Annotated in this window: 54 protein-coding genes and 1 pseudogene (1 of these 55 running past the window's edge); 49 read left to right on the top strand and 6 right to left on the bottom strand. The window is 50.6% G+C overall.

From position 1 onward, the window contains the following. The 14 genes from DW949_RS07485 to DW949_RS07420 form a co-directional block, all read left to right on the top strand. Positions 1–236, top strand: the end of a protein-coding gene (locus tag DW949_RS07485) for a bifunctional 5,10-methylenetetrahydrofolate dehydrogenase/5,10-methenyltetrahydrofolate cyclohydrolase (protein ID WP_118022616.1). It extends 604 nt beyond the left edge of the window; 236 of the gene's 840 nt are visible here — the last part of the coding sequence; its start codon lies beyond the left edge, outside the window; the stop codon is at positions 234–236. 43 nt (positions 237–279) lie between these two features. Then, entirely contained in the window at positions 280–1446 is a 1167-nt protein-coding gene (locus DW949_RS07480) for a cyclopropane-fatty-acyl-phospholipid synthase family protein (protein ID WP_118022615.1), read from the top strand. Positions 1447–1583: 137 nt separating this feature from the next. After that, positions 1584–1958 (top strand): desulfoferrodoxin family protein, encoded by a 375-nt coding sequence (locus tag DW949_RS07475; protein WP_199595803.1) that lies wholly within the window; start codon positions 1584–1586, stop codon positions 1956–1958. Between the two features lie 96 nt (positions 1959–2054). Next, complete coding sequence (locus DW949_RS07470) at positions 2055–2627, top strand: histidine phosphatase family protein (protein ID WP_118022613.1); 573 nt, start codon at positions 2055–2057, stop codon at positions 2625–2627. Positions 2628–2719: 92 nt separating this feature from the next. Beyond that, a complete protein-coding gene (rpsD, locus tag DW949_RS07465) occupies positions 2720–3307 on the top strand; it encodes a 30S ribosomal protein S4 (RefSeq protein WP_118022612.1) in 588 nt (195 codons plus the stop codon). Positions 3308–3724: 417 nt separating this feature from the next. Then, positions 3725–4525: a ThiF family adenylyltransferase gene (locus DW949_RS07460; RefSeq protein ID WP_118022611.1), complete on the top strand. Its 801-nt coding sequence runs from the start codon at positions 3725–3727 to the stop codon at positions 4523–4525. Positions 4526–4695: 170 nt separating this feature from the next. After that, the gene (locus DW949_RS07455; protein ID WP_118022610.1) at positions 4696–6045 is read left to right on the top strand and encodes an MATE family efflux transporter; all 1350 of its coding nucleotides are present in this window, start codon (positions 4696–4698) and stop codon (positions 6043–6045) included. Between the two features lie 144 nt (positions 6046–6189). Further along, entirely contained in the window at positions 6190–8307 is a 2118-nt protein-coding gene (gene uvrB / locus DW949_RS07450; RefSeq protein WP_118022656.1) for an excinuclease ABC subunit UvrB, read from the top strand. A gap of 99 nt (positions 8308–8406) precedes the next feature. After that, positions 8407–11262, top strand: coding sequence for an excinuclease ABC subunit UvrA (gene uvrA, locus DW949_RS07445; protein WP_118022609.1), 2856 nt, complete (start codon positions 8407–8409; stop codon positions 11260–11262). Further along, the gene (gene uvrC / locus DW949_RS07440) at positions 11262–13091 is read left to right on the top strand and encodes an excinuclease ABC subunit UvrC (RefSeq protein WP_118022608.1); all 1830 of its coding nucleotides are present in this window, start codon (positions 11262–11264) and stop codon (positions 13089–13091) included. The genes uvrA and uvrC overlap by 1 nt, the downstream gene beginning before the upstream one ends. A 27-nt stretch (positions 13092–13118) precedes the next feature. Then, positions 13119–13769: a DUF3298 and DUF4163 domain-containing protein gene (locus DW949_RS07435; protein WP_118022607.1), complete on the top strand. Its 651-nt coding sequence runs from the start codon at positions 13119–13121 to the stop codon at positions 13767–13769. A gap of 154 nt (positions 13770–13923) precedes the next feature. Further along, entirely contained in the window at positions 13924–14085 is a 162-nt protein-coding gene (locus DW949_RS07430) for a rubredoxin (RefSeq protein WP_059075385.1), read from the top strand. 151 nt (positions 14086–14236) lie between these two features. After that, on the top strand, positions 14237–15265 hold the full coding sequence (locus tag DW949_RS07425; RefSeq protein WP_118022606.1) for an alpha-hydroxy-acid oxidizing protein: 1029 nt from the start codon (positions 14237–14239) through the stop codon (positions 15263–15265). Positions 15266–15382: 117 nt separating this feature from the next. Beyond that, on the top strand, positions 15383–16384 hold the full coding sequence (locus DW949_RS07420; RefSeq protein WP_118022605.1) for a VirK/YbjX family protein: 1002 nt from the start codon (positions 15383–15385) through the stop codon (positions 16382–16384). A gap of 163 nt (positions 16385–16547) precedes the next feature. Here DW949_RS07420 and DW949_RS07415 read toward each other — a convergent pair whose 3' ends face one another. Both DW949_RS07415 and DW949_RS07410 read right to left on the bottom strand, forming a co-directional pair. After that, complete coding sequence (locus DW949_RS07415; RefSeq protein WP_118022604.1) at positions 16548–18182, bottom strand: ABC transporter ATP-binding protein; 1635 nt, start codon at positions 18180–18182, stop codon at positions 16548–16550. Further along, on the bottom strand, positions 18175–19923 hold the full coding sequence (locus DW949_RS07410; protein ID WP_233539532.1) for an ABC transporter ATP-binding protein: 1749 nt from the start codon (positions 19921–19923) through the stop codon (positions 18175–18177). Before DW949_RS07410 ends, DW949_RS07415 begins: the two co-directional genes overlap by 8 nt. A gap of 235 nt (positions 19924–20158) precedes the next feature. Here DW949_RS07410 and DW949_RS07405 point away from each other — a divergent pair, with 235 nt between their 5' ends. The 22 genes from DW949_RS07405 (at position 20159) to DW949_RS07300 (ending at position 42659) form a co-directional block, all read left to right on the top strand. After that, entirely contained in the window at positions 20159–20611 is a 453-nt protein-coding gene (locus DW949_RS07405) for a CtsR family transcriptional regulator (protein ID WP_118022602.1), read from the top strand. Between the two features lie 22 nt (positions 20612–20633). After that, complete coding sequence (locus tag DW949_RS07400; RefSeq protein ID WP_118022601.1) at positions 20634–21155, top strand: UvrB/UvrC motif-containing protein; 522 nt, start codon at positions 20634–20636, stop codon at positions 21153–21155. Between the two features lie 3 nt (positions 21156–21158). Next, positions 21159–22220, top strand: coding sequence for a protein arginine kinase (locus DW949_RS07395; RefSeq protein WP_118022600.1), 1062 nt, complete (start codon positions 21159–21161; stop codon positions 22218–22220). 67 nt (positions 22221–22287) lie between these two features. Further along, positions 22288–24714: an ATP-dependent Clp protease ATP-binding subunit gene (locus DW949_RS07390; protein ID WP_118022599.1), complete on the top strand. Its 2427-nt coding sequence runs from the start codon at positions 22288–22290 to the stop codon at positions 24712–24714. A 55-nt stretch (positions 24715–24769) separates the two neighbouring features. After that, the gene (gene radA / locus DW949_RS07385; RefSeq protein WP_118022598.1) at positions 24770–26149 is read left to right on the top strand and encodes a DNA repair protein RadA; all 1380 of its coding nucleotides are present in this window, start codon (positions 24770–24772) and stop codon (positions 26147–26149) included. A 96-nt stretch (positions 26150–26245) separates the two neighbouring features. After that, on the top strand, positions 26246–26554 hold the full coding sequence (locus DW949_RS07380; protein ID WP_118022597.1) for a hypothetical protein: 309 nt from the start codon (positions 26246–26248) through the stop codon (positions 26552–26554). A 187-nt stretch (positions 26555–26741) separates the two neighbouring features. Continuing rightward, positions 26742–27923: a PIN/TRAM domain-containing protein gene (locus DW949_RS07375; protein WP_118022596.1), complete on the top strand. Its 1182-nt coding sequence runs from the start codon at positions 26742–26744 to the stop codon at positions 27921–27923. Next, positions 27924–29111: a 2-C-methyl-D-erythritol 4-phosphate cytidylyltransferase gene (gene ispD / locus DW949_RS07370; protein WP_233539531.1), complete on the top strand. Its 1188-nt coding sequence runs from the start codon at positions 27924–27926 to the stop codon at positions 29109–29111. A 28-nt stretch (positions 29112–29139) separates the two neighbouring features. Beyond that, a complete protein-coding gene (gene gltX / locus DW949_RS07365) occupies positions 29140–30603 on the top strand; it encodes a glutamate--tRNA ligase (RefSeq protein ID WP_118022594.1) in 1464 nt (487 codons plus the stop codon). A gap of 21 nt (positions 30604–30624) precedes the next feature. Further along, positions 30625–31065, top strand: coding sequence for a hypothetical protein (locus tag DW949_RS07360; RefSeq protein WP_118022593.1), 441 nt, complete (start codon positions 30625–30627; stop codon positions 31063–31065). Between the two features lie 330 nt (positions 31066–31395). After that, positions 31396–32841 carry a cysteine--tRNA ligase gene (gene cysS / locus DW949_RS07355; RefSeq protein ID WP_118022592.1) on the top strand — a complete coding sequence of 482 codons (1446 nt, stop codon included), beginning with the start codon at positions 31396–31398 and terminating at the stop codon, positions 32839–32841. Further along, complete coding sequence (locus DW949_RS07350) at positions 32838–33314, top strand: Mini-ribonuclease 3 (protein ID WP_118022591.1); 477 nt, start codon at positions 32838–32840, stop codon at positions 33312–33314. Before cysS ends, DW949_RS07350 begins: the two co-directional genes overlap by 4 nt. Positions 33315–33326: 12 nt before the next feature. Continuing rightward, on the top strand, positions 33327–34079 hold the full coding sequence (rlmB, locus tag DW949_RS07345; protein WP_118022590.1) for a 23S rRNA (guanosine(2251)-2'-O)-methyltransferase RlmB: 753 nt from the start codon (positions 33327–33329) through the stop codon (positions 34077–34079). Further along, the gene (locus DW949_RS07340; RefSeq protein ID WP_118022589.1) at positions 34076–34603 is read left to right on the top strand and encodes an NYN domain-containing protein; all 528 of its coding nucleotides are present in this window, start codon (positions 34076–34078) and stop codon (positions 34601–34603) included. The genes rlmB and DW949_RS07340 overlap by 4 nt, the downstream gene beginning before the upstream one ends. A gap of 12 nt (positions 34604–34615) precedes the next feature. Next, entirely contained in the window at positions 34616–35308 is a 693-nt protein-coding gene (gene sigH, locus DW949_RS07335; RefSeq protein WP_118022588.1) for an RNA polymerase sporulation sigma factor SigH, read from the top strand. Between the two features lie 44 nt (positions 35309–35352). Continuing rightward, on the top strand, positions 35353–35589 hold the full coding sequence (secG, locus tag DW949_RS07330; RefSeq protein ID WP_059075366.1) for a preprotein translocase subunit SecG: 237 nt from the start codon (positions 35353–35355) through the stop codon (positions 35587–35589). A gap of 182 nt (positions 35590–35771) precedes the next feature. After that, on the top strand, positions 35772–38099 hold the full coding sequence (rnr, locus tag DW949_RS07325) for a ribonuclease R (RefSeq protein WP_118022587.1): 2328 nt from the start codon (positions 35772–35774) through the stop codon (positions 38097–38099). A 12-nt stretch (positions 38100–38111) separates the two neighbouring features. Then, the gene (smpB, locus tag DW949_RS07320) at positions 38112–38579 is read left to right on the top strand and encodes an SsrA-binding protein SmpB (protein WP_059075364.1); all 468 of its coding nucleotides are present in this window, start codon (positions 38112–38114) and stop codon (positions 38577–38579) included. 14 nt (positions 38580–38593) lie between these two features. After that, positions 38594–38980 carry a hypothetical protein gene (locus DW949_RS07315; RefSeq protein ID WP_199595799.1) on the top strand — a complete coding sequence of 129 codons (387 nt, stop codon included), beginning with the start codon at positions 38594–38596 and terminating at the stop codon, positions 38978–38980. 37 nt (positions 38981–39017) lie between these two features. Further along, positions 39018–41600: a DNA polymerase I gene (polA, locus tag DW949_RS07310; RefSeq protein WP_118022586.1), complete on the top strand. Its 2583-nt coding sequence runs from the start codon at positions 39018–39020 to the stop codon at positions 41598–41600. 11 nt (positions 41601–41611) lie between these two features. Beyond that, positions 41612–42436, top strand: coding sequence for a bifunctional DNA-formamidopyrimidine glycosylase/DNA-(apurinic or apyrimidinic site) lyase (gene mutM, locus DW949_RS07305; protein WP_118022585.1), 825 nt, complete (start codon positions 41612–41614; stop codon positions 42434–42436). Between the two features lie 82 nt (positions 42437–42518). Continuing rightward, positions 42519–42659 carry a nucleotidyltransferase substrate binding protein gene (locus tag DW949_RS07300; protein ID WP_118022584.1) on the top strand — a complete coding sequence of 47 codons (141 nt, stop codon included), beginning with the start codon at positions 42519–42521 and terminating at the stop codon, positions 42657–42659. A gap of 99 nt (positions 42660–42758) precedes the next feature. Here DW949_RS07300 and DW949_RS07295 read toward each other — a convergent pair whose 3' ends face one another. Further along, positions 42759–43316: a PadR family transcriptional regulator gene (locus tag DW949_RS07295; protein WP_118022583.1), complete on the bottom strand. Its 558-nt coding sequence runs from the start codon at positions 43314–43316 to the stop codon at positions 42759–42761. A 153-nt stretch (positions 43317–43469) separates the two neighbouring features. Between DW949_RS07295 and DW949_RS07290 the strand changes: the two genes are divergently transcribed. Further along, a complete protein-coding gene (locus tag DW949_RS07290) occupies positions 43470–44000 on the top strand; it encodes a phenolic acid decarboxylase (protein WP_118022582.1) in 531 nt (176 codons plus the stop codon). 28 nt (positions 44001–44028) lie between these two features. On the opposite strand, the gene DW949_RS07285 is transcribed toward DW949_RS07290, so the two are convergent. Then, the gene (locus DW949_RS07285) at positions 44029–44574 is read right to left on the bottom strand and encodes a bifunctional transcriptional activator/DNA repair enzyme AdaA (protein ID WP_118022581.1); all 546 of its coding nucleotides are present in this window, start codon (positions 44572–44574) and stop codon (positions 44029–44031) included. Between the two features lie 162 nt (positions 44575–44736). Between DW949_RS07285 and DW949_RS07280 the strand changes: the two genes are divergently transcribed. The 4 genes from DW949_RS07280 to DW949_RS07265 are packed head-to-tail and all read left to right on the top strand — an operon-like array spanning position 44737 to position 47862. After that, positions 44737–45255: a methylated-DNA--[protein]-cysteine S-methyltransferase gene (locus tag DW949_RS07280; protein WP_233539530.1), complete on the top strand. Its 519-nt coding sequence runs from the start codon at positions 44737–44739 to the stop codon at positions 45253–45255. Further along, positions 45248–45922: a DNA-3-methyladenine glycosylase gene (locus DW949_RS07275; RefSeq protein ID WP_118022580.1), complete on the top strand. Its 675-nt coding sequence runs from the start codon at positions 45248–45250 to the stop codon at positions 45920–45922. Before DW949_RS07280 ends, DW949_RS07275 begins: the two co-directional genes overlap by 8 nt. A gap of 42 nt (positions 45923–45964) precedes the next feature. Continuing rightward, positions 45965–46555: a lecithin retinol acyltransferase family protein gene (locus DW949_RS07270; protein ID WP_118022579.1), complete on the top strand. Its 591-nt coding sequence runs from the start codon at positions 45965–45967 to the stop codon at positions 46553–46555. 5 nt (positions 46556–46560) lie between these two features. Next, positions 46561–47862: a Na+/H+ antiporter NhaC family protein gene (locus DW949_RS07265; RefSeq protein WP_255417804.1), complete on the top strand. Its 1302-nt coding sequence runs from the start codon at positions 46561–46563 to the stop codon at positions 47860–47862. A 100-nt stretch (positions 47863–47962) separates the two neighbouring features. Here the strand turns inward: DW949_RS07265 and DW949_RS07260 are convergent, their stop codons facing one another. Next, the gene (locus DW949_RS07260; RefSeq protein ID WP_118022653.1) at positions 47963–48784 is read right to left on the bottom strand and encodes a Cof-type HAD-IIB family hydrolase; all 822 of its coding nucleotides are present in this window, start codon (positions 48782–48784) and stop codon (positions 47963–47965) included. A gap of 157 nt (positions 48785–48941) precedes the next feature. On the opposite strand from DW949_RS07260, the gene DW949_RS07255 reads away from it, so the two are divergent. The 6 genes from DW949_RS07255 (at position 48942) to DW949_RS07230 (ending at position 53749) form a co-directional block, all read left to right on the top strand. Next, positions 48942–49922 carry a sugar-binding transcriptional regulator gene (locus tag DW949_RS07255; protein ID WP_118022577.1) on the top strand — a complete coding sequence of 327 codons (981 nt, stop codon included), beginning with the start codon at positions 48942–48944 and terminating at the stop codon, positions 49920–49922. 3 nt (positions 49923–49925) lie between these two features. Beyond that, on the top strand, positions 49926–50474 hold the full coding sequence (locus tag DW949_RS07250) for a PTS glucitol/sorbitol transporter subunit IIC (RefSeq protein ID WP_118022576.1): 549 nt from the start codon (positions 49926–49928) through the stop codon (positions 50472–50474). After that, a complete protein-coding gene (locus DW949_RS07245) occupies positions 50467–51462 on the top strand; it encodes a PTS glucitol/sorbitol transporter subunit IIB (protein WP_118022575.1) in 996 nt (331 codons plus the stop codon). The genes DW949_RS07250 and DW949_RS07245 overlap by 8 nt, the downstream gene beginning before the upstream one ends. A gap of 74 nt (positions 51463–51536) precedes the next feature. Next, a complete protein-coding gene (locus DW949_RS07240) occupies positions 51537–51905 on the top strand; it encodes a PTS glucitol/sorbitol transporter subunit IIA (protein ID WP_118022574.1) in 369 nt (122 codons plus the stop codon). Positions 51906–52010: 105 nt separating this feature from the next. Further along, positions 52011–52829 carry a transketolase gene (locus DW949_RS07235; protein WP_118022573.1) on the top strand — a complete coding sequence of 273 codons (819 nt, stop codon included), beginning with the start codon at positions 52011–52013 and terminating at the stop codon, positions 52827–52829. Next, the gene (locus DW949_RS07230; protein WP_118022572.1) at positions 52829–53749 is read left to right on the top strand and encodes a transketolase family protein; all 921 of its coding nucleotides are present in this window, start codon (positions 52829–52831) and stop codon (positions 53747–53749) included. The genes DW949_RS07235 and DW949_RS07230 overlap by 1 nt, the downstream gene beginning before the upstream one ends. 88 nt (positions 53750–53837) lie before the next feature. Here DW949_RS07230 and DW949_RS07225 read toward each other — a convergent pair whose 3' ends face one another. Continuing rightward, the gene (locus DW949_RS07225) at positions 53838–54656 is read right to left on the bottom strand and encodes an amidohydrolase family protein (RefSeq protein ID WP_118022571.1); all 819 of its coding nucleotides are present in this window, start codon (positions 54654–54656) and stop codon (positions 53838–53840) included. A gap of 483 nt (positions 54657–55139) precedes the next feature. Here DW949_RS07225 and brnQ point away from each other — a divergent pair, with 483 nt between their 5' ends. Then, positions 55140–56477, top strand: a complete 1338-nt coding sequence (brnQ, locus tag DW949_RS07220; protein ID WP_118022570.1) for a branched-chain amino acid transport system II carrier protein — start codon at positions 55140–55142, stop codon at positions 56475–56477. 337 nt (positions 56478–56814) lie between these two features. Continuing rightward, positions 56815–57671 (top strand): annotated as a pseudogene (locus DW949_RS07215) (pyruvate:ferredoxin (flavodoxin) oxidoreductase); the annotation flags it as partial.

Genomic DNA, 57671 nt, shown 5'->3' with positions numbered 1-57671 from the left:
TCCTGATCAGTGCTGCCGGGGCGCCGGGGCTCATAACGGCTGATATGGTCAAACCCGGGGCCGTCGTCATCGATGTAGGGATTAACCGCGTCGATGGCAAAACCGTAGGGGACGTGGATTTTGCCGGCGTCTCCCAGGTAGCAGGGGCACTGACTCCCGTGCCGGGTGGTGTAGGAGCCGTTACGACTATGATGGTTTTGGAAAACGTAGTCTGCCGGGGTGCATGGACGGACTAGGTTCATTATAAATAATTATGATGAGAATGGAAGGTGTTTAGTCATGCATATTATGGATAATTTCCTCATTTATTACCTGCAGCGGTTTGATAAGTATTGTTTTGATGTAGTACTTCACGGACATACCTATACCATAGGGACAGGGGAGCCCCTGTTCCGCGTACTGGTACATAAGGATATCCCTAAAAAAGCACTCCTTACGTCTACCTCGCTGGCTCTGGGCGAAGCTTACATGAGAGGCGATATCGAAGTAGAAGGGGATTTGTTTGTCGTCTTAAAATGCATCCTCAAACAGATCGACCAGTTTTCTCTCGACCGGTCTGCCGTCAACAGCCTTCTGTATCCGTCGGAAGACAAAACGACGCAGCGCGAAGAAGTATGCTCTCATTATGATCTGGGAAATGATTTCTATAAACTCTGGCTCGATCCGACCCTGAGTTATTCCTGTGCTTATTTTAAAAACGATGATGATACGTTGGAACAGGCACAGCGGAATAAAGTGGACTATATTTTATCCAAACTCCACCTGGAAAAAGGCATGAGCCTCCTCGATATCGGCTGCGGCTGGGGCTTCCTGCTCATCGAAGCAGCAAAGAAATACGGTGTAACCGGCTATGGGTGCACCCTGAGCCACGAACAATGGGCTATGGGCCAGGAACGCATCAAAAAGCTGGGGCTGGAAGGACAGGTCCATATTGAACTCATGGATTACCGTGACCTGCCGAAAAAGGGAATGAAGTATGACCGGCTGGTCAGCGTCGGCATGCTGGAACACGTAGGGCGTTCCCAGTACGAACGCTACATGTCCATTGCCGATCAGATCTTGAAACCAGGCGGATTATTCCTTCTTCACTATATTGATGGCCGTGATGAAAAAAACAGCAATCCCTGGATGCGCAAGTATATTTTCCCGGGTGGCACACTGCCGACAGTCTATGAAATCCTGAAACTGGCTTATGATGGCGATTTCCAGATTCTCGATGTCGAAAGCCTGCGCCGTCATTATTATCGTACGCTCAGCTGCTGGTATCACAATTTCCAGAAGGTCCGTGACCAGGTAGCTGCCGATAAGGGTGTTGAATTTGTCCGCATGTGGGACCTGTACCTGTGCGGCTGCGCTGTAGCATTTTATATCGGCTATATCGATGTTCATCAGCTGCTCTTTACCAAGGGGACGAACAACGACCTGCCGATGACACGCTGGTACTAATCTGGAATATAAAATTCGATGCACTTTGGATATTCCTCTATATGACAGGAGACAAAAGGGAACTGAATATGCTATACTAATAGTATGATTTTATTTTTTCATGTCAACAAAGCTTTTTTCCAGAAGGAGGAATGAACATGGCAGTAGAATTTTATAAATGTGAATTGTGTGGCAACATCATTGCCGTCATCAAAAACGGCGGTGGCAAGAATCTTGTTTGTTGCGGCCAGCCCATGACTCATCTCGTGGCCAATACGGTAGATGCATCGGCAGAAAAACATACGCCGGCTGTTGCCAAAGAAGGAGCCATGCTGCAAGTGACCGTAGGCTCGGTTGAACATCCTATGCTGGATAATCACTATATCGAATGGATTGCCCTGGCATGTGATGGCAAATTGACGTTCAAATACCTGAAACCGGGCGAAGCTCCCAAAGCGGATTTCCATGCTGTGGATGCAGGTACGGTCTATGCATACTGTAACCTCCATGGCCTGTGGAAAGCAGATATCTAGACACATAATGCACAGGCCTGAGGCAAAAGCTTCCGGCATTACAAGACAAGAGGGGCTGTCTTACGGGACAGCTCCTTTTTTTAGGAGGGAAAGGGCTTGAAAAAAATATGGTTTGTCCGTCATGGTGAAAGTGCTGCCAACGCAGGGGAAGCAACCCGGGATCATCGTACCATCCCTCTCTCCCAGCTTGGGGAAGAGCAGGCCCGGGCCGTCAGTATCATTATACCCAGACCACAGCTTATCGTCACCTCTCCGTACCTGAGAGCCCGGCAGACGGCAGATCCGCTCATACATCTCTATCCCGATGTCCCCGTGGAAACATGGGATTGCGTCCATGAATTTGTCTATCTGTCACCCCGTACCTGTACCGGCACGACATCGGCCCAGCGCCGCCCACGGGTCATTGCCTATTGGCGTCATCTGGATCCGGACTACGTAGATGGCGATGATGCCGAATCGTATCAGCATCTCCTGCAGCGTATCCACCAGACCATAGACCGGCTGCGCGGCCGTCCCGAATCGTTTATCGTCGTTTTCAGCCATGCCCAGTTTATGCGTAATCTGCTGCTGGTCATGCAGGAACCGGACCTTTTGCCCCGCGAGTATATGCAGCGGTTCCGGAAGAGCGCGACCATCCGCAACGGTCAGATAGTAGAAATCCGGCTGTAATGGAATTTGACAGAAACGGCCTTTCATGGTAAAATATTATCACTGCATTGTGTGCAGCCTATTTTATTTTAAACTATGAGGTGATGTAGAAAATGGCAACGAGGAGAGACCCGCGTTTTAAAGAATGTCGCCGGTTCGGACTGAATGTGTACGGACATCCTAAGGCATTAAAACGCGTCAAAAAAGAACAGCGTCAGAAGAAAATGTCTGAATATGGTACACAGTTACTGGAAAAACAGAAGCTCCGTGCATATTACAACCTGCTGGAACGTCAGTTTGTCCGGTATTATGATAGAGCCAAGAAGATGGAAGGCGTTACTGGCGAAAACATGCTGAAACTGCTGGAATGCCGTCTTGATAACATCGTTTATCGTATCGGTTTTGCTAATTCCATCCGCCAGGCACGTCAGATGGTCAACCATGGCCATATCCTCGTCGATGGCAAACGCTGCGACATTCCGTCCGCCCGCGTAAACGTTGGTTCCGTCGTTTCCCTGAAAGAATCTTCCCGTTCGAACGAAATGTTCAAGAAGTCCTTCCAGGAACTCAAGACTTTCGATGTAGCTTACATCGACAAAGATTTCGACAACTTTGCTGGTACCCTTACCCGCATGCCGGAACGTGACGAACTCCCAATCGAAATCAACGAAACACTGATCGTCGAATTGTACTCCAAATAATAGACAATATATCTGGATTACAACAACCTATGCAGAAAACAGGAAATCCTATGGATTTCCTGTTTTTTTTATTCCAGATCAGGTTTTATCGTTCCAGAAGCTTCTGTAGATGCTGTACATAGAACTCCCGCAGGGAGGCCAACAGTATTGAGACGGTTGGTCCGTGAAAAGGCCTGTCCCATACAGGGTTTGCTTGATGGTAGCATAAAACGGCAACGAGACAGTAAAACTATCTCGTTACCAAGGTCTAACTTTTTGGGGTCACATCATTGTGGGGACATTTTCATCTGTTGTCTATTAAAACAATATCATATGTGGCTCATAAGGTATGGCAGAATATCCAATTAGAACTGGATACTAGAAAAAAAGTATGCTATAATTATCTGTCACTATAGAGATAGAAAGGAACATGGTATTATGTTGGGACGTTTTTCCAGAACTGAATTATTGCTGGGCCATGCTGCCATGGAAAAGCTGGCACAGACGACGGTAGCTATTTTTGGGATTGGCGGTGTCGGTTCCTATGTGGCCGAAGGGCTGGCCCGGTCCGGTATCGGTCATTTTGTCCTCGTCGATAATGACCTGGTCTGTCTGACCAATATCAACCGGCAGATTCATGCGACATCGAAGACGGTGGGCAAAAAGAAGACGGAAATGATGAAGCAGCGGATTCTGGATATCAATCCCCAGGCTGTTGTCGATACGATAGAAGAATTTTTTATGCCTGATGTAGCGGACAAATTTTTCCAGCAGCACTACGATTATATCGTCGATGCTATTGATACGATGACCGGTAAAATCGCCCTCGTCGTGGAAGCAGATAAGAGACATATCCCCATTATCAGCTGCATGGGCGCCGGTAACAAGCTGGACCCGACGAAGTTTGAAGTAGCTGATATTTACAAGACCAGCGTTGATCCTCTGGCCCGTGTTATGCGCCGTGAATTGAAGAAACGTCATATAAAGAAATTAAAAGTCGTCTATTCGAAGGAACAGCCATTGAAACGCCGGCAGAGCGGCTGTGGTGCCAACTGCATCTGTCCGCCCGGTAGTTCTCACAGCTGTGATTTCCGCCGTTCCGTGCCAGGCAGCATCTCCTTTGTGCCATCGGTGGCAGGGCTGATTATTGCCGGGACCATTGTCAACGACCTGGTAAAAGATTGCATTGAAGACGATACAAACGTGGAAGGACCGGGAACGGGCGTACTGAATCGCTGAGCAGGAGAAAAAACATTCAGGGTAACCCTATTGGAATAGAACGGGAATTGTCATCATAGAAGTGATGGCAGTTCCCGTTTTTTTGCCGGATATATCGTCGCAGCCGTATCAAAGGCTGTGATATACTATAGAATATATAGTGAGAATTTCAGATTAGGAGATCAGGATAGATGAGAGATGCATCATTTTTAGGGACTCAGCCGGTCAGCAGGCTGCTCTGGAAGTTTTCTGTCCCAGCTATTACCGGTACGGTCATTACGGCACTGTACAATGTAGTAGACAGTATTTTCGTCGGTCAGGGCATTGGCGAGCTGGCACTGACGGCCGTTACCGTAGCTTTTCCTGTCCAGACTCTGCTCATGGCGTTCGGTATGCTCATCGGTGTCGGTTCAGCCAATATCATTTCTATCCGTCTGGGACAGGGGCGGACGGACCGGGCAGAAGGCATACTGGGCAATGCTTTTACCCTGATGTTTGCCATCATGGTCATAACGACAGGCGTGTTCCTGTGGTATCTCGATCCGCTGCTCCGCGATTTTATGGGCGTCGATCCGGCCGTCCTGCCCTATGCCCATGATTTCATCAGCATCATTCTCCTGGGCAGTGTGTTCCAGCACATCGGCTTTGGCATCAATAATGTCATCCGCGCCCAGGGAGATCCCAGGACGGCGCTGGAGACACAGATTATCGCCGGTATCATTAATGTCATTCTGAATTACTTATTTGTGTTCACCTTCCAGTGGGGAATCAGCGGATCGGCGCTGGCAACGGTACTGGCACAGGCCGTAGCGGCACTCTGGGTTGCCTGGTATTTTATCTGGGGCCCGGCTGTGCTGAAGCTGCAGTGGAAGTATCTGCGTCCCCGGCTGCATAGTATACTCGATATTGTCAAAATAGGTTGTTCCCCCTTTATGATGCAGCTGGCCGCTACGGCTGTCATGGTCGTGTTCAATGTGAAAATCCAGTTTTATGGAGGCGTGACGGCCGTGGCTGCCTATGGCATCATCAACCGGCTCATGATGCTCATTTTTATGCCCGTTGTCGGCATCAGCATGGGAGCCCAGCCTATATTGGGATTCAATTTTGGTGCCAGAAAGTACGACCGCGTCCTCCATACACTCCGGCTGGCTCTGTTGGCGGCAACGGGGGTCAGCGTTCTGGGATTTATCATCGCCGAGGTGTTTCCCCAGGAAATCATACGTATTTTTAACGATTCACCGGACCTGCTCCGCGTCGGGACGAGAGCCATGCGCATATATCTGGTGATGACGCCCGTCGTCGGTTCTTCCATCATAGCAGGAAATTATTTCCAGGCCGTGAACAAACCGCTGTTTTCCCTGTTCTTTACAATCAACCGCCAGGTATTTTTCCTCATTCCCTGTGTCTATCTGTTTTCTTCCTTCCTGGGGCTGGATGGCATCTGGCTGGCAGGGGCCGTCAGTGACGGAGTGGCGTTCATCGTTACGACAGCGGCATTAGTATACAATGTGCGACAAATAAAAAAACAGATACGGTCATAAAGAGATGGGCGGCATTGGTTGCCCCCATATCATCAAGGAGACTGTCCTGGTGTGCAGCCTCCTTTTTCTGTACATATGTTCGCCAATATGCTATACTGGGATAACGGAAAATTGCTATTCCTTTGTTCTGATTCGAGGTCTGATATGGATATACAATCGCATTTAAATAAAGATTATGATACGTCTCATCCGTTCCGGGTCGTTGCGCCGTACGAACCGATGGGAGACCAGCCGGAAGCCATCGCATCACTGGCTGAAGGGGTAAAGTCCGGTCAGTGGGCGCAGGTCCTGCTCGGGGCCACGGGGACGGGCAAGACGTTCACCATGGCCAAGGTCATTGAAGCCGTGCAGAAACCGACGCTGGTCATTGCCCACAACAAGACCCTGGCTGCCCAGCTTTGCAGTGAATTCAAGGCGTTCTTCCCTGATAACGAAGTGGCTTACTTTGTCAGTTACTATGATTACTATCAACCGGAAGCGTATATTGCTTCGACCGATACGTATATTGAAAAAGATGCGTCTATCAACGATGAAATCGATAAACTGCGCCATTCAGCTACGATGAGCCTCTTTGAACGGCGCGACGTCATTATCGTTGCATCCGTGTCCTGCATCTATGGCCTGGGTGACCCGGAAGATTACAGCGAACTCGTCGTTTCTCTGCGCCTCGGTCAGGAAAAGTCCCAGGAAGAAATCCTGCATAAGCTGGTCGATATCCAGTATACGCGCAATGATGTGAGCCTGGAACGGGGAACATTCCGCGTTCATGGTGATACCATCGAAGTCTTTCCAGCGGCGTTCGATAATTCTGTTATCCGCATTGAAATGTTCGGTGATGAAATTGACAGACTGACCGAAGTGGATGTGCTGACCGGAGAAGTCATTGCCGAACGAAAACACGTGGCGATTTATCCGGCCAGTCATTATGTCACGACAAAGGATAAAATGGAACGGGCCCTGGGAACCATCCGGAAAGAGCTGGATGAACGGCTCAGGGAGCTGAAAGATGGCGGTCATCTCTTGGAAGCCCAGCGGCTGGAACAGCGGACCCGGTACGATATGGAAATGATGGAGGAAATGGGATATTGCTCAGGGATTGAAAACTATTCCCGTCATCTGGCGGGACGTAAAGCCGGTCAGGCACCGTATACGCTGCTTGATTATTTCCCTGATGATTTTCTTATCATGGTCGATGAATCACACGTGACGCTGCCGCAGCTGCGGGCCATGTATGCTGGAGACCGTTCACGCAAACAGTCTCTTATCGAATATGGATTCCGTCTGCCATCGGCTCTGGATAACCGGCCTCTGACGTTCGATGAATTTACCGAACGGATCAATCAGATTATTTTTGTCAGTGCCACACCGGGCGATTATGAAATGGAAGTGCAGACCAATCTGGCCCAGCAGATTATCCGGCCGACAGGGCTGCTCGATCCGGAAGTAGAAGTCCGCCCTATTGCCGGGCAGATGGATGATCTCCTGGGAGAAATACGCAAACGCCGTGACCGTCATGAACGGGTGCTGGTCACGACGCTGACGAAAAAGATGGCAGAGGACCTGACAGACTATCTGAAAGAAATGGGAGTCCTCGTGCGCTATCTCCACTCCGATATTGCCACTATCGAACGGGCCGATATCATCCGGGACCTGCGGGCCGGTGTGTTCGATGTCCTGGTCGGCATCAACCTGCTGCGCGAAGGACTGGATATGCCGGAAGTTTCGCTGGTAGCTATTCTCGATGCCGACAAAGAAGGGTTCCTGCGGTCCGATACGGCTCTTATCCAGACCATGGGCCGGGCTGCCCGTAATGTCCATGGCAAGGTCATCATGTATGCCGATACGATTACCGATTCCATGGCCCGCGCTATAGATGAAACGAAACGGCGCCGCAAAGTACAGGATGCCTATAATAAGGCACACCATATTATCCCTAAATCGGTCAAAAAAGATGTCGTCAATCTGATTGAACTGACGAAAGTAGCAGAGGACCAGAAAGAGTACAGCAGTAGTACGGATAAACCGCTGACCCGGGAGGCTCTCCACAAGGTCATTCAGACCGTAACGCTGCAGATGAAGCAGGCCGCCAAGAATCTGGAATTCGAAAAGGCGGCGGAATTGCGGGACCGTCTGGGGCAATTGCGGCAGAAACTGGCCGATATGAGCCAGGACGATACGCTGCCCAAAGAGCTGCAGGACAGTGATATGCCTAAGCGCAGATACCGGCGTAAAATCAAGCGGCCCGATGTGAAGAAGCGATAGGCGCAGTTCGCAGGCCGCAGTTCACAGGTCGTAACGGCCCGTTTTCATCAAACATCAAACTTCAAACATCAAACTTCAAACTCAAATGGGAGGCACGAAGTGCAAGATAAGTATATTGTCATCAAAGGTGCCAGACAGCACAATCTGAAAAATATAGATGTAAAAATACCCAGGGATAAACTGGTTGTGTTTACCGGCCTTTCCGGGTCGGGGAAATCGTCTCTGGCTTTCGATACGATTTATGCCGAAGGACAGCGGAGGTATGTAGAATCGCTGTCGGCTTATGCCCGGCAGTTCCTGGGGCAGATGGATAAGCCTGATGTCGATTATATTGAAGGGCTGTCACCGGCTATTTCTATCGATCAGAAGACGACGAGCCGCAATCCCCGTTCTACTGTCGGGACTGTCACGGAAATCTACGACTACCTGCGCCTGCTGTATGCCCGCGCCGGGGAAGCGTTCTGCCCGAAATGCGGCAAACCGATCCGCCAGCAGACAATCCAGCAGATGGCCGATTCGGTCATGGCCCTGGGAGACGGGGAAAAAGTCATGATTATGGCACCTGTCGTCGATGGACGCAAAGGGACGCACCAGAAGGTCCTGTCCCGTCTGGTAAAAGACGGATATGTCCGGGTCCGCGTCGATGGGGAAGTCTTTCTCCTGTCGGATAATATCCCTCTGGAAAAAAATAAAAAGCATACCATCGAAGTCATTGTCGATCGCCTGGTCATCAAGGACAGCATCCTGACGCGGTTGACCGATTCTCTGGAAACGGCTGCGAAATTAGGCGAAGGCATCGTCCATGTCTTCCGCATGAGCACCAAAGAAACGGTGACATTCAGCCAGCATTTTGCCTGCCCCGATTGTCATGTGAGCCTGCCGGAAATCGAGCCTCATCTGTTTTCCTTTAACAGTCCCTTTGGTGCCTGCCCGGCCTGTTCCGGCATCGGCAGTACCATGGAAGTCGATCCTCATCTGTGCCTGCCCCACGGCGATGTATCCTTTGCCGATGGCTGCATTGCGGCTCTCAGCAGCAATCCCGATTCGTGGTTTATGCGCCAGCTGGGCGGTCTCCTGAAGCCCTATGGATTTACTATACAGAATTGTTATGACGACCTGCCGGAAGAACTGCAGCAGAAAGTGCTCTACGGTTCGGATGATGAATGCGTCTTTGAATATGAAAATCTGCGCGGTGAAGTCAAGACGTTCTCGACGCCCTTTGAAGGAGTCATCCCCATGGTGCGCCGCCGCTACCGGGAAGCTTCATCGGATATGATGCGCGACCAGTTTGGACAGTTTATGTCGGTCAAGCCGTGTACGACTTGTCATGGGGCGCGGCTGCGGCCGGAAGCGCTGGCTATCAAAATCGGCGGACTGGACATTCATCAGCTGACGGACTTATCGGTCACAGATATGATCCACTTTTTTGATACGTTGGAACTCAGCCACCGGCAGCAGCTCATTGCAAAGCAGATTCTCAAAGAAATCAGGGCCCGTCTCGATTTCCTGCGGACCGTAGGGTTGGAATATCTGACCTTGTCCCGGACTGCAGGCACTTTGTCGGGTGGGGAAGCGCAGCGTATCCGCCTCGCTACGCAGATTGGCTCCGGCCTGGTCAGCGTCCTGTATATTCTCGATGAACCGTCTATCGGCCTTCATCAGCGGGACAATGATAAACTGCTCGGTGCCCTGAAACATCTACGTGATCTGGGAAATACCCTGATTGTCGTGGAACACGACGAAGATACGATGCGGGCAGCCGATTATATTCTCGATATCGGGCCGGCAGCCGGGGAACACGGAGGACAGATCGTCGCCCAGGGGACGGCAGAAGATATCATGGCATGCCCGGAATCGCTGACCGGACAGTATCTGAAGGGAACGAAGTACATTCCCATTCCGGCACAGCGCCGTCCGGGCAATGGGACGCAGATTGAAATCATCGGTGCGGCAGAACACAATTTAAAGAATATCGATGTAGCATTTCCCCTGGGGACGCTCACCGTTGTGACCGGTGTATCCGGGTCAGGGAAATCGACGCTGGTCAATGAAATCCTTTATAAAGGGATGGCAGAAGCCGTGTATGGTACGCCCCACCGGCCGGGAAAATTTAAAGAACTGCGCGGCACAGAATACATCGATAAAATCATCAATATCGACCAGTCGCCTATCGGACGGACTCCCCGGTCCAACCCGGCTACGTATACGGGGGTCTTTGATTTCATCCGCCAGTTGTTCAGTCAGACGCCGGAAGCCAAGGTCCGCGGCTATAAAGCAGGCCGGTTCAGTTTCAACATAAAAGGCGGCCGCTGTGAAGCCTGCCGGGGCGATGGCATTATCCGTATAGAGATGAATTTCCTGCCCGATGTCTACGTGCCCTGTGAAGTATGTCATGGCACGCGGTACAACAGGGAAACGCTGGAAGTAAAGTATAAAGGCAAGACGATTTCCGATGTCCTGAACATGACCGTAGATGAAGCCTGCGATTTCTTTGCCCAGATTCCCCGTATTCTCAATAAACTGAAAACGCTCCAGCAGGTCGGTCTCGGGTATATCCGGCTGGGACAGCCTGCGACGACTTTATCCGGCGGAGAAGCACAGCGGGTAAAACTGGCGACAGAGCTTTCCAAGCGAAGTACCGGGCGCACGTTGTATATCCTCGACGAACCGACGACGGGGCTGCATACGGCGGATATCCACAAGCTGATGGATGTCCTGCAGCTCCTCGTCGATGGCGGAGATACGGTCGTTGTCATTGAACATAATCTCGATGTCATCAAAGCAGCTGATTATCTCATTGATCTGGGCCCTGAAGGCGGTGACGGAGGTGGTACGGTCGTCGCTACGGGGACGCCGGAAGATATCTGCGCTGTACCACAGTCGTATACAGGACAGTTCCTGAAACCCGTGCTGGAACGGACGCGAAAACTCATGGAAGGAAACGGTGACCAGTAGTGGCATTTTCACAAGCCGTGCTTGAAAAAGTGAATAATCTGACGACCCAGCCCGGCGTATATTTATGGAAGGATGCCAAAGGTCACATCATTTATGTGGGCAAGGCCGTCAATCTGCGTAACCGCGTCAAAAGCTACGTACGCCATGATGCCAACCGGGCCGTCAAAGTAGCCGCCATGATCAGCCATGCTGTCGATCTGGAAACCATCGTCGTAGCCAATGAAATGGAAGCGCTGATCCTGGAAAACACGCTTATCAAGAAGCATCATCCCCATTATAATATTATGCTTCGCGATGATAAGACCTATCCCTATATCAAGGTAACGCTGCAGGACGACTATCCGCGGGTCTGCATGACCCGGCGTGTCCTGCGGGATGGTGCCCGGTATTTCGGCCCCTTTGCCGATGCCGGTGCTGTACACCGCGTCCTGAAGCTGATGCAGCGGGCTTTTCATATCCGGACCTGCCGCAGCCTCAAGGCAGACCGTCCGTGCCTGCAGTATCATATGGGCCATTGCGACGCTCCCTGTGTGCACTATATTACGAAAGCGGATTATCAGGATCTGGTCCGGCAGGCAGTGGATCTGCTGGAAGGCAGGAATACGCCGCTCATACGGGAACTGCAGCAAAAGATGGAAGCGGCGTCGGAAGCACTGGAATTTGAAAAAGCCGCTGCATACCGGGATCAGATTGAAGCTATCCGGGTTATCCAGTCCCAGCAGAACATCGTTACCCAGGGCGGGGACATGGATGTATTGGGGCTGGCCAGCGATGCCGGGCAGACCTGTGTCCAGATTTATACCATCCGCAGCGGCCGGCTCATGGGACGGGAAACGTTCAGTCTGGATCATAGCGATGATGAGACAGCTGCCGATATGACGGAAGCTGTCATTGATCAGTATTATACGGCCCAGTCTTTCATTCCCCGGGATATTGTCGTGGCGGCCGTGGCAGAACAGGAAGATTGTGAACGACGGCTGAGCCAGCTGAAAGGCCAGCAGGTCAACGTTATCATTCCCCAGCGGGGCAGTAAAAAGAAACTCCTTGCCATGGCGGAAGAAAATGCCCGGGTCCTGCTCGAGCAGCGGAGGCTCCAGTGGCAGCATGATACGGATAAGACGAGCGGCGCAGTCCAGGCTCTGGCCCGGGTACTGGATCTGCCGTCCCTGCCAGAACGGATGGAATGTTTTGATATTTCCCATACCCAGGGAATTGAAACGGTCGCATCCATGGTGGTTTTTGAAAACGGCCAGCCGGCACGGAGCGAGTACCGGCGGTTTAAATTAAAAACCGTACAGGGCAAGCCCGATGATTTTAAATCTATGGCGGAAATCATGGAACGGCGGTATAATGAAAAGGACTGGCCCGTTCCTGATTTAATTGTCATCGATGGCGGCAAGGGTCAGCTCCATGCCGCACTGCCTGTCATACGGCAGGCCGGGTGTGAAGCACCGGTTATCAGCCTGGCCAAGCGCATAGAAGAAGTCTTTGTCGAAGGGCGCAGTGATTCGATAATCCTCAGCCATCATACGCCGGAGCTGCAGCTGCTGCAGGCTATCCGTGATGAGGCGCACCGGTTTGCTATCACGTATCACCGGCATCTGCGGGGCAAGCGCAGCCTCGTTTCTATCCTGGACCATATTGAAGGTATCGGTCCGGCACGGCGCAAGGCACTGTGGCAGCACTTTAAGACTCTCGATGACATGAAGAAGGCAGAAATAGAAGAATTGGCAGCTGTGCCGGGTATGACCCGTCAGACCGCTGAAAACGTCTATTATTTTTTCCGCCTGGGAACGGATGAAAAACGGAAACAGACTCAATTAAAGTAATATGATGAGAGATGGGAGGAATTACGCATGAAACAAAAAATATTGGCCATGCTTGGCGCAGCTCTGCTGACGGCATCGGTAGCCCTGGCTGCTCCGCCTGCAGATGTTCAGATGGTGCAAGTGCCCCGGTTTGAAGAGGGAAACAGCTATCTGGAAATGACCTATCCGGACGTCACGGTCATGGGAAATAGGGCAGCGACGGCACAAATCCGTCAGTATTATGCCAATGAACAGAGGGAAACACAGGAATTTTTCAATAAGCAGAAAGAAAAAGCCGGCAGCAATAGTTTTGTCACAGAAACAAAATCCTATGAAGTGACACACAATGATGGCAATTATTTGTCCATTGTCGAATCGGGAGAAATTTATTTTGGCCGTGATGCCCATCCGACCCATTGGAAAAAGGGGACTACCTTTGATGTAACGACGGGGAAAGTAGTGACCTGGCAGGAAATTCTCAAGCCGGGCGATGAAAAATACTTTACCATCAAAAAAATCAATCAGGCACTGTTTACCAGTAAGTACCAGCTTTCTTCCTATTTTACCGGTCTGACACAGCTTCCGGAAAATTACTATCTCGATAAGGCGGGGAATATTCATTTCCTGTTCGGCCTTTATGAAGTAGCACCGTATTCTGCGGGCATCGTCGATCTGAATATGATGAAGCGGGCAAAATAACTGGTCGTGGATTACCGGCCTTATGGTAGTGTGTCTATTAGGTACACTACCATATATACATTTTCTGGTTGCAAATTTTATAGGACCATGATATGATGTGATGAGTAAAGCTTAATTATTTACTATGATTTAGAATGATTTTGGAGGTAGACTCATGGACAAATACGAATGCACGATTTGTGGTTATATTTATGATGAAGCTGAAGGCGACGCTGATAACGGCGTAGCAGCAGGCACAAAATTTGCTGACCTTGCTGATGACTGGGTATGTCCTACCTGCGGCGCTGGTAAAGACGCTTTTGTAAAAATGGACTAAATCTGTCGCTGCTGGCAGATTCGACGGGATTGTCTTCGGGCAGTCCCGTTTTTGTTTTGTGTACGTATTTTTTTTATGGCGGAATATGCTGCATTGCAGTACAATATAAGTAACGTATCATACATGTATACAACTTAAGGAGGTAAGTGAGATGGATCTGAAAGAAGTACGCGAAACGGCACGCCAGAAAATGAAAGGCTGTCATGTCTGTCCTGAATGTAATGGGAAAGCCTGTATTGGCATGATTCCCGGCTTTGGGGGGCTGCGCACGGCACGTTCGTTTATGCGCAATATGGAAGCCCTGCAGGAATATGGACTGGTCATGCGCAGCATGTCCGGACAGGACGAACCGGATACGAGCTGTCAGATACTGGGACGCACACTGAGTATGCCTGTACTCATTGCGCCCGTTGGCGGGATTGTATTGAATGCCAAAGTAGACGGGGACCCGGCAGAGGTAGAACAGGAATATGATGAAGCCGTGACCCAGGGGGCTATGGACGCAGGTACGCTGTGCTTTACTGGCGACAGCGGCGCCCCTTATATGTATGCTTCAGGTATTGCCTCCTGCAAGAAACGCCCTGGCATAGTCATTCCGACTATCAAACCCCGCAGCAATGATAAAATCATAGAAAAGGCACATGAAGCTGAAGCTGCCGGTGCCTTTGCTGTTGCCAGCGATATTGATGCGGCAACATTGATCAATATGCGTATATTTGGCCAGCCTGTAGGTCCCAAGAGCGCCAGTGATATTGCAGAAATCGTCCGGTCTATCAAGCTGCCATTTATCGTAAAAGGCATCATGTCGCCAGAAGAAGCCGTTGCCTGTGCCGATGCCGGAGCAAAAGGTATCGTCGTCAGCAACCATGGCGGCCGCGTCCTCGATGGCATGGCTGGTACGGCCGACGTACTGCCAGATATTGCCGATGCTGTCAAAGGACGGCTGACGATTTTCGTTGATGGCGGCGTCCGCCACGGCGAAGATGTACTGAAGATGCTGGCTCTCGGTGCCGATGCCGTCCTTTTGGGACGCCCGGCTGCTGTAGCTGCTATCGGTGGCGGGGCAGAAGGTGTCAAACTGCTTCTGGATACGCTGAATCGGGAACTCATGGATGCCATGATGATTACCGGAACACGTGATTTGTCCCACGTACCGGCGAACGTCGTGAGAAAGTTATAGAGATTAGCCACCAGCTACTAGCCACTAGCCACTAATCCCACATTGACAGCCTGCTTGTCCTGCCCGTATAATAGTACTATTGCAATGATTGCAATTGTACTTGATAGGAGGTATTTCATGCACAGCATTTCCTATTTCTGGCACTTATCGCGCCTTATATACGGGCCACGGAATTTCCAGGAAAACAAGCGGGCTGTCGTTTTTTTTGCCCGTGCCGTGTCGAACCGGGCCTTGTTTGAAGAGCTTTACGATTTCTTTGATCACTATGAACCGATGAAGGGGTTCTTTGATCAGCACGACCCGGACTTCCAGGAAGTTATGACCCGTGTGTTTTTGTTTAAGAATTCGACTATGCGTCAGCGTCTCGATGCGTTGAAACACCATTTTACTATTTTACGGACCTTTTTTTCCGACGATGTCATCCACGAACTCTACTGGGGAAACGGCTATACCCTGTGGACCTCGCCTGATGAATCGCTCCCCCTGGAAGCGCGGCTCATCTTTGATACGGGACAGCGCAAGGAAGGCTTCCTGTCGCTCTATCTCTATCATGAGGGACAGATGATCTATCACTTCAATTTCCGTTTTGACTATAATGCTGATGGCACACCGTCTATGTATATCGGCACCATCCAGGGATCGAAGCACGGTCTGGAAACGACGAAAGTACTGACTAAGAAGCTTTTTGGCTACCGGCCGAAAAATTTCATCCTCTATCTCATGCGTATCTTTGTCCAGACACTGGGCATACACGATATGTACGTCATCACCGATGAAGGCTTCTATACCAACAGTCATATGCTGCGAGGCAACCGCTCGAAGAAGACCAATTTCAATGATTTCTGGACAGGTGAAGGTGCTGTGCCTGATAGTAAGGAACAGTGGTATTTCCGCCTGCCTATCGAAGAAAAACGGCGCAAATACGGTGAAATCAAGTCCCAGAAGCGCAATCTTTTCCGCAAGCGCTATCTTCTCATGGACACCATCGTTCCACCGTATATTGCCGCCATCAGGGCCTTGTTCCGCCAGGACTTCAATCCCGTCCCGTCGGCTGTCGATGAAGCCGCTATTACAGATAAACCGGCTGATTACGATCCCATCGAAGCACCAGTGAAATAGTTTGCAGTATAAAGTTTCTAGTTTGTAGAAAAAAAGAACCCCTCAGATGCCTGCGGCGCCAGCTCCCCTGTGAAGGGGAGGGGGACCGCATCGCGGTGGAGGGGTTCTTTTTTGTTGCCGCCAGCCGCCAGCAGTCAGCAGCTGGTGACCTGCGGACTGCGAACTACGATTCACGTCCGTTCATGACAATCATCCGTTCGCCACTGGCTTCATAGAGCCGATGGGATATGGAGAGGACCGTCCGGTCTCTGGCGGCGGCCTGCAGGGCATGGAGAACCTGGCTTTCCGTCAGGGAATCGAGGTTGGCTGTGATTTCATCGAATAAGAGAATTTGTGGATTCAGAACGACGGCACGGGCGATGGACAAAAGCTGGCTCTGGCCGCGGGAAAAGAGTTCCGGCCTGAAAGGGGTTGCCAGCCCCTGTGGCAGGGCGCAGCACGTATCCCATAGTCCGACGAGGCGGAGAGCTTTTTCTATGGCTTCCGGTGTCACACGCTGATCTTTGAGGCTGATCTGATCAGCAATGGTACCGCTGATGGCGTGGAACTGCTGTTCGACATAGCCGAAAATCTGACGCCGTAAGGGCGGGGGCAGCTGACACGGGTCGCAGCCGAAAATACGGATCTGGCCTTCCCGTGGCCGGTAGAGGCCGAGAATGAGCTTGAAGAGCGTGCTTTTGCCGGCCCCTGTACGGCCTGTGATGGTAACCATTTCCCCGGCATTTACGGTAAGCGAGATGTGGCGGAAAATATTTTTTTCCCGGCCATAGCCAAAGGCGGCATCGTCGATGACCAAAGGCACTGATGCCGGGACGGGTTCCATCGTGCCGTTCCTTTCCTGGACGGGTTCGGCGAAGAAGTCTTTCAGGCGGCCGATGCCGGCGACAGCAGACTGGATATTCTGGATTTCCATGCCGATGCTTTCCAGAGGCGAGAAGATGCGGCGTACATAGGCGATGAGGGCGACGACGCTGCCGACAGTCATGCCAAAGAGTTCCTGCAGGGACGGGCTGCTGACGGACAGGGTCATCATCAGGCAGATGATGACGGTGCAGCTGGTGATAATGATCGGTGAATAGATGGAATCGCAGAAATTGCTCCGTTCCATGGCGTTGAAACTGGCGCGGATGGTCCGGCCATAGCGCTGACGCAGGTAATGTTCCTGCTGGCATGTGTGAATGGTCCGGATATTATGGACCGTTTCCGGAATGAGTTCATTCGTCCGGCTGACGGCAATGCGGTTATCCCGCTGGGCCTGAAGCATACGTTTTTGGAAATAGCGGGTCAGGAGAAACAGTAAAGGCAGGCAGATGCAGAGCAGTATGCCCAGCCCCGGACTCAGATGGAAGACGACGGCGAGGATACTGAAAATCGTGAAGGCATCGGCAATCATGCTGACGACGCCGGAATCGAAGAGGTTTTCCAGGGTATCGACGTCGTTGACGAAAAGCGATGTGACGGCACCGGCTTCATGGCCGACAAAGTAGGCGGCCGGCAGGTCATCGAGACGATGGCACATGGCTGAGCGAAGGCCATGGGTGATTTTTTGGCCGAAGACGGTAATCAGCGTTTCCTTGAGGGCATCGACGAGGCCGCTGCCGGCATTGAGGGCAAAGTAGACAATGCCGGCTATGAGCAGTGGATAGGTACTGAAAGAGCCGCTGACCAGACTGTCAACGATGTATTGCAGGATGAGGGGCGGCGTGACGCTTATGGCGATGGACGCGATGATAGCCAGTATGAGGATGAACAGGAGCAGGCTGTTCTTCCGTAAAATCTGCCAAACGATGTTACGCATGGGAAGCACCTCCCCGGGCATGCTGCAGATCATAGAGATCCCGATAGGCCTGACACGATGCATATAAGACTTCATGGGTGGCGATGATACTGGTCCCGTCGCCATTCAGCCAGATGATCTGATCCAGTTCCGGGAAGAGTGTCAGGCGGTGCGAGATGAGGAAGATGATATGGTCGCTGTAGCTTTGGCGCAGGCTCCCGAATATGTTCCGTTCTGTCGCCATATCGACGGCGGCGAAAGGGTCGTCGAGAATCAGGAGTGGCCGTGGATGGAACAGGGTCCGGGCTAGGGCGATGCGGGCCTGCTGGCCACCGGACAACCGCTGGCCCCCTTCGCCGATGAGTGTCCGGATCCCGGCCGGGAAGGTGGCGCAGTCCTGATCCATGCAGACCGTTTTCAGGACGGAAGCGATGTCACCGGGCAGGCCGAGGCGGACATTTTCTTCAATAGTGGCTGCAAAGAGTTCTGCGTCGTGGCCGCAATAGCCGACGATGCCATCAGGGGCCGTATGGCCGTTGCCCAGTTCTTTCTTGCCGTAGAAAATCTGACCGCCGTGCGGGTTTTCGCAGAGAAAAACCTGTCCCAGCGTCGATTTGCCACAGGCTACGGGACCGGTTATACCGATGATGTCACCAGGCCGTGCCGAAAAGGAAAGGTCCTGGAAAACAGGCACGTCGCTGCCGGGATAGGTAAAGGAAAGATGGAGGACAGTCAGATTATCCGGTGCTGCCGGCGGTACGGGCCGGGGCAGCTCTGTTGCAGACTGGAGGTGAGGCTGTATGCGCTTCCATGAAACCTGGGCTTTCTGGATGGCGTTGAACAGCTTGGCCGCATGAGATGATTTCGTCGCCAGCTTGATAAAACATGCCAGGTACGTCGAGAAGGCGGCAATATCCCAGGATTCCCAGCCCGTACCCAGAACATTGTGACCGCCGAACCAGATGACCAGCATGGTGCCGATCATGGCGATGACTTTGTAAATCGGCTGGAGCGTATTTTCCCAGAGATTGGCCAGAATCATCTTTCGTTCATAGTCGGCCAGATAGGCTTCATACCGCTGGTCCTGGACCGATTCTTCACCGTAGACACGGTACGTCAGGGCGTTGCTGATGCGGTCCAGTGTCATGCCTGACAAGGCGCCGCTGCTTTCCTTGCTCCGGGCCGCTGTCGTGGCAACCATGCGCCGCAGACTATTGGCCAGAATGTAGGCGATGGGCGGAAAAACGAGGACGCACAGTGTCAGACGCCAGTCGTACCAGATGAGCATAACCACGTAGGCCGCCATGACGACGCCCGTATCGAAGATTTCCGTCGTAAACTTGCGCATCCCTTCGACGCAGGTATCGATGTCGGAAATGACCTTGGTCATCAGAGCACCTGTATCGGCCTGTTCCATGTCCCTCTTTGGCGTCTGGACCAGATGCTGATAGAGCGTATCCTTCATGGACAGGCTGATATTATTGGCAAATTTCCGGACGTACAGCCGCTTGACATAGCGCGAACCCTGAACGCCGAGGATAACCAGAGCATAGAGCAGGCAGAGCACATACATATCCGCTGCCGATCTGGTGCCGCTGAAGATGTCATAGAGATACTGGGCCAGCTGCCCGTCGAACCAGGGACCGGCAATCATGCCAATATTGTACATGATGCCGCTGATTGTGACGATGAGCAGCAATTTTTTTTCATGATAAAAATAATAACGGACTGAACCCGGTCCGGATTGTTTCAAAGCAAACACCTCACCTTTTATGGTTCATTTATCATACACTATTATAAACGTTCTTACAACGGGGAGTGCAGTCCGCAGGCCACAGGTCGCAGTTCATTTGTCGAAGGAGCATGTTAATGTCAGTTGTCATTAATTCGCCCCTTGAAAAAAGTCAAAAAGACTAATATAATAAGAATGTGATAAAGTCAAAAGGTGAAAACACCTATTTAAATACTATTGATATTTTTGTTAAGCAGGTGATACGATGAGTGTGTTAGCTGATAAAATCGAACAATTTATATTACACAAACTCCTCGAAGAGGATGAAGAAAATATCGTTCTCCGCCGCAATGAGCTGGCCGATGAACTGGACTGCGCACCTTCTCAGATCAGTTATGTCCTGAGTACCCGGTTTTCCAACGATAAGGGCTATCTGGTAGAATCACGGAGAGGATCCGGCGGTTTTGTGCGCATTATCCGACTGACTCCGAAAAAACAGGACCGGACACCGGCACCGCTGAAAGAAACGCTGCCGGCTGTCAATATTACGATGGAAGATCTCGATGTGCTGTTGTACCGGCTGATTAAGAGCAAGTCGCTGACGAACAGGGAAGCCATTCTTCTCCACCATACGTTTGAGGCATTGTTTGATGAAGTCGATGAACCACAGCGACTGGCTGTCATAGGGCGGATACTCAGAACTCTGAATCTGCACTAGCATAAGAAAGGAGGCGCACGCCATGCTTTGCGACCAATGCAAAAAAAGAGAAGCCGTCGTTCATATTACGAAGATTGAGAACGGCCGCCGCACGGAGCTGCACCTGTGTGCAGAATGTGCGCGTAAACAGGGAAGTTTGCCTGATTATTCTAATTTTAATATTATTGATAATGATTTCTTCCGCAAAATGGCCTATCCCGACTATTCCGGCCAGGCGGAAGAAGAACCGCGCTGCAGCAGCTGCGGAATGACATATAGTAAATTCAACCGCCTCGGTAAGTTTGGATGTCCCGATTGTTATGAAGCATTCCGGGAAGAAATTACACCGCTGGTCCGGCGGATTCATGGCCATACCAAGCATGTGGGCAAGGTGCCGAACAGGGGAACCGGCGTTTTCCGTACGGCCAATCAGATCAAGCGCCTGCGCCAGCATCTGAAAAAACTTGTCCAGGATGAACGGTATGAAGAAGCCGCCCGTGTACGCGATGAAATCCGTATGCTGGAACGTCAGCTGCCACCACAGACGAATGGAAAGGAGGAATAACGGATGCTGCAGGATATATTAAAAACACCGCTGATTCCCTGGCAGGACGGGTCGGGTGATCTGACCGACGTCGTGCTGGACAGCCGTATCCGCCTTTCCCGTAATCTGAAAAAATATGTATTTCCTGATAAAGCAACCGATGCGGAACTGGCAGCCGTCCTGGCTGAAGGAGAACGGTATATGCCGAGTCTGAACACCCTGGGAAGGGGAAACTATGAAAGTATCCATCTTTCGGATCTGACATCGTGGGAACGGGAAGTGCTGGCAGAACGCCATCTGGTTTCGGCAGGCCAGATTCAGAAACCGCAGAACCGGGGACTGCTGCTCCGCCAGGATGGTGCTGTCGCTATCATGATCAATGAAGACGATCATTTCTGTATTCAGACCGGTGCGGCAGGACTTCAGCTCGATAAGGCATGGGAGGACGCGACACAGGTGGACGACGCGCTGGAAGCAAAACTGAATTTTGCTTTCCGCGATGATTTCGGATATCTGACTGCCAGTCCGTCTCTTACGGGGACTGGACTGATTGCCGGCGTCATTCTCCATCTGCCGGGACTGGTGCTCATGAAACGACTGAACCGCATTGTCCAGGGGATTACCAAACTGGGATTTACCATGTGCGGCATGTATACGGAACGGAATGAATATATTGGCAATGTATTCCAGGTAACAAACCAGATTACACTGGGCGTATCGGAAGACGATATTCTGGGACAGCTGAAAAAGCTTGTCACCCAGATTGTCCAGGAAGAACGGAATTGCCGGAACCTGCTCTGGACACATAACCAGAATGCCATGAAAGACCGGTTCTTCCGGAATTATGGCGTATTATCCCATGCCTGGATGCTTGATTTTTATGAAACCGTTGATTTTTTGAGCGATTTCCGTCTGGGAATCGATTTTGGTGTCATACAGGAACGGCCTCAGGCCTATCATGCCCTGCTGACTGCAGCGGGTCCGGCATATCTGCAATGGCAGGCCGGCAGGGAACTGAATGACGAAGAACAGGATCTGCAGCGGGCCCGGGTGGTCCGGCAGCTTCTGCAGGATTATGCCATTTAAAATGTGTACGCTGGCCCCATGAAAGGGCAGGCACTGTCCGGACCAGAGTATAAGGATGTGAAAGAATATGTACAACAGATTTACTAATAATGCAAAACGGGTGCTGCAATATGCCCAGCAGACTGCGCAGCGCCTGGGTCATGACTATGTGGGGACAGAGCATATCCTGCTCGGTCTCGTTCTTAATAAAGACGGTGTAGCAGGACAGGTGCTGGCCCAGCTGGGACTTACACCGGAAAATGTACTGCGGGCCATCGAAAAACTGACGGCGTCCAGTGATATAGTCCAGGATGATCCGGGGCTTACTCCGCGTACGAAACGGACGATGGAACTGGCTGTCAGTGAAGCCAACCGGCTGGGGCAGAACTATGTAGGCACGGAACATATCCTTGCCGGGCTGATTCTGGAAGGAAGCGGCCGTGCCAGCCAGATCCTGGAATCCATGGATGTCGATCCCGAACAGATTTTGCATCGTCTGGCAGATGTAACGGGGACAGATGCAGAAGATATGCCGGAAGAAAACAGTGCCTCCGGTAGTATAGATCTTAATGCCTATGGCCGGGATCTGAATGAACTGGCACGGAAAGGAAAAATCGATCCGGTCATCGGCAGGGAAAAGGAAATCGACCGGGTCATCCAGATCCTCAGCCGCAGGACGAAAAATAACCCTGTTTTAATCGGTGCCCCCGGCGTAGGAAAGACGGCTATTGCCGAAGGCCTGGCCCAGCGAATCGTAAGCGGTGTCGTACCGGATATTCTGGCAGATAAACGGATATTTTCCCTGGATCTTACCAGTCTCGTCGCTGGCACAAAATACCGTGGCGAATTTGAAGAACGCATCAAAAAAGTGATAGAAGCTATACAGAATGATTCCCATATGATTCTCTTCATTGACGAACTGCATCAGCTCATCGGCGCCGGCGCAGTGGAAGGTTCCATGGATGCCGCCAACATTCTGAAACCGGCTCTGGCCCGGGGAGAATTGCAATGCATCGGTGCGACGACACTGGATGAATATAAAAAACATATAGAAAAAGATACGGCTCTGGCCCGCCGGTTCCAGCCCGTACTGGTCGGTGAACCGACAGAAGAGGATGCTATTCAGATATTGTTCGGCCTGCGCGACCGCTATGAAGCATTCCATAAAGCACGTATTACCGATGAGGCCGTACGCAGCGCCGTTACGCTTTCGGCGCGATATATCAGTGACCGCTATCTGCCGGACAAGGCTATTGATGTCATGGATGAAGCGGCATCAAGGGTGCGGATGAAAGTATATTCTCCGTCTGATGAAGTCAAGAATCTGGAACAGAAACTGGCCGATATCCGCAAGGAAAAAGAAGCGGCTCTCGCCAGTGAAGATTTTGAACGCTGTGCCGCATTGCGTGATGAAGGAAAAGAGTTGTCACGGCAGCTGGAAACGATGCAGAAAGAACGGAAGCAGCATGACGATGCCCGTCTGGTCGTGACTGGCGATGATATCGCCGACGTCGTGTCCCAGTGGACGGGAATCCCTGTGCGGCAGTTGACAGAAACGGAATCGCACCGCCTGCTCCACCTGGAAGAAGAACTGCACAAGCGGGTCATCAGTCAGGATGAAGCCGTGACGGCTGTGTCTAAAGCCATACGCCGGGCACGGGCAGGACTCAAGGACATAAACCGCCCGATTGGCTCGTTCCTGTTTCTCGGCCCCAGCGGGGTTGGCAAAACCGAGCTGGCCCGGACATTGGCACAGCAGCTTTTTGGCAGTGAAGAATCGATGATACGCATCGATATGAGTGAATATATGGAAAAGTACAGCGTATCCCGCCTGGTCGGTGCTCCTCCGGGATATGTGGGGTATGAAGAAGGAGGACAGCTTACTGACGCAGTACGGGAAAAACCGTATAGTGTCGTGCTGTTCGATGAAGTAGAAAAGGCATCGCCTGATTTCTTCAATCTTCTCCTGCAGGTCCTGGATGATGGACGGCTGACCGATTCCCAGGGACGTACGGTAGATTTCCGCAATACGGTCATCATCATGACCAGCAATCTCGGCGCATCCCATTTGAAACCCGATGCTCCTGTTATGGGATTTTCGACGGGCAGTCAGGAGGAAAGCAGAGAACAGGCATTTAAAACGGCAAAAAAAGAAATCATGGATGATGTGCGGCGGTTCTTCCGTCCGGAATTTCTGAACCGGATTGACGAAATCCTCGTATTTAAACCGCTGCAGCGTGACGATCTGCGCCGCATCGTTTCTCTTATGCTGAAAGACCTGACGAAGCGGCTCGATGAAAAGGGCATTGCTATGGACTGGACGGAAAATGCCGATGATGTACTGGTCCGGGAAGGTACCGATTTTGCTTATGGTGCCCGTCCGCTGAAGCGTGCCATCCAGAAGCTGGTGGAAGATCCTATTTCCGAAATGATGCTTGGCGGCAGCCTGAAAAAGGGCAATCATCTCCATGTAGACAGCCCGGACAAAAAAGAATTATTATTTACGACAGAGTAAAGAAAGAAGTTACGGATTACAGAAAAATGACTTCTTTCAGAAGAGGAGCAGATTCATGGCTAAAGTAAAAACGCGCTATGTATGTGCCAACTGTGGCAGTGTTTCCAGCCGCTGGCTCGGACGCTGCCCCCAGTGCGGGGAATGGAATACGATGACCGAGGAAACACTGCAGCCGGAGGCTCCCCGTAAAGCAGGCAGCATGCAGCGGACGGGTACTGAAACCCGTCCGGCTGCACTGACGGATATTGCCATGGAAGATATGTCCCGTCTGGAAACGGGGATTGGCGAACTGGACCGCGTACTGGGAGGGGGATTGGTTCCCGGTGCCCTGATTCTGCTCAGTGGAGATCCCGGTATTGGCAAATCGACGCTGGTGCTGCAGATGGCGGCAGCCGTCTGTAAAAAACAGGGTACGGTCCTGTACGGATCCGGTGAAGAATCCCAGGGGCAGATTAAGCTGCGTGCCCAGAGGCTGGGTATTGTGACTCCTGATCTGTTCATACAGGCAGATACGTCACTGGATGCGGTACTGCATGAGGCAGAACAGCGGAAACCGCGTCTGCTTATTGTCGATTCCATCCAGACGATGTACTGCCAGGACGCAGAAGGCACACCGGGGAGCATGGGACAGATACGGGAAGGCACAGCACGGCTCATGACCTTTGCCAAGACAAGCAATATTCCCGTCGTGGTCATCGGCCATGTGACCAAGGAAGGAGCCATTGCCGGCCCGCACATGATGGAACACATGGTAGATGTCGTATTGTATTTTGAAGGGGACCGGCAGTATCAGTTCCGCATCCTGCGGGGAATCAAGAACCGCTTTGGTTCGACGAATGAATCGGGTATGTTTACCATGACGGAGGAAGGTCTTTCAGAACTGGCCAATCCGTCTCAGTTACTGCTGGCCGAACGGTCAGTCCATCAGGCCGGCTCTGCCATTGCTGCTGTCATGGACGGACAGCGGCCCATGCTGGGAGAAATACAGGCCCTGACAGCTCATTCTGTATTTGCTGTGCCACGGCGGACTGCATCGGGAATGGATTACAACCGCCTGATCATCCTGCTGGCCGTCCTGGAAAAACGGGTCGGCCTGAACCTGGGAACACAGGATGTCTACATCAATGTCGTAGGCGGACTGCGTATCACCGGGACGGCGGCGGATCTTCCCATTGTTCTGGCTGTCGTTTCCAGTTTTAAAGACCTTTCTATGGATGAACATACGGTAGTTATGGGCGAAGTGGGGCTGACCGGTGACATACGGCGTGTACCACAGGCCCGGCGCCGGCTGAAAGAAGCAGCGAAGATGGGATTTACCCGGTTCATCGTTCCCCGGGGGAATATGTCAGAACTGAAACAGGATGACTTTCCTGACTGCCGGATCATTCCCGTGTCTTCCATACGGGAAGCAATTACCGCAGCTTTTTCTTCCTGAATGATGACAATTTAAATAAAATTTTATTCTTTTCACAGACGGCTGTGGTATACTGATAATAACACAGTAACTTTTTGAAAAGGAGGTAGAACGGTTGTGCAGAAACGGGTAAAACGGCTGGGCGTGTTGTGCACGGCGCTGGCCCTTTTATGTGGCGGAAGTGCCTTTGCTTATTTTCATAATACGGCTCCTGTCGGACCGGCAGGACATCAGACGGTATATGACTGCAATGGTCCGGTTACGTATTATCAGGGACGACGGGTCATGTCCGATGGACATATGGAACCGGTTATCCAGCATCGGGGCTATATTGTCAATCAGAACGGTGAAGTAGAAATGACAGGGCCTTGTTATACGGATGGTCAGGGATATGGACATCATGGCAATGGTGGCTGCCATCGCTGAGCTGGAATAAACGAGCAGCTGTGCTGTATAAGGAAGCAGGGCTGCTCGTTGTTTCTTTTCCATGAGATATGCTTTTTTTATGGTGTCTTATAAAAAAATATGGTATGATAAGAAATTGTAAAAAGATTCTTTTTATGCAGATAATGGATAAAAAGTATTGATTAGTAAAAGAAGGGGGTGACATGTTATGGCTGATGAACATACGACAGAAAACAGTGAAAAAAGAAAACCGGAGCGTAAGAAACTCAATGGCCGGAAGATTGCTGATAACATCATGAAAGGTGCTGTCATGTTGATCATGGCTGTCATATTTGTCATGCTGGCAGATCAGTTTGTGACGACGCCTTTTTTCAGTGCTGAAATTGAAGGACGCTTTTCCCGTATCGGTATTTTTGGTACGACACTCATGACGATTATTACGTACATTCTGGGGGCACTTCTGGGAGCTCTTCTGGGATATATACTGTCGCCGCTGGTGCTGCGTCTGATATGGAAAGTGATTCAGCGCATGGAAACCGGCCTGAGTGATTTTTCGACACAGGATCTGCTGATTGGAACGCTGGGATTGCTTTTTGGACTCATCATTGCTAATTTAATAGGACTGGCGTTTTCCAAACTGCCGATTATTGGTGCCTACGGGCCTATCGTTTTCAGTATCATCTTCGGGTATGCCGGCATGAGCATTGCCGTACGAAAAAAGACGGAAATTGCCGGCTGGGTCAGTTTTTTCCGGCTGCCGAGGAGCAGGGAAAAAGAGCGGAAAAAGGAAGAGTTTTCCGGTAAACTTCTCGATACGAGTTCTATCATCGATGGACGCATTGCTGAGATATGCAGTACAGGCTTTCTCGAAGGACCTCTGCTGGTTCCTGTTTTCGTTCTGGAAGAACTGCAGCTCATTGCCGATTCATCCGATGTCCTCAAGCGGAATAAAGGCCGCCGCGGACTGGATATACTGAAGCAGATGCAGGAAGACAACTACGTGGAGGTACGTATCATCAATGATGATTTTGATGACGTCCAGGGCGTCGATTCCAAGCTGGTCCGCTTAGGCCGTAAAATCAATGCCAAAGTTGTAACCAATGATTATAATCTGAATAAAGTCGCTGCCCTTCAGGGGGTAGTCGTTTTGAATATCAACGACCTGGCCAATGCCCTTAAACCGGCACGCATACCTGGCGAGCATATGGAAGTCCTGGTTGTCAAGGCCGGAAAAGAAAACAATCAGGGGGTAGGGTATCTCGATGATGGCACCATGATTGTCGTTGAAAATGGTCAGAAGTATATTGGTTCAACCGTTCCCGTCGTAGTCACGTCAGTACTGCAGACTTCGGCAGGACGTATGATATTCGTAAAAGTCGAACATGAGTAGGTGAAACGATTGAAAGTATCTGTCATCATAGTAGCGGCCGGTTCAGGCCGGCGTTTTGGCTATGAGCGCAATAAGCTGTTTTTTCCTTTGTGCGGGAAACCTGTACTGACCCATACGCTGCAGCATGTCTTTGCCGCGTCCTGTGTCAGTGAAGTCGTCATCGTCGTAGCGGAGCGGGATCGCAAAGATATAGAGGCGATGGTTGCCAGTCTGCATCCGGCAGTGCCTGTACGGTTTGCCCTCGGTGGTGCAGAACGGGAAGATTCTGTTTATAACGGCCTCATGGCAGCGGATGAGACAGCAGACATTATTATGGTCCATGATGGATCACGGCCCATGGCAGGCCCGGAATGGTTCGATAATGCCGTGCCGGTCATGGAAAAAGCGAATGTAGCGGTGTATGCGATTCCCGTCAAGGATACGGTAAAAGAACGAGAAGAGGCCGGTGCATGGGGCCTGCAGCGGGTCCGTACACTGGACCGCAGCCGGCTGATTGCGGTCCAGACACCTCAGATTTTCCGCCGCCATACGCTGCTGGAGGCTCACCGGTATGCCAAAGAACATCATCTGACTGGTACCGATGATGCTTCACTGGCCGAAGCTATGGGGGAAAAGATTGTCATCCTCCAGGGTGATGAACGGAACCATAAAGTGACCACGATGGATGATGTGCCGGTCCTGGAATTTTATATGACCGGACCGTCGGAACACCGTGTCGGCAGCGGCTATGATGTCCATCCGCTGGCGGCAGGACGGAAGCTGATTCTGGGAGGTGTAGAGATTCCTTATGAAAAAGGGTTGGATGGCCATTCCGATGCGGATGTACTCGTCCATGCCGTCATAGATGCGCTCCTGGGGGCAGCGGGGCTGAAGGATATCGGTACCTATTTCCCCGATACGGATGCATCGTTTACAAACATTTCCAGCCTTATTTTACTGCGCAAAGTCCGTCAGATACTGATAGAGAACAGCTGCCGCGTCATTAACGTCGATGTGACGCTCCTGGCACAACAGCCCAAAATCAAGCCATATGTCGCCCAGATGACAGCGAACCTGGCAGATGCGCTGCAGATCGATCCCGCCGCCGTTTCCGTCAAGGCGACGACGACAGAGCACCTGGGGTTTGTAGGCCGTCAGGAAGGGATGGCAGCACAGGCTGCCGCTATGGTCATTAAATATAGGAATTAATTGCAATAGATAGTAGGAGGAATTTTGTATGTCTAATACAGTACGCGTTCGTTTTGCACCGAGCCCGACAGGCCCGTTTCACATTGGTGGCGCCCGTTCGGCCCTTTTTAACTACCTGGAAGCCAAGCATACCGGGGGCACTTTTGTCGTCCGTATCGAAGATACGGATCAGAAACGTTCCACCCGCGAATCGGAAGAAAACATCAAAGAAGCACTGCGCTGGCTGGGGATTAACTGGGACGAAGGTATTGACGTAGGTGGCCCGGATGGACCATATCGTCAGATGGAACGCCTGGATATCTATAAGAAATATACGGATAAGCTGCTGGCTGAAGGCAAAGCGTATTATTGCTTCTGTACACCGGAAGAACTGGAAGCCGAAAAAGAAGCACAGATGGCAAAAGGAGAAACACCGGTTTATTCTGGCAAGTGTTCCCATTTATCGGAAGAACAGGTCCAGCAGTACCTGAAAGAAGGCCGTCCTTACGTCATCCGCGTCAAGACACCAAAAAATGAAACCCTCGAATTCGATGATCTCGTACGGGGCCATGTTGCATTTGATTCGAATAAAGTAGGCGATTTCGTCATTGTCAAATCAGATGGCATTCCTGTATATAACTATTGTGTCGTCATGGACGATGCCCTCATGCATATTACCCATGTCATCCGTGCCGAAGAACATTTGTCCAATACACCGCGCCAGCTCGTCCTTTACAAAGCCCTGGGCTTTTCCGTACCGACCTTTGCCCACGTATCCCTTATCCTGGGCAAAGATAAGAAGAAGATGAGCAAACGCCACGGTGCAACAAGTGTCCAGCAGTATCGTGATCTGGGGTATCTGCCACAGGCTATCGACAACTTCCTGGCTCTTCTGGGATGGACTCCGGACAGCGATCAGGAAATCTTCTCTATGGAAGAACTTTGCCAGCAGTTCAGCCTGGACCGGGTGGCAAAGAATCCGGCTGTCTTCGATATTGAAAAATTGAACTGGATTAATTTCCACTATATGAAACAACTGGATGAAGACCAGCTGCTGGCACTCTGCCTGCCTCATCTGCAGAAAGCAGGCTATGCATCGGACCATCCTTCCGACGATGAACTGGCCTGGCTGAAACAGATGTGTGCTGCTATGCGTGAACACGTCCAGTACGGCGCCCAGATCGTCGATGCAGCCAAAGTATTCTTTACGGAAGATTATCAGCCGGAAAATGAAGAAACGGCCGCTGTCCTCAAAGAAGAAACGGCTCCGGCAGTTCTCAAAATGTTCCGCGATGAACTGGCAGCACTTGACGATGTGACGGCAGAAACAGTACAGCCTCTGTTCAAAAAAATCCAGAAAGGCCTGAAAGTGAAAGGCAAATTCGTCTATATGCCTATCCGTGTCGCCGTTACGGGCGTCATGCACGGACCGGACCTGAACGTCATCGTCGCCCTCATGGGACGGGACAAGGTCATCAGCCGGCTCAATGCCAGCGGTCTCATTGCTGACTAAATGCCGGGATGGTGACCTCTGATGGATTCATCTGACAAGACGCCTTCTTCCCAGTGGGAAGTACTCAGCCGCAACCAGGCGGCCCGCATGATTGCAGGCCGTCTGGTGCTGGACGGGGAAATCGAACTTTCCGAGGGGAATGGGAGATATACGTATATCCACTGTACAAATCTGAACGGCATATATTCGTTCCGCGTGGCCGGGTCCAGCCTGCTCGATGACATTGAAGACAGAGAAATTTCTCCTATATTCGGGATTCCTCTGCCGCCTTACGAACGGCTGCTGGAAGAATACCCCTGCCGGGAGACGTATCAGGGACTGGAAGCAGGCCGTGCATCACGTTATTATCCCTATTTCTGCCAGCTGGCTTCCCGGATGGATGAAATGATGACCGACGATGAGGATGAGGAAGACGAAATACCTGTTGATACGTGGGACCGCCCGGATATGACCGATGAATAAAATGTTCTTGACAGAATAGAAAATATTGAGTATCATGTAATATACAATACAGTATATTTAATAATTAGTATCAATTTGTAAATGCGATGATCAAAATGATCTGCAAGGGAACGCTACAGAGAAGTCCGGTAGTTGCTGAGAGCCGGGCCAGCAGATGAAATTGCAGAGTTGCCTTTGGGAGCAGGCCGGGTGAACTGACAGTATCCTGGTCCGGAGACAGCCGTTACCTGTAGTCGAGATTATGGTATATGCCATAAAGCAGAGTGGAACCACGGGCCACCGTCTCTGTAAGGGGACGGCGGTCTTTTTATTTACCTGAGGAGGGTTACTATGAGAGAATTAAAAGTATACAATACGCTCACGCGCCGCAAAGAAACGTTCGTGCCTGTAACACCGGGACAGGTCAAGATGTATGTCTGCGGGATCACACCGTACAATCATTCCCATATGGGCAATGCCCGTCCGTTTGTTACCTGGGATGTCATTAAACGTTATCTGGAACATCTGGGCTACGAAGTCACACATATCCAGAATTTCACTGATGTCGATGATAAGATCATCAACGCCGCCAATGGCGAAGGCGTCACGTGGGATACGATTGCCAACCGGTACATCGCTTCCTATTTTGAAGTCATGGATGCCCTGCATATCCGCCGGGCTGATAAATATCCCCGCGTTTCGGAACACATGCCGGAAATCATCCATATGGTCCAGACGCTCATTGATAAGGGATACGCTTATGTCATCGACCACGACGTGTATTACAGTGTAGAAAAATTTGCCGGCTATGGCAAATTGAGCGGCCGCAGCCTCGACGACATGATGGCCGGTGCCCGTATTGAAGTCGATGACCGCAAACACAATCCCATGGATTTTGCTCTCTGGAAAGGCGCCAAACCAGGTGAACCTTCGTGGGACAGCCCCTGGGGACCTGGCCGCCCCGGCTGGCATATCGAATGCTCTGCCATGAGCAATAAGTATCTTGGCGATACCTTTGATTTCCATGGCGGCGGCAGTGACCTGATCTTCCCCCATCATGAAAACGAAATCGCCCAGTCTGAAGCGTATACGGGCAAGAAGCCGATGGTCAAATACTGGCTGCACAACGGGTTCATTACCATCAATTCTGAAAAGATGAGCAAGTCTCTGAATAATTTCTTCCTCGTCAAAGACGTGCTGGAACATTACAGCCCCGATGCACTGCGGTATTTCCTCATTTCCAACCATTATCGCAGTCCTCTTGATTTCAGCGATGAACGCCTGGAAGAAATGACGCGCAGTCTGGAACGGCTGGGTACATCGATTGACAATGTACTGGAACTGCTGGCTATGCCGGCTGGTGCCAAATCGGATACATCAGCCCAGCTTCTGGCAGATGCGAAAAAGATTGAAGAAGACTTTGAAGAAGCCATGTGCGATGATTTCAATACGGCTCTTGCCAGCGCAGCTATGTTTGAACTGGCCCGTAAAGTCAATATTTACAAAGACGCAGTCCTCAATAAAAATGTGCCTGTCGATTCGTCTGTCGTATCGGAAGTCAAACGGATTTTCAAGACTATGACTGATATCCTGGGTATTCTGGAAGACCGCTGGACTGGCAGCAAAGGTGAAGCCAGCAATAAGGACTATAACGACCTTATGGACCTCATCCTGGAAGTCCGTCAGGAATGCCGGGCCCAGAAACAGTATGCCCTTGCCGATGCTATCCGCGATAAGCTGGCGGCTCTGGGCATCACCGTAGAAGATTCTCCGCAAGGAGCTCGCTGGAAAAAGTGAAATTCAGACAACTGCAGGCATTAAAAAAGAAATCGTACGCCGCCTTTGCTTCGGGAGTCCGGCTGGACGTTCCCGAAGCAGGACCGGCGCAGCTCGACCCTATTTCCCTGGCCTTTGTCGGCGATGCCTATTATGCGTTATATATGAGGCGTCATCTCGTAGGGACGGGGATACCCAATGTACAGGTATTGCATACGCTGGCGGCAGAGTTCGTTTCAGCCAAAGTACAGGCTATTGTGTATCGTCAGCTGAAAGAACATCTGAACGAAGAGGAACAGGCTGTCTGCCTGCGGGCACGGAATGCCTATTCACAGACACCGAAAAGTGCTTCCGTTGCTGAATACCATGACAGTACAGCTCTGGAAGCGCTCGTCGGATACCTGGTCCTGTCTGACCAGCAGGAACGGCTGCAGGCCGTTATGGAACAGATCTATACACATACGCAGGAGTATTGCCGCATGGCACATCCCTGATGAGGAGATATCATGAGTAATGAGAGTATGATTATCGGCCGCAACAGCGTGACCGAAGCGCTGCGGGCAGGCCGGTCCATTTCTAAAATCTATCTGGCTGCAGGCAATCAGGCGCCGGCTCTGGAACGCATCCGGGAACTGGCTGGTGAAAAGGGCATTCTCATCGAAAATGTCCCTCCGAAAGTACTGCACCGCCTGGCACCGGATGAACGCCATCAGGGCGTCGTGGCTATGGCAGCGGCTATTGATTTTGCAGATCTGACTGATGTGCTGGCCGATGCTGAAGCGAAAGGCCAGGTTCCCTTTCTGGTGCTCCTCGACGGCATTGAAGATGTCCATAACCTGGGAGCCATCATCCGGACTGCCGAATGTGCTGGTGTCCATGCTGTCCTGATACCGAAGCGGCGCAGTGCCCCTCTGAATGAAACCGTCGGCAAAACCAGCGCCGGTGCTGTCGAGTATATGCCTATCGTACCGGTAGGAAATAGTACGCAGCTCCTGAAAAAACTGAAAAAACGCGGCTTCTGGATTATCGGTGCGGACATGGATGGCACCGTAGATTATTTCCACAGCTCATTGACGGAACCGATTGTACTGGTTATTGGCAGCGAAGGACGGGGCATGTCACGGCTGGTCAAAGAAACGTGTGACGTGCTGGTGCAGATCCCTATGTTCGGCCATGTCAATTCTCTCAATGCGTCTGTGGCGGCGGCTTTGCTCATATACGAAGCAGTACGGCAGCGGCAGGCGGTGACACAACAGTGAAAGACCTATTCGTTGTAGACGGGTATAACATCATTTTTGCCTGGCCGTCTTTACAGTCCCTGGCCCGTGAATCCCTGGAACATGCCAGAGAAAAGCTGATTGATATACTGGCCAGTTATGGCAAATCCAAAGGATATATGCTGGTACTTGTCTTTGATGCCATGTATACAGAAGAGACAGAAAAGAGCATGAAACTGGGCCGTGATTGTGAAATCATTTTTACAGATAAAGAAGAAACGGCGGACAGCCGCATTGAAAAACTGGTCTATGAGCACCGGAATGAACGGCGCAGTATCTATGTCGCTACGTCCGATGGCCCGGAACAGAACCAGATCCTGGGCACCGGCGCTTACCGTGTGACAGCGCGGGAACTGGCAGAAGATGTACAGCGCTGCCGGCAGGAAATGAAACAATATGAACATACGAATGTTCTCACAGAAGGCAGTGGCCGTAACGAAGTCGTATATCATGTAAAAAACGGCGATGTCCTTCAGAAACTGGAGAAAATCCGCAGATCAAAATAAGAAAGCAGGTACATGCGGTCAATGAAACAAGCGATGATGAAAAAAATGGACAGATTCAAAGATCTGACTGATGAAGAAATTGTCCGCATGGCACAGGAAGAGCATGACGCCGAGGCGACGGATTATATTGTTCACAAATACAGGAATTTTGTGAAAGCCAAGGCACGGTCGTATTTCCTCATCGGAGCAGATAAAGAAGATATTATTCAGGAAGGCATGATTGGCCTGTATAAGGCAACCCGTGATTTCCGTGGCGATAAGCAGGCATCATTCCGTGCCTTTGCCGATCTCTGTGTGACCCGGCAGATTATTACAGCCATCAAGACGGCGACGCGGCAGAAACATATTCCCCTCAATTCGTACGTATCCCTGAATAAACCGATTTACACAGATGAGTCAGAACGGACACTGATGGATGTCGTTTCGGCAGCTCCTGTTTCAGATCCGGAAGAACTCATTATCAGCCGGGAAAATTTTGCCGATATCGAACTCAGGATGAACGAAGTCCTGAGTGACCTGGAATGGCAGGTGCTGACGGCATATCTGGAAGGCAAGTCGTATAATGAAATGTCCCGGGAGCTGCACCGCCATGTAAAATCCATCGATAACGCGCTGCAGCGGGTCAAACGGAAACTGGAACGGTATCTGGAAATGCGGGATAAGGAAAATAATGGGAAAGAACCTATTGATAGAAAGGAAAAATGAGTGTACAATAGTACCGTTAAGTGTGTTATGTGAGGAGGATTATTGTGATTACCGCATTAGAAATTATAGTAGTCATTTTGGCATTGCTGATTATCGGTGTCGTTGTCGCTCAGAAAAGTAAGACACAGGGTATGGGTGCCGGTTTTGGCGGCGGAGCAGAAGACTTGTTCGGCAGCAGAGCCCGTGGTATGGACGCCTTGTTGTCTAAACTTACGATTATATTGTCAGTTGCCTTTACGATTTTTACCCTTGTTCTGGGAAGACTGCTGAACACTTATTGAGCCGGATAGAGGAGAGACGGCAGTGATATTTATGTGTCCAGGGCAGGCTCTCCTTTGCTTTAAATTTCAAACGTAACAGAGGCTGTCTTACCGGGCAGCCTCTTTTTTCTACACAGGAAGATCCTTACAGACGACACGATACGGAAATTCTGTATCATATTTCCTTTTTACAGGAGAAGATAATGGATAAACAACTCGCTCATGATATAATAAAAGTATGTAGTAAGACTGAAAAAGGTGCCACTGTTGAAGATTGTGCCGAACAACTGGATTTGAAAGGCGGTCAGCTGGCACAGCTGTTTACAGTTTTTGATGAACTGGCAAGGAGTGGAGTGCTTATGAGAATCGCTGGTGAACGGTATCTGGCAGCACAGAAGAGTGCGGAAATTACAGGTATTTATAAAGGATATACGAAAAATTTCGGGTTCGTTATTACCAATGACCTGAAGGAAGATGTCTATATCGCCGAATCGAACCGCCATACGGCTATGAATAACGATAAAGTACAGGTACGGCTGCTGCAGAGCAGCCAGGGACACCGGCAGGAAGGAGAAATCATCCGCATCATCGAACGGGCCAATACGACCGTTGTCGGGACCTATGACCGGCAGCAGAACTGCGGGTTTGTCATTCCCGATGATGAACGGCTGCGGGAAGACATTTATGTTCCACTGGATAAGACATTAAATGCCAGAAGCAGTGCCAGAGTATTGGTAAAGATTACCCGCTGGCCCGAAGAAAACCGGAAAGCGGAAGGAGAGATTACAGAAGTCCTGGGATATGACGGAGATAAAGACCTGGATATCAAAGTCATCATGGCCCGTCACGGTCTGCCTTTTGATTTTCCGGAAGCCGTGAAAAAAGAAGCGGAAGCCATCGACCAGACTGTCGTACCGACAGAAGACAGACGGGATTACCGGGACCGGAATCTGATTACTATAGACAGTGAAGATGCAAAGGACCTCGACGATGCTATCGACGTAGTACGTCTGCCCAATGGGAATTTCCGTCTGGGCGTCTATATTGCCGATGTCAGCTGGTATGTCCGGCCCCATTCGGCTATCGACCAGGAAGCCTATAACCGCGGTACCAGCGTCTATCTCGTAGACCGGGTCATTCCCATGCTGCCGACGGTGCTTTCCAATGGCATCTGCAGCCTCAATGCCGGTCAGGACCGGTATTCCATGACCTGTGTCATGGAAATCGATTCCCAGGGGCAGGTCGTCCATGCTGATATCGCTCCGGCAATTATCCAGGTCAAACGGCGCTGCAATTATCACGAAGTAAAGAATGCTCTCCTGGAAGGTATCGTTCCCGATGATCTGAAACCATTCATGCCTATGCTGCAGGATTTGCGGGAATTATCGGATATATTAAAGACAATGCGTCTGCGCCGGGGAGCGATTGATTTTGATTTTCCGGAATACAAAGTTATTCTCGACCCCGATGGCAAACCACTGCGGCTGGAACGCCGGGACCGCTCCATCGCAGAACAGATTGTCGAAGAAAGCATGCTGATTGCAAACGAAACGGTCGCCTCCTATCTCCGTGACAGCGGGAATCCCAGTGTGTACCGCATCCATGAAATACCGGAACCGGAACGGCTGGAAATGATGCGGACTGTCCTTTCCAGTTTTGACCTCCCCGTGCCTGATGCCGATGAGGTAAAACCGGCAGATTTCCAGCAGCTCATCGAAAAATCAAAGGGAACCGATGCCGAAGCGGTCGTACAGACGATTGCACTGCGTTCCATGCAGCAGGCCCGCTACTCGACAGTCAATGCCGGTCATTTCGGACTGGCTTCGGAATGCTATACTCATTTCACCTCTCCTATCCGCCGGTATCCCGATTTGATGGTACACCGGCTCATCCGCCAGTTCCAGCGTGAAGGTAAGCTGACAGAAAAAGAAGCCAGTCTGTCCCTGTCCTTCCATACGCAGGCAGCAGATCAGGCCAGTACGCGGGAACGGGTCGCCGTCGAAGCGGAACGGGAAACGGACGATCTCAAGAAAGCCGAATATATGGTGCCCTTTGTCGGTGAAGCCTTTGACGCCCATATTACGGGGATTACCTCATTCGGGCTGTTCGTCGGACTGGAAAATGGCATTGAAGGTCTGATTCATATATCCCTGCTGACCGATGATGACTATGAATTCGATGAAGCGACCTATACGATGCGCGGCCGTCTCGGCGGCCATGTGTACCGCCTGGGCGATCCCATAGAAGTTACCCTGGCCAAAGTGAATACAGAAAGGTGCGAAATCGATTTTGTGCCGGGCCGGGTCGATTCCCTGGAAGATTTGCAGCAGCGCATGGCTGCCAGCATGGAAAAAAGACATCACCGCAATAAAGAAACGACGAAACGGGACTGGATGAATGATACAGGTCATACGTCCGGCAAGAAAGATAAAAAAGGCAGGAAAAATAAGAAAAACAGCAGGGTAAAGAAGAGCGGCCGCAAATCAAAGAAGAAGAAAGCCCGCAAAGGCCGCAAGGCGGGCAGAAAGTAGAGGAGTTGCGCGTTGGCAAAAGGAACGAGCGGGGTAAAATATATTGCAGAAAACCGTAAAGCCCGCCACGATTATTTTATACACGAAACGTATGAAGCCGGTATCGCCCTGACAGGGACGGAAGTCAAGTCCCTGCGTCAGGGAAAGGCAAATCTGAAAGACAGCTTCTGCCGCATTGAGCATGGGGAGTTACTCCTGCTGGGGATGCACATCAGTCCGTACGAACAGGGGAACCGGTTCAATCATGACCCGCTGCGGACACGGCGCCTTCTCATGCATAAGTATGAAATACTGAAGTTGTTTGGCAAGACGAAAGAAAAAGGGTATACCCTGATTCCGCTGAACCTGTATTTCAAAAAAGGAAAAGTCAAGGTGACGGTCGCTCTGGTCAGTGGCAAAAAACTGTACGATAAGCGTCAGGCACTGGCCGAAAAGGAAGCAAAACGCGATATAGAACGGCGCATGAAAGAACGGCGCTGATGAGGAGGAATACCATGAAATGCCGCTATTGTGATAATGAAGCAGTCTATCCGGACGGGCTTTGTGAACGCTGCCACCGGGCAGAGATGGAAAGCCGTGGCGCGTCCGTCCTGTCCGATGACGAACGGGATAATTTCAAAGGACAGACCATCAATGAAGACGGATCTGTCTATGAAGAAAAGAAACCGGAACAGGAAGAAAGCCAGTCGAATTTCCACATTTATATGACCCACGGTCTGCCGCTTCGCATCAAGCTGGCCATCGGCTTTATTGTTTTCTGCGTTCTGGCTATTATTATCAGTGCGCTGGGATTTTTAATACTGGCACTTCCATATCTGCTCGGCGGTGCCGTCATCGTGCTCGTGTATCAGATTGTAAAGTCGCTGCTGCGCCGTCATTAGGCCGGTCCGGGATAGTTATAGAGACAGAGAGGTTTGTATGAAAGATAAAATAGCCATCATCGATGGAAATAGTTTGCTATATCGTGCGTTTTATGCCATTCCTGTACTGACCGATAGTCAGGGGCATTATACCAATGCGGTCTACGGCTTTTTAAACATGCTTTTAAAGTTGTATGAGCAACTGGACCCGAAATATGTAGCCGTAGCGTTTGATAAGGATAAACATACATTCCGCAACGAGTTGTACGGTGAGTACAAAGCCACGCGGAAGCCGGCTCCCGATGAACTGCGTCCGCAATTCGCCCTGATCCGTGAAGTACTGCAGTGCCTTGGAATCCGCATCCTGGAACAGGAAGGATATGAAGGGGACGATATCATTGGTACGCTGGCACGGGAACTGGAAAAGGAAAATCTCGATATTGCCGTCGTCACGGGGGACCGCGATGCTCTGCAGCTCGTCGATGACTGTGTAACCGTTCACCTGACGAAAAAAGGAATAACCAATATGCTGGCCGTGACGCCGCAGGTCATGGAAGAAGAATATGGTTATACGCCGGCCCAGGTCATCGATATGAAAGCGCTTATGGGCGATACGGCAGATAACATCCCTGGCGTGCCCGGCGTAGGAGAAAAAACAGCGTTAAAGCTGATTTCCCAGTTTCACAGCGTGGAAGGCGTCTATGACCATCTCGATGAAGTAAGCGGCAAAAAGCTGAAAGAAAAACTGGGTATGAATAAGGATTCGGCATTTCTTTCCAAGCAGTTGGCTACCATCCGCTGTGACGTACCGTTGTCTTATACATTAGATGATTTTGTGCCGCAGCCGAGAGAAGAAGATGTGGCCAGCCTGTTCCGCCAGCTCGGATTCAAGAATCTGCTGGACCGGTTTGTCTCTTTTGACCGGTTTGCTCATATTGCTCCCCAGGAAGACGCGGTGACGCTGTCGTATCTCGACTGTTCCCAGTGGAAGCCGGAAACGCTTTCCGGTATGACTGTAGCAGCGGAAGCCTTGTATGATGCGGCACTTCCTGTACCTCATGTGACGTATCTGTCTCTGGCAACACCCGATGGCATCCTGCAGATTCCCGGGGAAAACGCTTATGAATGGCTTGACTCTCTGTCAAAAGCCGGTCTGGTCATTACTTCAGACGGGAAGAGGTTGTCGAAAGTCGTATGGGCTGCTACGGGGAAAAAACTTCCATTGGCAGATGTCACTCTGGCAGCGTATCTTCTGGATCCGACGCGGACTGCGTATGGCCTGACCTATTTATCGGAAAAGTTTGCTGTACCGCTGGCAGAACATCCGGAAGCACCGGATACGGTGCACTGTGATGAAGCGGCCGCTTTTGTCTATGCTCTCTGGCCAAAAGAAAAAGAGGCTCTGGAAGAACTGAAGCTGGATGAATTATACCGGTCCATCGAAGAACCGCTCATCCATACGCTGGCTGTCATGGAAATGAATGGCTTTACCGTCGATGAAATGCGGCTGCAGGAGATGGAACGGGAATTGTCCCTGAAAGCGGATGAACTGGAACAGTCCATCTATGACGATGCCGGCGAAGTGTTCAATATCAATTCTCCCAAACAGCTGGGCCAGATTCTGTTTGAAAAACTGCAGCTTCCGGTCATTAAAAAGACAAAGACGGGATATTCGACCGATTCTTCCGTACTGGAAGAACTCCGGGACAAACATCCCATGATCGATAAGATTTTACAGTTCCGGGCATTGAAGAAACTGATTTCTACCTATCTCGAAGGGCTGGAACCTCTGATTTCCCGGGAAACGGGCCGGATTTACACGTCCTTTAACCAGATGGTCACGGCGACGGGACGACTCAGCAGTTCTGATCCCAATCTTCAGAATATTCCTATCCGCACGGAACAGGGGCGGAAAATACGGTCCCTGTTCATACCGGGAGAAGGATATGACTATATCGTCTCCGGCGATTATTCGCAGATAGAACTGCGCCTGCTGGCTCATTTGTCACAGGACCCGACAATGATAGACGGTTTTAAAAAGGGGCAGGATATCCACCGCCGGACGGCATCGGAAGTCTTTGGAATTCCCCTCGACGAAGTGACATCAGAACAGCGGTCCCATGCGAAAGCCGTCAATTTCGGGATCATCTATGGAATCAGCGACTTTGGCCTGGCCCGCAATATTTCCATCTCACGCAAGCAGGCAAAAGAGTATATTGAATCCTATTTTGCCCGGTACAGCTGTGTTCATGGATATATGGAAAAACTGGTCGCTGAAGCCAGAGAAAGCGGCATGACTCATACCATGTTCGGACGCATCCGGGCACTGCCGGAAATCAACAGCAAGAATTTCACCCGCCGTTCCTTTGCCGAACGGACGGCCATGAATACGCCCATTCAGGGAAGCGCCGCCGACATCATCAAGCTGGCTATGAATGCCGTGCAGGATGAATTAGAACAGCGCGGCCTCAGGAGCCGGATTCTGGTACAGGTCCATGACGAACTGGTCCTGGAAGTACCAGAAGCGGAAAAAGCAGAAGTAGAACAAATGCTGAAAGACACGATGGAACATATCGTCCAGTTATCGGTCCCTCTCGTTGTGGATATTCACAGCGGTACCAACTGGGAAGAAGCAAAGTAGGTGGAGCGTATATGCCTGAATTGCCGGAAGTAGAAACCATACGGGCTTTTATTGATTCCCACACGAGAGGTGCCAGGATTACTCATGTGGAAACGGATCTGCCACGGCTCATCCGGAATACAACAGCCGATTGCTTTGCTATGGCTCTCACGGGACAGACGATTGAAGGCGTGAGCCGGAAGGGAAAATATTTATTCATCCACTGCAGCGGCCCCTGGTCGTTCCTGACCCATATGCGCATGACGGGCAGTCTGCTCTATGAAAATCATCCCGGTCAGTATGCCGGACGGGCTGTCCATATTACCTTTACTCTCAGTAAGGGGTGGCTATTATACCGGGACATCCGCACTCTTGGCTGTCTCTGGCTCGTCCCGTCCCAGGGGCCGACGGGTATCAAAGGCTATGACAGCCTGGGACCGGATGCTATCGGTCCGGATTTCACCGAAGACTATCTGTACAGCATGTTGAAACAGACCGGCCGTCCCGTCAAGACAATCCTCATGGACCAGTCAAAAGTAGCCGGTCTGGGCAATATTTATGTAGATGAAGCCTTATTCCGGGCTGGCATCCGGCCCATGCGGCATAGTGACAAAGTAACGAGAAAAGAAGCGGCCCGCCTCTATGAAGCCATCACGGCAGTCCTTCAGGAAGGCCTGGAACATGGCGGCACGACAATCCGCAACTTCATCAGCGGCAATGGGAAAGAAGGGCAGAATCAGGAAAACCTCCGTGTCTATGGCCGGGAAGGCACTCCCTGCACCGTCTGCGGCACGACTATCGAATATACCAAACTGAATGGCCGGGGCACCCACTACTGCCCGAAGTGCCAAGTGTAGGAGGGCGCTGTTTGCAGTGGCTCGCAGGGCTGGAGAGGGTGATTAGGAACCGTCCCAAAGAGGAGTACTATGTACGGATTGAGTGCCAGGCATCAGACGCAACCTCTCTTCTCATACCTATAACGAAGATACGGCACAGGACATCTACCGCCACGTCAAAGAAGACTACATCGTCCTGCTGCAGGATTTGGACCAGGAAATACGTTCAAGGCTTGAAGTTTGACCTTACTGACAACGTAAAAGGGCTTGTTGCACGTTTAATCGTGTACAAGCCCTTTTATTATATGCAAAAATATCATATATCTGTTTACAAACAAGAAGGCTATTCTCCTTTAGACGGAGACGACTGTTTCTGAATGTCCATGAGCCATTGCAGCCGCTGTTTTTCCCGTTCAATGGCCTGCTGCAGGATGAGGGAATGGCCGTAGTGCTTTTGCCGGTCTTCTTGCGTACTGAACAGGGCTTCCCAGCGGGAACGCAGATAGTCGTACTTTTTCTGATGCCGGGTGATTTCTTCCTGAAAGAGCCGGGCGAGAAGCGGGTCTCCGGGGTCGTCGATGAGGTAGAGTTTCATCGTGAATTCATCGCGGCTGGGGACGAGGCTGCCCAGGGGTTCATGCATCCAGGCGGAAAGGACTTCCTGCCCTGCCGGGGTGATGCGGTAGTATTTTTTTTCCAGTTTCGTGCCGACCGTTTCGCTGTGGCTGGTAATGAGCCCCTTTTCTTCCATACGCCGCAGTTCCGGATAAATCTGACTGTGGTTGGAGGACCAGAAATCGCCCACTTCACCTTCGAAGAGTTTTTTCAGGTCGTAACCGGCCAGTTCTTTGTGATTCAGCAGGCCGAGAATGATATATTTTAAGATGTTTTTCTGTGCCATCGACGTCTTCCTTTCTTTTTTTACAAGTATAGCATATTTTCTAACAAAAATCATGAAAATAGAAACATGTAATAATTGACATATTAAACAGAGAAGAGTACAATGAACCATGTCAGATATATGTCATTATTTACATGATTTGGAGGAATATATATGGAATTCAAAGAATTAGAAGACTTTTTAGGGACACACTTTATTTATACATATGATAATGGCTGGGAATACGAATGGTATGCCAAGAATGACCATACTGTCGATTACCGTATCCATGGAGGCATGGTAGCTGGCCGCTGGGTCAGGAATCAGGAAGCAAATATTGTGAAACTGACAGACGGCGTATTTAAAGTTACCTGGACGGAGCCGACTGGGACTGATGTAGCTCTCGATTTCATGCCCAATGAACATCGTATGCACGGCACTATCTTTTTCCCGAAGTGGGTCCAGGAACATCCGGATATCACGGTCTGCTTCCAGAATGAACATATTCCCCTGATGGAAGAATCACGGGAAAAGTATGAAACGTATCCCAAGTATCTCGTACCGGAATTTGCTAACATTACCTATATCGGTAAAGCCGGTAAAGATAATGAAGATGTCATTTCGGAAGCTCCCTATCCGGGCATGACCGACGACATCCGGGGCGGGAAATATTTCGATGCTTCCTACCGCCGTATCCATAAATAAAAAGAGAAAACTGTAAGGCGGACTGCCTTTATGGGCGTAGTTCTCTGTACCGGGCCGGTGACATGCCATAAACCCGACGGAATGACGCATAAAATGAAGATATACTGCCAAAACCAGCAGCCATGGCGATATCCAGCACGGATTGACTGTTGGTTTTCAGCATAGAAGCTGCTTTTTCCAGGCGCTTATTCAGGACGTAGGCATGAGGGGTCTGACCGTACCGGATTTTGAACAGCTGATTGAAATGATGAGGCGTCATGGGAATCTGTTTCAGCGCTTCCTGCAGTTTTTTTGGATTGTCAGCGTTCAGGTCCAATACTTCTTTCATATGGCTGATCAGATGCCGGTTCGGGTCATAAGACTGCAGGTCGGGACGGCAGCGTTTGCAGGCCCGGTAGCCTGCATCCATGGCTTCCTGAGGAGAATCAAAATAAACGATATTATCCTTTTTGGGACGCCGGGATTTACAGGATGGATTGCAGAAAATACCCGTACTTTTCACGCCGTACCAGAACATCCCGTCGTAGTTTGCGTCACAGCGGCAGACTGCCTGCCACTTTTTTTCTGCGTTCATGGTTTTATCCACCTCCTGGTTTCATTATATAAAGTAGCCAGGCCTTGCCAACCTGTTTTTTACACTGTCATTGTAAATTAGAAATCCATTTTTGAGAAGATAGCAGGCCCGATTTTCGATAAAATAAAGTATAACTTATTTTGTGTGAAATGAGGTGGCATCATGAATACATCTATGATACAGGCGAATGGTGAAAATAAAATATGGGGTTATATGACATCGCCTATAGGCCTTCTGAAAATTACTGCTTCGGATGCGGCTGTTACGGCTGTAGAACGGATTATCTCTGAAGAAGAAAAGCCGGCAGGAATGGAAGATAAGATGATAGAGCATCCGTTAATCCGGCAATGCTGTGAGGAGTTACAGGAATATTTCGCCGGTTGCCGGCAGTCTTTTGATGTGCCGCTGGCGCCGTCAGGTACTCCCTTCCAGCAGCGCGTATGGAATGCCTTATGCCAGATTCCGTATGGCAAGACCCGGACCTATGGCGAAGTTGCCAAAATGGCAGGAAATTCTAAAGCAAGCCGGGCCGTAGGTATGGCAAATCACCGCAACCCCATTCTGATTCTCATTCCTTGCCACCGCGTCATCGGATCCGATGGCAGCCTGACCGGTTATGCGGCAGGGCTGGAAACAAAGAAATACCTGTTGCAGCTGGAGAAGGAGAATGGGCATGGCTGACCGGTATTTTTCCTATGGAGAAAGGGAACTTGCCTATCTCCGGAAGAAGGATAAGAAGCTGGCTGCCGTCATCGATCAGCTGGGGTATGTACGCCGTCCGGTCATTCCCGATTTGTTCCAGGCGTTGGTGAATGCCATACTGGGGCAGCAGATTTCCTCGAAAGCAGCCGATACGGTGTGGCAGCGGTTCCAGGAGGTATGCTCCCCGGTGACGCCGGAACATGTGCTGTGTTTTTCAAAAGAAGACCTGCAGGCATGCGGGACGACGTTCCGTAAAATCGGATATATACAGGATATATCCCATGAATTTGTGTCAGGGCGGCTACAGACAGAGATTGTATCGGCTATGCCGGATAAACTGTTTTGCCAGACTCTCTGCCAGCTGCCTGGGATTGGTCAGTGGACGGCAGAAATGCTGCTCATTCATTGCCTGGAGCGGCCCGATGTGCTGAGCTATGGAGACCTTGCCATTTTGCGAGGACTGCGCATGATATACCGGCACCGGAACATCACCAAAGATCAGTTCTGCCGATATCAGAAACGGTATTCTCCCTATGGTACAGTGGCCAGTATTTACCTCTGGGCCGTTTCCGCCGGAGCTATTCCCGGACTTACCGATCCGGCAGAAACTGTGAAAAAGGCAGTTGGAAAAATGCGCAAATCATAGTAGAATAATGCCAGAAAACATAAATGCAGGGAGACGGGCATTATGGCTATTGATTTGAATTCGATTATATCATTGTTGACCGATGATGGATCACCGGAGCACTGGGAAACACGAAATCCGCAGCAGGGGGACCATATTCGCGTACGCCGGCTGGGCGGGCTGTATTATCATCACGGTATATATGTCAGTGAGGAAGAAGTCATTGCTTTTGCCGGAGATGATGACTATAATCCCATTGACTGGTGGGACACGGAAATCAGGGCGACGTCTCTGGAAGAATTCCGTCAGGGCGGTGTCATTGAAGTGCGGCAGTATACAGAAAAAGAGCAGGAACAACTCTGCCCGGTTCCCGAAACCATCGCTTTTGCCAGAGCCTGCATAGGAAATAAAAAATATGATCTGCTGTTCCATAACTGTGAACATTTTGCCAATGCCTGCAAGCTCGGCGTATACCGCAGTTATCAGACAGAACAGATACTATTGGGCAAAGCCCTTCCCAGGGCACTGGAATGCCTGGGTGATGAAACGCAGCGGGAAACGTGGCTCAAAGAGGCATATGAGGATTTAAAAAATCAGGTCCTGGACAAGCTGCGCCGTGATCTGGATAAATCAGGTCCGGATCAGGATATATAGCATCGGTGCGGGAGGTGTCTTGGATGGAATGGTTGGTACTGGGGCTTTTCGTACTGGGCCTGGTTCTTTGTGTGATTTTTCATTTTTCTGTGGTCTGGGCGCTGGCTGCAGGCTACTTTTTCTTTTTTTCCTATGGATCATGGCGCCGTATTCCGGCTGGTGAGCTGTGGCAAAGTTCCGTACGGGGGCTGAAAACGGTCCGTACGATTCTCATGGTTATGGTACTGATCGGTATGCTGACGACGGTCTGGCGGGCCGGCGGTACGATTCCCATGATCGTATCGCTGGCTGGCAATCTGATCCGGCCGGAACTATTCTTTGTTCTAACCTTTGTATTGAACTGCTGTGTTTCCTGTCTCACCGGGACGGCTTTCGGTACGGCTGCTACAATGGGCGTCATTTGCATGTCTGTAGCCAATTTTCTGGGCGCCAGCCCGGTGTGGACCGGAGGCGCCATTATGAGCGGTGCTTTTTTTGGCGACCGCTGTTCCCCTCTTTCGACGAGCGCCCTCCTGGTTGCGGCTGTAACGCATACGGATTTTTTCCGCAATCTGGCAATCATGGCCCGGCGGGCCGTAGTGCCGTTCATTCTGTCCTGCATGGTCTATGGACTGGCAGGATGGCATTCCGGAAGTAGTGGGGGTATGGGACTGGACGTATGGCACGTGTTTGCCTCGGCGTTCCAGCTGCACTGGCTGACGCTCATACCGGCAGTCCTGATTATTGCGTGTTCTCTGATGCGGATGGATGTGCGCAAAACGATGGGCCTGAGTATTATCACTGCGTGTGTCCTGGCGGTGACGCTGCAGGGGATGGCGGTGACAGATCTCCTCCCTATGCTTCTTACGGGATACCGGTGTCCCGAAACGGCACTGGCGCCGCTTCTCGATGGCGGTGGCATCCTGTCTATGATTTCTTCCATTGCCATTATAGGCTTGTCGGCAACTTATGCCGGCCTGTTTGAACGGACAGGGCTGCTGCTGGGGCTGCGGCATAGTGTGATGCTGCTTAGAAAATGGCTCAATCCCTTCGGGTGTATCTGGGTCGTGTCCTTTTTTATCAGCATGATTTCCTGTGCCCAGACACTGGCTGTTATCCTGACGGATCAGATCTGTCAGGACCTGGTACAGGATAAGGAACGCATGATGATGGCCCTGGAAGATACGGTCATTGTCAGTGCGGCCCTCATTCCCTGGTGCATAGCCGCAGCGGTACCGCTGGCGGCCGTATCGGCTCCCGTATCCAGCCTGGCAGCTGCTGTCTATTTGTATGTTCAGCCATTGTGGAGCTGGCGGCGATGGAAATGATCATCATATCATGACGATAGTGTAAAAAGAAAATCTGAGCCTGAACATAAAAGCGGGATCTACCATGATAACTGGATTGTCATGGTAAATCCCGCTTCTGCTATTTTTTCAGAATGAACCGTTCAATGGCTTCTGCCACGGCCCCTTCATTATTGGTGGCATCGGTGACGACATTGCAATATGGCCGGATAGCCTCATTCAGATTGTGGACACCAATGCTGAGAGAGGCGGCTTTCAGCATCTCTGTATCATTGATATTATCGCCGATGGCCAGTGTCTGGCTGATGGGTATGTGGAGCAGGCCGGCCAGTTTCTGGAGTGCCGTTCCTTTTGTGACATTTTTATGATTGAATTCGATATACCGGTCGCTGGAGTAGCTGACGGTCACGTCGTCGAGGAGAGGACCGAGCTGCTGGCGGTATCCGTTGAGCGTCCCAAGGTCCGGATCCATATAGACGATTTTGTAGACTGTCTGCCCTTTGAGAAAATCGAGGGATGGCTCAAACGTTTCTATGTTGGGCATGCGTCCTTCGAGAAATGCCCGTTCAAAGGGAACGTAATTATATAAATACACCTTGCCATAGGGGTAGATGTGCATTGTGATATTGTGGGCCACGCCAAAGTCATAGAGAGCGCTGGCAATATCCCAGGGGAGTCCGTCTTCATACAGGATGTCATTATGGCTGTTTTCGGTAATGAGAGCGCCGTTGTAGGAAATGACATATTCTCCCGGTTTCTGATATATGCCCAGTGTCTCCTGGATATGATTCAATGATTCAAAGCCCCGGCCCGTGCAGGGAACGAAATGAAGTCCTGCCCGGATTGCCTGGCGGATCGTCTGGATATTGCGTGTGCAGATGGTGGCATCGTCACTGAGAAGGGTGCCATCCATATCACAGGTCATGAGAGTATAAGGTAACATGGTGTATCCTTTCACAAAAAAATAATATTCCTTTTCCCTAATTACTATACCTTTCATGACGGCCTCTGGCAAGAGGCGAAGAAAAAAGACTGGACAGGCCAGATGTTTATCCGTATAATATAGTTGTTTCGTTTACATTTGGAAAGGTATTGAACAAATGAAAAAGTTAGTAGATGATCCCCGCCTGATCTATAAATGTTGTGATTTATATTACAGGCAGGAAAAGAGTCAGCAGGAAATCTGTGATCTGTTCGGCGTATCCCGGCCTTCCGTATCGCGGATGCTGAAATCAGGACGGGAACTGGGAATTGTGCGCATTGAAATAGTCAATCCCGATGCCACGGCATATGGACAGCTGGAACGGCAGCTTGAAGATGCGTTTTCCCTGAAAGAAGCCATCGTTGTCTGCGACAGTCCGTCACAGAGCGGGGCAGAGACTGGCTGCGGCGCCCTGGGGAGTGCGGCCTTGTCCTATCTGGCACGGGTACTGCATAATGGCGACTATGTAGGGATTTCAATGGGCTGGACATTGCTGCAGACGATAAAAGCGGAGTGTGGGAATCTGGAACCGGTCCATTGTACTTTTATTCCCCTTGTCGGAGGTATCGGAGAAGGAAGCGAAACGCACGCCAATTTCCTGACCGGAGAATTTGCCCGCCGGTTTGGCGGAGAACGGCTGCAACTCTATTCGCCAGCCATATTTACGGATCCGGCAGTCCTTGCCGGCTTCCGCAGAGAAGGAGCCGTGCGTCCCGTATTTGATTTGTATGACCGTCTGGATGCAGCCGTTTTTGGAATCGGAATACTGGACAGCAGCCAGTCTACGGCAGTGCGCCTGAATTATGTGGATGTCCATACACTGGAAGCGTTTTCCGCTGCCGGTGCCGTAGGGGATATTTCCTTGCAGTATTTTAATCGCGATGGACAGACGGCCCCATATGAATCGTATAATGAACGGGTGGCCGGGCTGCAGCTGCAGGAACTGAAGCAGGTACCCCGCCGCATCGCCATCGCCGGCGGCAGGAGCAAGATAAAAGCCGTACTGGGAGCGTTACGGGGCGGATTCATCAATGTGCTGATTACGGATGAATCCTGCGCCAGAGGAATAGCAGCATGCATAAACGAAGAGGAGGAATAGTAAGTGGAAACAATAGCAGCTGTAGCAAATGGCTTCATGGCCCTGTTTAAAGCAGGGGGTGAGACATTTACGGCCTTCGTGACGGGAATTATCCCGCTGATTATCGTACTCATGACGGCCGTCAATTCACTGATCAAGATCATCGGGGAAGAGCGGTTTTATCATGTGGCCAAGAAGGCGACAAAATATACACTGACCCGGTATACCGTCGTTCCGGTCCTGGCCATTATTTTCATGGGCAGTCCTATGTGCTTTACATTCGGACAATTTGTGGAAGAAAAATATAAACCGGCTTTTTATGATGCCGCTGTCAGCTTTGTCCATCCTGTGACCGGACTGTTTCCCCATGCCAATGGCAGCGAACTGTTTGTCTATATGGGTATAGCCGCCGGTGTACAGGCACTGGGCTATGAATTAGGGGAACTGGCCGTACGCTATTTTCTGGTCGGGATCGTCATCATCTTTCTTCGCGGACTTATTACGGAAAAAATATATCTCTATCTGAAATCCCGCGACGGACGACGGAAAACACAGGAGGCAGAGCATGTATAAACCAGTTATTGTACGCCGTGGCAGTGGCGGATGGGGAGGTCCCCTGACATTGGTGCCGACGGAAGAAAAACATAAAATCGTCAGTATTACCGGGGGAGGGATTCATCCTCTGGCTGTCAAAATTGCCGATATGTGCGGCGGGGAAGCCGTAGACGGATTTTCCCATGCCGTACCGGAAGGAGAAATACTGGCTGTTGTCATCGATTGCGGCGGCACGGCGAGGTGTGGTGTTTATCCCCGCAAAAACATTATGACCATCAATGTCCTTCCCGTTGGAAAATCGGGGGCTCTGGCACGGTTCATGACACCGGAACTGTATGTATCGGATGTCAAGGAAGCCAATCTGGATTATGCCGATGAATCATCGGTCCAGGCGGCCCTGCTCAGCACGGAAGACGTCGATGCTGTCCATAAGAGAGAAGATCTGAAGCGGAAAATTGATGCGGCCCGGGCAGGTCAGAAGCGGAATATCATTACCCGTATCGGGATCAGCATCGGTCAGATTGTCAATAAATTTTACGCTGCCGGCAGGGAAACCATCGATGTGGTCATCAAAAATATCCTGCCGTTCATGGCATTTGTTAGCATGATCCTGGGCATCATCAATGCCAGTGGAATCGGAACGGTCATTGCCAATACGATTTCCCCCGTCGCCGGTACCCTGCCGGGGATGCTGGTTATTTCCTTTATCTGCGCCATTCCCTTTATCTCCCCGATTCTTGGCCCCGGTGCCGTCATCGCCCAGGTAGTGGGGACACTCGTCGGGGCTCAGATTGCATTGGGCAACATACCCGTGCAGTATGCATTGCCGGCATTGTTTGCCATTGATGCCCAGGTCGGGGCAGACTTCGTTCCGGTCGGCCTGAGTCTGGGAGAGGCTGATCCGGATACGATTGAACTGGGAGTGCCAGCCGTTCTCTATTCCCGGGTCATTACAGGTCCTCTTTCCGTCCTGATTGCCTATGCAGCCAGTATCGGCTTGTATTAGTTTCACCAGAGGGCTATAATAATACAATGTCTGTTTTTACCGGACGAGAAACAAGGATACAGGGAGGAACTCACTTGAAATACCATAGCGTTATAACACGCATCGGCAGTGATGCGCTTCACTTTTTAAAAGAAGAAGTGCCGTTTATCATTTTGTTTGATGAAAATGTACCGGCAGAACTGGCTGAAATAGCCGTCCTGCATAAGCCGGAAAAAATGCTGGCACCTATCGGAACTGGTGACATGGTCCTTCTGGGAGAAAAGGTATATGATGTGACGGCTGTAGGAGACAGTGTCAATCAGACCATGGAAGAACTCGGACACTGTACGCTCTGTTTCAAAGCATCGGATGTGCCGGACCGGCCGGGCTGTATCATGCTGGGGGGAGATGAAGCTCCCGAAGCGGATGATTTCCAGGAAGGAACTATATTGGAAATCCACTGATACGCCGTATGGCTAAAACAATGATTTATACTAGCCCTGACAGCCGTTTGATGGTAGAATAATATACACAGCTACTATTATATTTACGATAGGAGAGTAATTCATATGAAAAATGAAGAACTGGCGCAGCATGCGTGCCATGTGCGCAAAAACATCGTCAAGATGCTGACAGAAGCCGGCTCGGGTCATCCCGGCGGATCTCTTTCTATTACAGATATGTTACAGGTCCTCTATTTCGAAACCATGCACATCGATCCTAAAAATCCGAAGATGGCAGACCGGGACCGGTTTGTCCTTTCCGAAGGTCACTGTGCACCTGCACTGTATGGGACCCTGGTGGAACGGGGCTATTTCCCGGAAGAAGAACTGTGGCACCTGCGCAAGTGTGGTGCCATGCTTCAGGGGCATCCCGATATGAAACATACTCCCGGCGTAGATATGTCCACGGGCTCGCTGGGCCAGGGCCTTTCCGCAGCCAACGGCATGGCTCTCACGGCAAAACTGGACCATGCGGACTGGCGTGTCTATGTCATGTGTGGTGACGGCGAAATCCAGGAAGGAATGATCTGGGAAGCCGCCATGTCTTCGGCACAGTATAAACTGGACAATCTGACACTGTTCGTCAATCATAACGGACTGCAGATCGATGGCAGCAACGATGAAGTCATGAATGTCAATCCGATTGATTCCAAATTCCGTGCATTCGGCTGGAATGTCATCGCTATCGACGGACACGATTATGATGCTATCCGGGCTGCCATTACCCTGGCAAAAGAAACGAAGGGCCGCCCGACGGCAATCATTGCAGAAACCGTTAAAGGCAAAGGCGTATCGTTCATGGAAAATCAGGTTGGCTGGCACGGCAAAGCTCCAAATCAGGAACAGTGTGCGCAGGCATTAAAAGAACTGGGAGGCGAAGCATAATGGGGACAGCTACTCGTGCCGCATATGGCAATATTCTCAAGACTGAAATCTATAAAAACCCGAAAGTCGTCGTCCTGGAAGCCGATCTGGGTGCTGCGACAAAATCGAATAACTTCAAGGCCGTCGCTCCGGAACGGTATTTTGACATGGGCATTTCCGAACAAGATCTGATGGGGACGGCTGCTGGATTTGCGGCTGCCGGACGGATTCCTATTGCCAGCACCTTTGCTGTCTTTGCTACGGGACGGGCGTTTGAAATCATCCGCAATTCTATCTGCTATCCGAACCTGAATGTTAAAATCTGTGCTACCCATGCCGGGCTTACCGTCGGGGAAGATGGTGGTACTCATCAGGCCATAGAAGATATTTCTCTCATGCGTACCCTGCCGAATATGACGGTCATCAATCCGGCTGATGCCAAAGAAGCAGAAGAAGCCGTCAAGGCCGCTGTGGAATACGTCGGCCCTGTGTATATCCGTCTCGGCCGTGCTGCTGTCGATGATATTCACGGCGACGATTACAAATTCCAGTGGGGAAAAGGTGAAGTCCTGCGTGATGGCAGCGATGTCGCTATCATTGCAACGGGCATCATGGTAGGCAAGGCACTGGAAGCTGCAGACACGCTGGCTAAAGAAGGAATCCAGGCTGCTGTCGTCAATATCCATACGATTAAACCGCTGGACGAACAGCTCATTATCGATATGGCAAAGAAGACGGGTAAAGTCGTCACGGCAGAAGAAGCGACCGTCATGGGCGGTCTTGGCTCGGCCGTAGCGGAAACACTGGCCAGAAACTGCCCGACGAAACAGGCCTTTGTGGGTATCCAGGATACATTCGGTGAATCGGGAGCCCCGGCAGCCCTGCTCAAGAAATATGGCCTTACAGCAGATGATATCGTAAAAGCTGCTAAGAGCTTATAAGAAAAAATAGATGCACAAAAGGACATAGCGTGATGGCAGAAGCCTTCATGCTATGTCCTTTTTTCTGAATAATCGCAACAAGTAGTTTTTAGCCGGTGACTTGTTCCAGATGATAGATACGGGCTGCGTTTTTCCAGAATACATCTTCCCAGTACGGTTCTGGTACGATGGCTTTGGTGAGGGTGATGTATTCTTCCAGGTTTGGTAGAGGCCAGTCCGTGCCAAAGAGTACGCGGTCCCAGGCATTGAGGTAGACGAGCCAGCCTTTCAATGTGTCGATGTACCAATGATTTTCCTTCAGGAAGCGATCCATATCACCAATACGTCCTTCCAGGAGACCGGAGAGATCGACGGCGACGTTCTGATTTTTTTCCAGTACGGCAATGGCGCTTTCCAGCAGCGGGTTTCCTATATGGCACATGACGAGTTGTACATCGGGATGACGGACAGCCGCTTCATCTAGCGTAAAGGGATGACTGTATTTTAAAAGCGCGTTATCTGTAGCTGTGAGACCTGTGTGGATGGCTACCGGTTTATGATAGGCGGCAGCCAGGGCAAAAAAGGGGTCCATGACCTTGTCGTAAACATAGAAATGATTATATCCCGGATATAATTTCAGGCCGACACAGTCGGGACGCTTCAGATGTGCCTCGACGAGGGCGAGTTGTTTTTCATGGTCTTCTTCTACGGCAAAACGGTCCAGACCGATGCAGTAGCGCATAAAGGGCGGATAATGGTGTCCTTCTAATGACAAGGTTTTGTTGCCCATGACGATACCGCAGACGATGCCCAGTCGTTTATATTCTTTTTCCAGATGTTCTGCTGTATTTTCGTGGCCGGCAGCAATGGCCAGTTCATCAAAGCCGGGAAAATCAGCAAAATGGAAATGGGCGTCAATTATTTTCATCCTATTCAACTTCTTTCTTATGGCACTATACTAAGTATATCATAAAGCATCTGTTTTGCCCTGCTGATTTTGCAGACTGTACATGAAATTTTCCGGACAAACAGCTTGTGATCTGGAAGATGGGATGAGCCGGGGAAGAGAACCGGCGCTGGAAACTTGCCAATACAGGCAGATTGTCCCGCATCAGGAGACCAATGTATATTATAAAAATGCATATTGGATATAAGAAAAAAATATAGAAAATTTTATGAGGAAAACGGAAATAACCCATTGTCTTACGACTTTGATTTTTTTTGTTTTCCTCTTTTTTTATCATGACATCACTACTACGCAAAACTATAGCCAGTTTTTTTAAAGTATAGAAATTATAAATAGATAGTAATAAAAATCGGCTATTTTCCTGTTTACAAATTACAGTATATACTGAGTGTGTTGAAATATTTATTGTTTTTCCCGTGATGCGATAAAGGAGCTATAATACAAATGGTTAAAAAAGGTATGCAGATTGGTCTGCTGATTTTCGGCATGACCTTTGGTGCAGGTAATCTGATTTTTCCTCCGTCCCTCGGATTTCAGGCCGGGCCGTTGTTCTGGCCGGCGATTATCGGATTTATTATTTCCGGTGTCGGCATGCCCGTTGTGTCCCTTATTATGGGGACATTCAATCCAGGCGGTTTCCGGGCGGAAATGAATAAAAAAATATCCCCCTTGTTCTCCCTGGTGCTGCTGACACTGATTTATCTGGCTATCGGCCCTCTGATGGCCATTCCCCGTACAGCAGCAACGTCTTTTTCTGTGGGCATTCTGCCTCTGGCCGGTGACGGCACGCTGCAGCTGGCAGTATATACGGCATTGTATTTTGCTCTGGCCTGGTGGCTTTCCATTACGCCATCAAAACTTCTCTCCCGCATTGGCAAGGTACTGACGCCTCTCTTTGCCGTTATGATTGTTGCGCTCTTTGTGCTGGGCCTCTCTGTTTTTACGACGACAGAACTGGCCGCACCGGCTGGAAATTATGTTGTTTCTGCCTTTGGCAGTGGCTTTATTGAAGGCTATAATACGGTCGATACGATTGCCGCCTTTGCTTTTTGCATTATCGCGCTGCAGACACTGCGGCAGATGGGCTTTTCTTCACGCAGGGAATATTACATCAGCGTGTGGGCTGCAGGAGCTTCAGTCGCCGTTCTCATGGCGGTACTGTATCTGGGACTGGGCCTTTTGGGAAATCATTTCCCCATCCCGGAATCGGTCTATCAGAACCCTGCTGTCAATCTCGGGGCGTATGTCCTTACCCAGGCTTCATACAGCGTGTTTGGCCCTGTAGGTGTCTGGTTCCTGGCTGTTATGGTTGCCATCACTTGTTTTACTACCTCGGTCGGCCTCATTGCTGCCGTATCAGAATTTTTTGCCAGCGAATTCCCGCGGCTGTCCTATAAGGCGTATGTTACGATTATTACGCTGTTCAGCTTTGCCGCAGCCAATCTGGGTCTGAACCAGATTATCCAGGTTACGCTGCCGCTCCTGCTGTTTGTATATCCCATGGCGATTACAGTCGTGCTCCTGATCATTGTCAATAAATTCGTCAGCCTTTCCCGTATTGGCATGCGTCTGGCTGTCGCTGCGGCAGCTGTCTGTGCCCTCATTGACATTTTCCATCAGTTTGCTCATCTGGAAGTGGCAGGACAGATACTTTCCTATCTGCCGCTGGGCATGAGCGGTCTGGGGTGGGTCGTACCGGTCGGCGTAGCTATTGCCTTGTCGTTTATTCTGCCTGAAAAAGTAACAGGGGCTGTCGATGTTGCAAAAGACCTGAATGGCTGATGACCTTGAATTTATAATTTCCACATCGCCCCTCAAATCTCAAATTCAACAAAAAAACGGTCGCATTAAGCAAAAATGCTTAATGCGACCGTTTTTTTGTTTTAAGGTCCTGTTTGTTTTATGCGTACTCCTGTACGTAAAATACCAGTATACCGGTATTTTAAACGTTTAACCATATAAATTAGCTATAGGTAAACATAACTAATTTGCATTGACTTTACAAAGTGATATCTATTGTGCAAAGTACAAATCTATTTATTGAACTTTCCCAGTGGATATACTATACTTGAACCAAGTTCTACATCAACTGTAAGTAAAGAGAATGGGGGTATTAGTAATGGGTAAGAAAATGATGACCATGGACGGCAACACGGCTGCCGCCTATGTGTCCTATGTGTTTACTGATGTAGCCGCTATTTATCCGATTACGCCGAGCTCGACTATGGCAGAAAAAATGGATGAATGGGCAACCAAGGGCGTCAAGAACATGTTCGGCCAGGTTGTCAAGATTCAGGAAATGCAGGCTGAAGGCGGCGCTGCCGGTGCCGTACACGGTTCCCTTGTATCGGGTGCTCTGACTACGACCTATACGGCTTCCCAGGGGCTGCTGCTCATGATCCCGAATATGTACAAGATTGCCGGCGAACTCCTGCCGGGCGTCTTCCACGTCGCAGCCCGTGCCCTGGCTACCAATACCATGTCTATCTTCGGTGACCAGCGCGATGTCATGGCCTGCCGTCAGACCGGCTTTGCCATGCTCGCTGAAGCCAGCGTACAGGAAGTCATGGACCTGGCTGCTGTCGCTCATCTGGCAGCTCTTAAAGGCAGCGTGCCGTTCCTCAACTTCTTTGACGGCTTCCGTACATCCCATGAAATCCAGAAGATCGAAGCCTGGGATTATGACGACCTGGCAAAACTCGTAGACCAGGATGCCCTGAAGAAATTCCGCGACCGCGGCTCGTCCCCGGATCATCCGACACTGAAAGGTTCCCTGGAAAACAGCGATATCTACTTCCAGCAGCAGGAAGTACAGAACCGCTACTATCAGGCTCTGCCGGACATCGTAGAAGAATACATGGAAAAAGTATCGGAACTCACCGGCCGGGAATACCACCCCTTCACCTACTACGGTGCGCCTGATGCCGACCGCATGATCATTGCCATGGGCTCTTTGTGCGATGCGACGAAGGAAAC

The sequence above is a fragment of the Megasphaera sp. AM44-1BH genome (genome assembly GCF_003467125.1).
GTDB lineage: Bacteria > Bacillota > Negativicutes > Veillonellales > Megasphaeraceae > Megasphaera.
The sequence above is the reverse complement of the archived record's forward strand: the minus strand, read 5'-3'. Positions and strand labels throughout refer to the sequence as shown.

Coding starts and splice junctions, on each gene's coding strand:
- DW949_RS07260 (WP_118022653.1), bottom strand. CDS start 48,784: ATGTTACCTTATACTCTCATGACCTGTGATATGGATGGCACCCTTCTC.
- DW949_RS07235 (WP_118022573.1), top strand. CDS start 52,011: ATGAAAAATGAAGAACTGGCGCAGCATGCGTGCCATGTGCGCAAAAAC.
- DW949_RS07425 (WP_118022606.1), top strand. CDS start 14,237: ATGGATCTGAAAGAAGTACGCGAAACGGCACGCCAGAAAATGAAAGGC.
- DW949_RS07315 (WP_199595799.1), top strand. CDS start 38,594: ATGAAATGCCGCTATTGTGATAATGAAGCAGTCTATCCGGACGGGCTT.
- DW949_RS07255 (WP_118022577.1), top strand. CDS start 48,942: ATGAAAAAGTTAGTAGATGATCCCCGCCTGATCTATAAATGTTGTGAT.
- rnr (WP_118022587.1), top strand. CDS start 35,772: ATGGATAAACAACTCGCTCATGATATAATAAAAGTATGTAGTAAGACT.
- uvrB (WP_118022656.1), top strand. CDS start 6,190: ATGGATATACAATCGCATTTAAATAAAGATTATGATACGTCTCATCCG.
- DW949_RS07395 (WP_118022600.1), top strand. CDS start 21,159: ATGCTGCAGGATATATTAAAAACACCGCTGATTCCCTGGCAGGACGGG.
- DW949_RS07295 (WP_118022583.1), bottom strand. CDS start 43,316: ATGGCACAGAAAAACATCTTAAAATATATCATTCTCGGCCTGCTGAAT.
- DW949_RS07245 (WP_118022575.1), top strand. CDS start 50,467: ATGTATAAACCAGTTATTGTACGCCGTGGCAGTGGCGGATGGGGAGGT.
- DW949_RS07455 (WP_118022610.1), top strand. CDS start 4,696: ATGAGAGATGCATCATTTTTAGGGACTCAGCCGGTCAGCAGGCTGCTC.
- DW949_RS07475 (WP_199595803.1), top strand. CDS start 1,584: ATGGCAGTAGAATTTTATAAATGTGAATTGTGTGGCAACATCATTGCC.
- DW949_RS07225 (WP_118022571.1), bottom strand. CDS start 54,656: ATGAAAATAATTGACGCCCATTTCCATTTTGCTGATTTTCCCGGCTTT.
- radA (WP_118022598.1), top strand. CDS start 24,770: ATGGCTAAAGTAAAAACGCGCTATGTATGTGCCAACTGTGGCAGTGTT.
- DW949_RS07460 (WP_118022611.1), top strand. CDS start 3,725: ATGTTGGGACGTTTTTCCAGAACTGAATTATTGCTGGGCCATGCTGCC.
- polA (WP_118022586.1), top strand. CDS start 39,018: ATGAAAGATAAAATAGCCATCATCGATGGAAATAGTTTGCTATATCGT.
- DW949_RS07230 (WP_118022572.1), top strand. CDS start 52,829: ATGGGGACAGCTACTCGTGCCGCATATGGCAATATTCTCAAGACTGAA.
- sigH (WP_118022588.1), top strand. CDS start 34,616: ATGCGGTCAATGAAACAAGCGATGATGAAAAAAATGGACAGATTCAAA.
- DW949_RS07430 (WP_059075385.1), top strand. CDS start 13,924: ATGGACAAATACGAATGCACGATTTGTGGTTATATTTATGATGAAGCT.
- DW949_RS07390 (WP_118022599.1), top strand. CDS start 22,288: ATGTACAACAGATTTACTAATAATGCAAAACGGGTGCTGCAATATGCC.
- DW949_RS07415 (WP_118022604.1), bottom strand. CDS start 18,182: ATGCGTAACATCGTTTGGCAGATTTTACGGAAGAACAGCCTGCTCCTG.
- DW949_RS07275 (WP_118022580.1), top strand. CDS start 45,248: ATGGCTGACCGGTATTTTTCCTATGGAGAAAGGGAACTTGCCTATCTC.
- DW949_RS07375 (WP_118022596.1), top strand. CDS start 26,742: ATGGCTGATGAACATACGACAGAAAACAGTGAAAAAAGAAAACCGGAG.
- DW949_RS07360 (WP_118022593.1), top strand. CDS start 30,625: ATGGATTCATCTGACAAGACGCCTTCTTCCCAGTGGGAAGTACTCAGC.
- DW949_RS07280 (WP_233539530.1), top strand. CDS start 44,737: ATGAATACATCTATGATACAGGCGAATGGTGAAAATAAAATATGGGGT.
- gltX (WP_118022594.1), top strand. CDS start 29,140: ATGTCTAATACAGTACGCGTTCGTTTTGCACCGAGCCCGACAGGCCCG.
- mutM (WP_118022585.1), top strand. CDS start 41,612: ATGCCTGAATTGCCGGAAGTAGAAACCATACGGGCTTTTATTGATTCC.
- DW949_RS07435 (WP_118022607.1), top strand. CDS start 13,119: ATGAAACAAAAAATATTGGCCATGCTTGGCGCAGCTCTGCTGACGGCA.
- brnQ (WP_118022570.1), top strand. CDS start 55,140: ATGGTTAAAAAAGGTATGCAGATTGGTCTGCTGATTTTCGGCATGACC.
- DW949_RS07270 (WP_118022579.1), top strand. CDS start 45,965: ATGGCTATTGATTTGAATTCGATTATATCATTGTTGACCGATGATGGA.
- DW949_RS07480 (WP_118022615.1), top strand. CDS start 280: ATGCATATTATGGATAATTTCCTCATTTATTACCTGCAGCGGTTTGAT.
- DW949_RS07420 (WP_118022605.1), top strand. CDS start 15,383: ATGCACAGCATTTCCTATTTCTGGCACTTATCGCGCCTTATATACGGG.
- DW949_RS07400 (WP_118022601.1), top strand. CDS start 20,634: ATGCTTTGCGACCAATGCAAAAAAAGAGAAGCCGTCGTTCATATTACG.
- DW949_RS07405 (WP_118022602.1), top strand. CDS start 20,159: ATGAGTGTGTTAGCTGATAAAATCGAACAATTTATATTACACAAACTC.
- DW949_RS07290 (WP_118022582.1), top strand. CDS start 43,470: ATGGAATTCAAAGAATTAGAAGACTTTTTAGGGACACACTTTATTTAT.
- cysS (WP_118022592.1), top strand. CDS start 31,396: ATGAGAGAATTAAAAGTATACAATACGCTCACGCGCCGCAAAGAAACG.
- rlmB (WP_118022590.1), top strand. CDS start 33,327: ATGAGTAATGAGAGTATGATTATCGGCCGCAACAGCGTGACCGAAGCG.
- DW949_RS07285 (WP_118022581.1), bottom strand. CDS start 44,574: ATGAACGCAGAAAAAAAGTGGCAGGCAGTCTGCCGCTGTGACGCAAAC.
- rpsD (WP_118022612.1), top strand. CDS start 2,720: ATGGCAACGAGGAGAGACCCGCGTTTTAAAGAATGTCGCCGGTTCGGA.